Annotated in this window: 44 protein-coding genes, 5 tRNA genes, 1 rRNA gene and 3 pseudogenes; 5 read left to right on the top strand and 48 right to left on the bottom strand. The window is 39.5% G+C overall.

Annotation, left to right across the window (positions count from 1 at the left end; genetic code table 11):
- The first annotated feature begins 56 nt into the window (after positions 1-56).
- Positions 57-659 (top strand): annotated as a pseudogene (locus WMZ97_RS07975) (YdhK family protein).
- Positions 660-917: 258 nt separating this feature from the next.
- Here WMZ97_RS07975 and WMZ97_RS07970 read toward each other — a convergent pair.
- The 10 genes from WMZ97_RS07970 to WMZ97_RS07925 all read right to left on the bottom strand — a co-directional run bounded on the left by WMZ97_RS07970 (position 918) and on the right by WMZ97_RS07925 (position 13,107).
- The gene (locus tag WMZ97_RS07970) at positions 918-3,029 is read right to left on the bottom strand and encodes a heavy metal translocating P-type ATPase (RefSeq protein WP_343271554.1); all 2,112 of its coding nucleotides are present in this window, start codon (positions 3,027-3,029) and stop codon (positions 918-920) included.
- 361 nt (positions 3,030-3,390) lie between these two features.
- On the bottom strand, positions 3,391-4,059 hold the full coding sequence (locus tag WMZ97_RS07965; RefSeq protein ID WP_343271683.1) for a response regulator transcription factor: 669 nt from the start codon (positions 4,057-4,059) through the stop codon (positions 3,391-3,393).
- The gene (locus WMZ97_RS07960; RefSeq protein ID WP_343271553.1) at positions 4,052-5,440 is read right to left on the bottom strand and encodes a sensor histidine kinase; all 1,389 of its coding nucleotides are present in this window, start codon (positions 5,438-5,440) and stop codon (positions 4,052-4,054) included. Before WMZ97_RS07960 ends, WMZ97_RS07965 begins: the two co-directional genes overlap by 8 nt.
- Positions 5,441-5,501: 61 nt before the next feature.
- Positions 5,502-6,410, bottom strand: coding sequence for a F510_1955 family glycosylhydrolase (locus WMZ97_RS07955; protein ID WP_343271552.1), 909 nt, complete (start codon positions 6,408-6,410; stop codon positions 5,502-5,504).
- Positions 6,411-6,824: 414 nt separating this feature from the next.
- Positions 6,825-7,034: a copper chaperone CopZ gene (gene copZ / locus WMZ97_RS07950; protein WP_343271551.1), complete on the bottom strand. Its 210-nt coding sequence runs from the start codon at positions 7,032-7,034 to the stop codon at positions 6,825-6,827.
- Between the two features lie 49 nt (positions 7,035-7,083).
- Positions 7,084-9,468 (bottom strand): heavy metal translocating P-type ATPase, encoded by a 2,385-nt coding sequence (locus WMZ97_RS07945; protein ID WP_343271550.1) that lies wholly within the window; start codon positions 9,466-9,468, stop codon positions 7,084-7,086.
- Positions 9,469-9,481: 13 nt separating this feature from the next.
- Positions 9,482-9,784 carry a metal-sensing transcriptional repressor gene (locus WMZ97_RS07940; RefSeq protein ID WP_343271549.1) on the bottom strand — a complete coding sequence of 101 codons (303 nt, stop codon included), beginning with the start codon at positions 9,782-9,784 and terminating at the stop codon, positions 9,482-9,484.
- Positions 9,785-10,064: 280 nt separating this feature from the next.
- Positions 10,065-10,883, bottom strand: a complete 819-nt coding sequence (locus WMZ97_RS07935) for an alpha/beta hydrolase family protein (protein WP_343271548.1) — start codon at positions 10,881-10,883, stop codon at positions 10,065-10,067.
- Between the two features lie 114 nt (positions 10,884-10,997).
- Positions 10,998-11,555: a DUF4256 domain-containing protein gene (locus tag WMZ97_RS07930; protein WP_405027665.1), complete on the bottom strand. Its 558-nt coding sequence runs from the start codon at positions 11,553-11,555 to the stop codon at positions 10,998-11,000.
- Positions 11,556-11,682: 127 nt separating this feature from the next.
- Positions 11,683-13,107, bottom strand: coding sequence for an MDR family MFS transporter (locus tag WMZ97_RS07925; protein ID WP_343271547.1), 1,425 nt, complete (start codon positions 13,105-13,107; stop codon positions 11,683-11,685).
- A gap of 1,345 nt (positions 13,108-14,452) precedes the next feature.
- Between WMZ97_RS07925 and WMZ97_RS07920 the strand changes: the two genes are divergently transcribed.
- The gene (locus WMZ97_RS07920) at positions 14,453-15,493 is read left to right on the top strand and encodes a YkvI family membrane protein (RefSeq protein ID WP_343271546.1); all 1,041 of its coding nucleotides are present in this window, start codon (positions 14,453-14,455) and stop codon (positions 15,491-15,493) included.
- 312 nt (positions 15,494-15,805) lie between these two features.
- On the opposite strand, the gene WMZ97_RS07915 is transcribed toward WMZ97_RS07920, so the two are convergent.
- Both WMZ97_RS07915 and WMZ97_RS07910 read right to left on the bottom strand, forming a co-directional pair.
- On the bottom strand, positions 15,806-16,720 hold the full coding sequence (locus WMZ97_RS07915; RefSeq protein WP_343271545.1) for a class I SAM-dependent methyltransferase: 915 nt from the start codon (positions 16,718-16,720) through the stop codon (positions 15,806-15,808).
- 432 nt (positions 16,721-17,152) lie between these two features.
- Positions 17,153-18,172, bottom strand: a complete 1,020-nt coding sequence (locus WMZ97_RS07910) for an alpha/beta fold hydrolase (protein WP_343271544.1) — start codon at positions 18,170-18,172, stop codon at positions 17,153-17,155.
- Positions 18,173-18,293: 121 nt separating this feature from the next.
- Here WMZ97_RS07910 and WMZ97_RS07905 point away from each other — a divergent pair, with 121 nt between their 5' ends.
- Positions 18,294-19,181, top strand: coding sequence for a LysR family transcriptional regulator (locus tag WMZ97_RS07905; RefSeq protein WP_343271543.1), 888 nt, complete (start codon positions 18,294-18,296; stop codon positions 19,179-19,181).
- 1,150 nt (positions 19,182-20,331) lie between these two features.
- Here the strand turns inward: WMZ97_RS07905 and WMZ97_RS07900 are convergent.
- The 7 genes and pseudogenes from WMZ97_RS07900 to WMZ97_RS07870 all read right to left on the bottom strand — a co-directional run bounded on the left by WMZ97_RS07900 (position 20,332) and on the right by WMZ97_RS07870 (position 25,805).
- The gene (locus WMZ97_RS07900; RefSeq protein ID WP_343271542.1) at positions 20,332-20,625 is read right to left on the bottom strand and encodes a hypothetical protein; all 294 of its coding nucleotides are present in this window, start codon (positions 20,623-20,625) and stop codon (positions 20,332-20,334) included.
- A gap of 39 nt (positions 20,626-20,664) precedes the next feature.
- Positions 20,665-20,813, bottom strand: a pseudogene (locus WMZ97_RS07895) (VOC family protein); the annotation flags it as partial.
- A gap of 1,026 nt (positions 20,814-21,839) precedes the next feature.
- The gene (locus WMZ97_RS07890) at positions 21,840-22,652 is read right to left on the bottom strand and encodes a sensor histidine kinase (protein ID WP_343271540.1); all 813 of its coding nucleotides are present in this window, start codon (positions 22,650-22,652) and stop codon (positions 21,840-21,842) included.
- 105 nt (positions 22,653-22,757) lie between these two features.
- Positions 22,758-23,366 (bottom strand): ABC transporter permease, encoded by a 609-nt coding sequence (locus WMZ97_RS07885; RefSeq protein ID WP_343271539.1) that lies wholly within the window; start codon positions 23,364-23,366, stop codon positions 22,758-22,760.
- A 140-nt stretch (positions 23,367-23,506) separates the two neighbouring features.
- A complete protein-coding gene (locus WMZ97_RS07880; protein WP_343271538.1) occupies positions 23,507-24,430 on the bottom strand; it encodes an ATP-binding cassette domain-containing protein in 924 nt (307 codons plus the stop codon).
- A gap of 344 nt (positions 24,431-24,774) precedes the next feature.
- On the bottom strand, positions 24,775-24,957 hold the full coding sequence (locus WMZ97_RS07875; RefSeq protein ID WP_343271537.1) for a hypothetical protein: 183 nt from the start codon (positions 24,955-24,957) through the stop codon (positions 24,775-24,777).
- Between the two features lie 152 nt (positions 24,958-25,109).
- Entirely contained in the window at positions 25,110-25,805 is a 696-nt protein-coding gene (locus tag WMZ97_RS07870) for a response regulator transcription factor (protein ID WP_343271536.1), read from the bottom strand.
- Positions 25,806-26,484: 679 nt separating this feature from the next.
- Between WMZ97_RS07870 and WMZ97_RS07865 the strand changes: the two are divergent.
- Positions 26,485-26,856 (top strand): annotated as a pseudogene (locus WMZ97_RS07865) (glutathione-dependent formaldehyde dehydrogenase); the annotation flags it as partial.
- Positions 26,857-27,139: 283 nt separating this feature from the next.
- Here WMZ97_RS07865 and WMZ97_RS07860 read toward each other — a convergent pair.
- From WMZ97_RS07860 to sigW, 18 genes are all read right to left on the bottom strand, one after another.
- Positions 27,140-28,120 carry an SDR family oxidoreductase gene (locus WMZ97_RS07860; RefSeq protein WP_001993829.1) on the bottom strand — a complete coding sequence of 327 codons (981 nt, stop codon included), beginning with the start codon at positions 28,118-28,120 and terminating at the stop codon, positions 27,140-27,142.
- Between the two features lie 390 nt (positions 28,121-28,510).
- On the bottom strand, positions 28,511-28,831 hold the full coding sequence (locus WMZ97_RS07855; protein WP_016201446.1) for a DUF4158 domain-containing protein: 321 nt from the start codon (positions 28,829-28,831) through the stop codon (positions 28,511-28,513).
- A gap of 83 nt (positions 28,832-28,914) precedes the next feature.
- A complete protein-coding gene (locus WMZ97_RS07850; protein ID WP_343271535.1) occupies positions 28,915-30,048 on the bottom strand; it encodes a zinc-dependent alcohol dehydrogenase in 1,134 nt (377 codons plus the stop codon).
- Between the two features lie 261 nt (positions 30,049-30,309).
- Entirely contained in the window at positions 30,310-31,842 is a 1,533-nt protein-coding gene (locus WMZ97_RS07845; RefSeq protein WP_000043576.1) for a Tn7-like element transposition protein TnsE, read from the bottom strand.
- Positions 31,823-33,691 carry a TnsD family transposase gene (locus WMZ97_RS07840; RefSeq protein ID WP_328005686.1) on the bottom strand — a complete coding sequence of 623 codons (1,869 nt, stop codon included), beginning with the start codon at positions 33,689-33,691 and terminating at the stop codon, positions 31,823-31,825. The genes WMZ97_RS07845 and WMZ97_RS07840 overlap by 20 nt, the downstream gene beginning before the upstream one ends.
- 10 nt (positions 33,692-33,701) lie before the next feature.
- Positions 33,702-35,396: an ATP-binding protein gene (locus WMZ97_RS07835; protein WP_063636937.1), complete on the bottom strand. Its 1,695-nt coding sequence runs from the start codon at positions 35,394-35,396 to the stop codon at positions 33,702-33,704.
- The gene (locus WMZ97_RS07830) at positions 35,371-37,527 is read right to left on the bottom strand and encodes a Mu transposase C-terminal domain-containing protein (RefSeq protein ID WP_343271534.1); all 2,157 of its coding nucleotides are present in this window, start codon (positions 37,525-37,527) and stop codon (positions 35,371-35,373) included. The genes WMZ97_RS07835 and WMZ97_RS07830 overlap by 26 nt, the downstream gene beginning before the upstream one ends.
- Positions 37,524-38,363, bottom strand: coding sequence for a TnsA endonuclease N-terminal domain-containing protein (locus tag WMZ97_RS07825; RefSeq protein ID WP_343271533.1), 840 nt, complete (start codon positions 38,361-38,363; stop codon positions 37,524-37,526). The genes WMZ97_RS07830 and WMZ97_RS07825 overlap by 4 nt, the downstream gene beginning before the upstream one ends.
- 150 nt (positions 38,364-38,513) lie before the next feature.
- Positions 38,514-40,316, bottom strand: coding sequence for a glutamine--fructose-6-phosphate transaminase (isomerizing) (gene glmS, locus WMZ97_RS07820; RefSeq protein ID WP_343271532.1), 1,803 nt, complete (start codon positions 40,314-40,316; stop codon positions 38,514-38,516).
- 656 nt (positions 40,317-40,972) lie between these two features.
- Positions 40,973-42,760, bottom strand: a complete 1,788-nt coding sequence (locus tag WMZ97_RS07815; protein WP_343271681.1) for a S9 family peptidase — start codon at positions 42,758-42,760, stop codon at positions 40,973-40,975.
- A 209-nt stretch (positions 42,761-42,969) separates the two neighbouring features.
- Positions 42,970-44,346 carry a sensor histidine kinase gene (locus WMZ97_RS07810; RefSeq protein WP_343271531.1) on the bottom strand — a complete coding sequence of 459 codons (1,377 nt, stop codon included), beginning with the start codon at positions 44,344-44,346 and terminating at the stop codon, positions 42,970-42,972.
- Positions 44,347-44,378: 32 nt separating this feature from the next.
- Positions 44,379-44,588 (bottom strand): hypothetical protein, encoded by a 210-nt coding sequence (locus WMZ97_RS07805; RefSeq protein WP_343271530.1) that lies wholly within the window; start codon positions 44,586-44,588, stop codon positions 44,379-44,381.
- Positions 44,589-44,652: 64 nt separating this feature from the next.
- Positions 44,653-45,321 carry a response regulator transcription factor gene (locus WMZ97_RS07800; protein WP_343271529.1) on the bottom strand — a complete coding sequence of 223 codons (669 nt, stop codon included), beginning with the start codon at positions 45,319-45,321 and terminating at the stop codon, positions 44,653-44,655.
- A gap of 115 nt (positions 45,322-45,436) precedes the next feature.
- Positions 45,437-46,780 (bottom strand): phosphoglucosamine mutase, encoded by a 1,344-nt coding sequence (gene glmM, locus WMZ97_RS07795; protein ID WP_343271528.1) that lies wholly within the window; start codon positions 46,778-46,780, stop codon positions 45,437-45,439.
- Between the two features lie 164 nt (positions 46,781-46,944).
- Entirely contained in the window at positions 46,945-48,171 is a 1,227-nt protein-coding gene (locus WMZ97_RS07790; protein WP_343271527.1) for a CdaR family protein, read from the bottom strand.
- Positions 48,164-48,985, bottom strand: coding sequence for a diadenylate cyclase CdaA (gene cdaA, locus WMZ97_RS07785; protein ID WP_343271526.1), 822 nt, complete (start codon positions 48,983-48,985; stop codon positions 48,164-48,166). Before cdaA ends, WMZ97_RS07790 begins: the two co-directional genes overlap by 8 nt.
- Before the next feature lie 211 nt (positions 48,986-49,196).
- Positions 49,197-49,832, bottom strand: a complete 636-nt coding sequence (locus WMZ97_RS07780) for a zf-HC2 domain-containing protein (RefSeq protein WP_343271525.1) — start codon at positions 49,830-49,832, stop codon at positions 49,197-49,199.
- A 16-nt stretch (positions 49,833-49,848) separates the two neighbouring features.
- Positions 49,849-50,412: an RNA polymerase sigma factor SigW gene (gene sigW, locus WMZ97_RS07775; RefSeq protein WP_343271524.1), complete on the bottom strand. Its 564-nt coding sequence runs from the start codon at positions 50,410-50,412 to the stop codon at positions 49,849-49,851.
- Between the two features lie 141 nt (positions 50,413-50,553).
- Between sigW and WMZ97_RS07770 the strand changes: the two genes are divergently transcribed.
- Positions 50,554-50,712, top strand: coding sequence for an aspartyl-phosphate phosphatase Spo0E family protein (locus WMZ97_RS07770; protein ID WP_343271523.1), 159 nt, complete (start codon positions 50,554-50,556; stop codon positions 50,710-50,712).
- 92 nt (positions 50,713-50,804) lie between these two features.
- On the opposite strand, the gene rocF is transcribed toward WMZ97_RS07770, so the two are convergent.
- The 11 genes from rocF to rrf all read right to left on the bottom strand — a co-directional run bounded on the left by rocF (position 50,805) and on the right by rrf (position 57,388).
- Positions 50,805-51,704 (bottom strand): arginase, encoded by a 900-nt coding sequence (gene rocF / locus WMZ97_RS07765; protein WP_343271522.1) that lies wholly within the window; start codon positions 51,702-51,704, stop codon positions 50,805-50,807.
- A gap of 329 nt (positions 51,705-52,033) precedes the next feature.
- Complete coding sequence (locus tag WMZ97_RS07760; protein ID WP_343271521.1) at positions 52,034-53,134, bottom strand: phosphomevalonate kinase; 1,101 nt, start codon at positions 53,132-53,134, stop codon at positions 52,034-52,036.
- Positions 53,135-53,146: 12 nt separating this feature from the next.
- Complete coding sequence (mvaD, locus tag WMZ97_RS07755; RefSeq protein ID WP_343271520.1) at positions 53,147-54,124, bottom strand: diphosphomevalonate decarboxylase; 978 nt, start codon at positions 54,122-54,124, stop codon at positions 53,147-53,149.
- 136 nt (positions 54,125-54,260) lie between these two features.
- Complete coding sequence (gene mvk, locus WMZ97_RS07750) at positions 54,261-55,223, bottom strand: mevalonate kinase (RefSeq protein WP_343271519.1); 963 nt, start codon at positions 55,221-55,223, stop codon at positions 54,261-54,263.
- Positions 55,220-56,509: a hydroxymethylglutaryl-CoA reductase, degradative gene (locus WMZ97_RS07745; protein WP_343271518.1), complete on the bottom strand. Its 1,290-nt coding sequence runs from the start codon at positions 56,507-56,509 to the stop codon at positions 55,220-55,222. Before WMZ97_RS07745 ends, mvk begins: the two co-directional genes overlap by 4 nt.
- A 193-nt stretch (positions 56,510-56,702) precedes the next feature.
- Positions 56,703-56,775 (bottom strand) — tRNA-Lys (locus WMZ97_RS07740).
- A gap of 53 nt (positions 56,776-56,828) precedes the next feature.
- A tRNA-Gln gene (locus WMZ97_RS07735) sits at positions 56,829-56,903 on the bottom strand.
- A 13-nt stretch (positions 56,904-56,916) separates the two neighbouring features.
- Positions 56,917-57,001: transfer RNA gene (locus WMZ97_RS07730), tRNA-Tyr, on the bottom strand.
- Between the two features lie 38 nt (positions 57,002-57,039).
- Positions 57,040-57,115: transfer RNA gene (locus WMZ97_RS07725), tRNA-Thr, on the bottom strand.
- A gap of 69 nt (positions 57,116-57,184) precedes the next feature.
- Positions 57,185-57,260, bottom strand: a tRNA-Val gene (locus WMZ97_RS07720).
- 12 nt (positions 57,261-57,272) lie between these two features.
- A 5S ribosomal RNA gene (rrf, locus tag WMZ97_RS07715) occupies positions 57,273-57,388 on the bottom strand.
- Positions 57,389-57,671: the final 283 nt, after the last annotated feature.

Here is a 57,671-nt window from a genome sequence, read left to right as displayed (position 1 = left end):
GCATATTTTCGGGTAATATTAATGAAAGGAATACATAAGAGGAGGAAATAAATACCATGGTACAACCCAAAAAAATAGTCATAGGAATATGGTTGATTATCACAATGACTATTCTAGCAGCATGTGGAAGCAACAATACTGAATCAGCACCAAATGATAACAAAAAAACGGATTCGTCATCTCATTCCGAAGAACATATGGATGAAGATGAAATGGATATGGATCACTCCGGTTCCGGAGAGGTTCCTGAAGGGTTGGAAATAGCAAAAAATCCAGCTTTTGAAGTGTGAGGTAAAGCGATTATCGAATCCGATCACATGAAAGGAATGAAGGATGCCGAGGCAACCATTGTTGGTGCCTATGACACGATCGCTTACACCATTTCTTACACTCCAACAACTGGTGGGGAGCGAGTAATAAATCATAAATGGGTCATTCAGGAGGAAGTTAATGACGCCAAAGATGATAAGCCGTTGGAACCCGGAACAGAAGTCACAGTTGAGGCATCGCATATGAAAGGAATGGAAGGTGCAAAGGCAACAATCGATTCTTCTGAAAAAACAACCGTTTATATGGTTGATTATACCCCTACAACAGGCGGTGACAGGGTCAAAAATCATAAATGGGTAACAGAGGATGAGTTATCTCCGGTGGGATAGTTTAGCCCTTTCAGTAAAATGCAAAAGGTATGTGGGATTTACCCGCATACCTTTTATTCTGGTTAATTATCCACTGCATTGGTTACATGATGATACCATGTCATAATTGCCCAACATTGTCCCTCCTTTTCGGCTTATTTCGTACGGACTTAACAACAAGCTGGTGACAAGCAATTATCGTTGAAGTATGCATCATTTCCGCGTATTCACTCATGGAATGCAATATCAATTCTTGCAACGATAGTTTCTTAATGATAGTTATGCTTTCAACAACTTCGCATTAATCGCAACTATTACTGTACTTAGACTCATTAATACTGCCCCAACAGCAGGACTTAATACGATGCCAATCGGTGCCAATACACCTGCCGCAAGTGGAATAGCCAAAATATTATATCCGGCAGCCCACCATAGATTCTGGATCATTTTCCGATAGGTTTTTTTCGATAAATCGATTAACGAGACTACATCTTTCGGGTTACTTTTGACTAGCACGATATCGGCTGTTTCCATGGCTACATCAGTACCAGCGCCGATTGCGATACCTAAATCGGCAGTTGCTAATGCTGGTGCATCATTGACTCCGTCTCCGGTCATCGCAACTTTCCAGCCTTTTTCTTCTTTGATTTTCTTCACCTGATCCGCCTTTTTATCTGGTAGGACTTCTGCATATACCTCATCAATATCCAATTGTTTGGCAACCCAGTCAGCGACCTTTTTGTTGTCACCGGTTAGCATAATGGAATGGATGCCATTTTCCTTTAGCTTAGCAATAGCCTCTTTCGCTGTTTCTCGGACCATATCGGCGAGGGCAATCATGCCAACTAATTCATCATCTAGCAAAACAAATACGACCGTTTTCCCTTCCTCTGACATCTTGTCAAATTGTTGCTGGTCATACGACAGATTGTTGTCATTGACATAACCTGGACTAACTACATTGACTTTTTTACCATCGATCGTTCCCTGAATTCCTTTTCCAGTAATCGATTCAAAATCGGATATCTTTTTAAGCTTAGCCTCTCTTTCTTTTGCTGATTTTACGATACCAGTTGCAAGTGGATGTTCCGAATTTTGTTCTAGACTTGCTGCCCAGTTAAGGACTTCTTCTTCCTGATACCCTTCATTCGGAACAATATTTGTAACCCCAAATTCGCCTTTCGTTAGTGTTCCAGTTTTGTCAAACACAACTGCATTCAGGTTTCTTGCTCCTTCAAAATTAGTACGATTACGGATGAGTAATCCATGTTTAGCAGAAATCGATGTGGACACCGCTACGACGAGTGGCGCTGCCAAACCGAGTGCATGTGGACAAGTAATAACCATTACCGTAACCATTCGCTCCAGGGCTACATCAAACGGATATCCTAACATCAACCAGACAAATAACGTGACAAAACCTGAAGCTAGGGCAAGGTAAAACAACCATTTGGCTGCTCGATTCGTAATATCCTGTGTTCTGGATTTTGATTCCTGTGCTTCTTTAACCAGTGTTATAACCTGGGACAAGTAGGAATCTTCACCTGTTTTTTCAACTTGTATAGTCAGCGATCCTTCCTTATTTACCGAACCGCCGATCACTTCATCCCCTTGATTTTTTTCTACAGGTACAGATTCCCCAGTTAGCATTGATTCATCAATTGCCGATGTTCCGTCAACGATTATTCCATCAACCGGAATCTTTTCCCCTGGTTTTACTAGAACCTTATCATTGTTTCTTAAATCGGATACCGGTACATCTCTTACCTCATCATTTTCATCCAGCTTATGGGCCTCACTTGGCATAAGCTTAACGAGTTCTTCCAGTGCATTGGATGCACCCATTACCGAGCGCATTTCAATCCAGTGTCCCAACAACATAATGTCAATCAAAGTTGCCAGTTCCCAGAAAAAGTCCTTTCCTTCCAAGCCAAATACAGTAAGGGAGCTATATACATACGCAACTAAGATAGCTAACCCAATAAGCGTCATCATTCCGGGGTTTTTATCTTTTAACTCGCTAACCCCACCAGTAATAAACGGCCAACCACCATAGAAAAAGATAAATGTAGCAAGTACGAATAAAATATATTGATTATACGGCACTTGCCAATCCACGCCAAGGAAGCTTTGAATCATCGGCGATAAAATAAGGATAGGAATCGTAACGATTAAGGAAATATAAAACCGTTTTTTAAAATCCTTCACCATGTGTTCATGATGACCATGATGATCGTGGCCCCCATGACCATGTCCGTCATGTGCACTATGCTCATGATGATGTTGTTGTTCGTGGTTATGGGTAGCATGATTGTGTGCTTCATGGTTATGGTGTACTTGCTGACTATCATGGTCATGTTTACTTTGTTCATGTTCATTATGGTCTGTCATACATATCGATCTCCTTTTTCAATGTTTCAGAAGGTTATCCTTTCCGCTCTCCCCCTAACATACTATACCCCCCTATAGTATTTGTCAAACCTTGTTTTAATTACTAGGTCCTCATCATTAACTATACTGCCCCAAAACAATCATAACAGTCCCGTCTTTCACAAATAATGATAGATCAAGGGAACAATTTATGACCAAAGTTATTAGCTTACCTCCACATAAAAACGATTACACCAATATAGTACCTATTAGGGAGAATCTAAACCATTTTCACTCTATATAGAAAATGATGAAAGTCATCCGTTTGAAAAGCATAAAAATAAACAAACCGCCACGTTCGACAGTTTGCTTATTTTCAGGATTATTTAACCCATTTATACCCAACACCCCACACCGTTTTAAAATATTGATCAATCGGGAAACCAGCCTGCCTAACTTTTTCTCTTATGTTCCGTACATGCGAATCAACAGTCCTTCCTTCTGTATCGGAATGATACCCCCATATCAATTCAATCAGTTGTTCCCTGGCAAAGACTTGATTCGACTTTTTCATGAAGAGTCCGATCATGGCAAATTCCTTTGGGGTTAGCTTAATGACTTGATGTTTGTATAAAAGTTCGAAGCGGTCTTCATCCCATAATAAACCATGTATTTCAATATGTTTGGTAGGGCTCCTTCTACGCAACAAGGCTTCCATTCTAGCTACTAATTCATCTTCGTTAAAGGGCTTTGTTATATAATCATCGGCCCCAAGCTTCAGTCCTTTGACAATATCCTCCCGCTGTTCACGAGCGGTCACCATAATAATAGGCACATCAGAAACACGCCTAATTGCCTGGCACAGTTCCCACCCATTCATTTCCGGCATCATAATATCCAGTAAGACGATATCAAATGTTTCATTGTCTATATAGGTTAATGCAGCATTTGCCCCTAACGCTTTTGTACAGTTGAAATGGTGTGGTTGTAGATACAATGCTAATAAATCCAGCATACGTTTTTCATCATCAATTAATAGCACCTTATTCATCATCGTCACCTCTTTTTAATGTAATGATGAAGGTTGTCCCTTTTCCTCGATTACTTTGGGCTTCTATTCTTCCATCATGTGATTCGATAATTTCCTTGGCAATCGCCAGTCCTAAACCTGTTCCACCACTTTGCCTCGACCGTGATTTTTCCACACGAAATAAACGGTCAAATATATACGGCAGATCGGCTTTTGGTATCCCTTCCCCTTCATCAGAAATAAAAATACGTATTACCTCTGGAGACTGTTTCACTTCCAATAGAATCTGATTACCTATAGCAGAATGCTTTTTAGCGTTATCTAAAATATTGATGAAAACCTGCTGAAATCGCTCAGGATCAACGTAAGCAATAATGTTTTTCGGGCAGCGCACTGAACACACGATATTTTTCTCTTCAAGCACTCGATTCATCCGATCGATTACGGTCTGAATAAGGTCATACAGTACCACATCTTCACGATTAATTGAAAATTTATTTTGATCCATTTTAGCAAGATCGAATAAATTCTTAACTAACTCAGACATCTGGCTTGTTTCTTCACGAATTATAGCTGTATATTCTTTTAATTGTGACTCCGATATTGTTTGGCGGTTAATGACATCGGCATAGCCCTTTATATAAGTTAAAGGTGTCCTAAGTTCATGCGAAATGCTAGCCAGAAACTCATTCCTAGCTTTTTTCAATTGGTCAATGTCGTTTGACAATGTTCTGATTGATTTCGCCAGCTCTCCTAATTCATCTTTACGATCCATTCGCAACTCGACCTTATTTCTGCCCTTACTAAGTTGTTCCGTTGCTTCCTTCATTTTAATGATCGGGAGGGTAACAAACCTGGACAAAATAAAGATAGTAATAATCGTTAGTATGACTGTGATAAAACCGATAACGATAAATTGGTCACTAAGCTGATCGACAATCTTTTCTACGGTATTCGTATTCGCAAACATGAAGACATTGCCTTTATGCCTTCCATCGATTGTAATTGGACTATCTGTAACAATATATTCTTTCTGTTTCCATCGGTCTTCAATAATCTTACCCCTAGCAGGTATCGTGTCCTTCTTAGTATGCTTGATCACGTTCATCATTTCCTGTTCAACCGGATCAGATGAAACGATTGTATTGCCTTTTTCATCCGTTACAATAACAACAAAATCGGAAACAGATTCCATGATACCTACATGCTCTAATGTTGACTGATTAAAATTATCCTCCAATACATCCCGATGTGTATTCCCACGGGCTAATGTACTTTCCATCACTTCATTAATCCGTTCATTTGCCAGGTTTGTATACAGAGCTAGAAATAAGAATAACTCCAGCACGAGAATAAACATAAAAAACAGTAATCCGATTTTAAATGAAAGTTTACTAAACATAGTCTACCTCTTTACGCCCAATAATTTGATTGAACAGGTCAAACACTTTCGATCAACTCATTTAGTGTACTTTGCCATTGACTATAATTTGATCCCAAGAATTCATATTGTCGTTGGACAAAAATGCTTGGTTCTTTGTTGTGTAGATCGCAAACTGTTGATTGTTTTTCGGATTTTGAGCAATAAATACAGGCCCATCTTCAATCAAATCAGGTAATTTCAATTCCTCTTGCTCACCATTCTTCGTTGTATATTTCACTAGAGATGGAGCAGTGTTATAACTCGCGTAAAATAAATTATCTTCGTTAAAAAATACAGCTGTACCCTGAGCTTTATCTGTAATCAATTTAAAAGCCGCTCCCCCATCGGTTGACAGATAAACTCCGGTAGTTGTGGCTGCTGCAACCAGATTTGAATTAGAAGGATGAATGGCTAAGGCGAATAAATCTCCGTCTAGGCCCTGTGCCTCAACACTTTCCCACGACTCACCACCATCCGTACTATTATAAAAACCTTGTTCCAACTCCGAGTTTTTCTCCGGATTCATTAGGAAAATGTCGTGACTCTTGTATCCTACTGCCATTCCATGAAAATCAGTCTCTCCTTCAAACTTAACACTCTCCAATGTTCTTCCCCCGTCAAAACTGCGCTGAATACCGATTGGATTGGGTAAATCGGAGTCCTCTCCCGGGTGTCCGGAGGTGTAAAAACCCTTATCAACTGCATTGAATCCCATATAATCGTTCAATTTTCTCGTTGTTTCCGACCATTTCCCATCACGATATATTTTCAAGCCAGTATGCGTAGCGACATATAATCCATTGTCGTTTCCAACATAACCTATCCCGTGAACATGGTCGATACTCCCATCAAACGAAACAACAAATTCCTTATTGTCATTACTACTGCAACCGGTTATGAATAATCCTACAATAATAGTTACGATAAGCATTGCTTTTTTCTTAATCATCAGAACTTAACCTCCATTAACTTCATCGTGTCTACCTTCTATTGCAAAAAGAGAAATTGCTAGACATAGCATATCAGAAGAATATCAATTTTTTGTGCAGGATTTGCTTAAAGTGCGTGTTCAAAAAGGAGGATGAAAAGGACCGAGGTCGGTTAAGGTCGCAACGTCCTGTCGCAACACCGACACTAGCACGACCTGCGCGTCGAAGTTCGAGGCGGCGAAGCTTTGAGTACCAGGCTTGCACAGGATGTGATGACTTCCGTGTTGTCCACAAGACGTGAACGGTTTTAGCGGAAGCTCCCCTATCGAAGTGTCATTTTTACCGGACTATTTGAACAACCTCTTAAAGGTCGCATATGTACTTAATTATTCAACTAAAAGGCTGATTCCCGTTCAAAGGAACCAGCCTCTATTTTATGCTACAACATCGTAGCCTTGATCTTCCACGGCTTCACGCATGTCTGCAATGGTAACATTTGCATCATCATACGTAACGTCCACTTTTCCGGTGCTTAAATCTACTTCTACGTTCGTTACGCCTTCAATACCTTTTAGGGCACCTTCAACAGATGATTTACAATGACCACATGTCATACCTTTTACATCTAGCGTCATGTTTTTCATTCTATTTCACCCCCTTTCAAGGGAAAGGTTGTTTTAAACTTTCTTTTCGTTATACTTTGACCCGCTTCAAGCGAAGGGAGTTAGAAACAACACTGACCGAGCTCAAGGCCATCGCACCACCAGCAATCCATGGAGCCAATAGTCCAATCGCCGCAATCGGGATCCCCGCACTATTGTAGGCAAATGCCCAAAATAGATTTTGCCGGATATTTTTAATCGTTGCATGGCTTAGTTTAATTGCTTTAGGTATGAGTAATAATTCACCACCAAGAATGGTAACATCAGCAGCCTCAATCGCAACCTCTGTTCCGGTTCCAATTGCAATCCCAATATCTGCTGTTGCCAATGCAGGTGCGTCGTTTACCCCATCGCCGACCATGGCTACCTTCTTACCTTGGTTTTGAACCGCTTTTACTTTGCCTGCTTTTTCCTCTGGCAAAACTTGGGCAATTACATGGTCAATACCGACTTGTTTGGCAATTGCTTGTGCGGTACGTTCGTTATCTCCTGTTAACATAATTACTTCCAATCCTTGTTCCTTCATCTGACTGATCGCTTGAGCGGCTGTTTCTTTTACCGTATCCGCTACAGCAACAACTCCACGGTATTCGCCATTAACCGCGATGAGCATCGCTGTCTTGCCATTGGTCTCGTAGCCCATTAATTCCTGTTCTGCATGATGAACATCGATATTATTTTCGGTCATTAATTTTCGTGTACCAACAAGTATAAATTTGCCAAAAATTTTAGCTTTAATACCGTGACCAGGTATCGCTTCGAAATCATCAATGTCCACAAGTTCTATATCACGCTCTGTTGCATAAGCCACAATTGCTTCAGCCAATGGGTGTTCTGAACCTTTTTCGGCACTTGCCAGTAATTGTAACGTTTCATTATCCCCGGTAAAATCGGTTACTTCCGGTTTTCCTTTGGTAATCGTTCCGGTTTTATCAAGAATAATCGCATTTAATTGATGGGTACGCTCTAAATGTTCGCCACCTTTAAACAAAATACCATTTTCCGCTGCTTTCCCCGTACCAACCATGATCGACGTTGGTGTCGCCAAACCTAATGCACATGGGCAAGCAATTACGAGAACGGCAATTGCCGCCACAAGAGATGGTTCGAAGTTTTCTGGTTGCACAAGGGTAATCCAGATAATAAATGTTAGCGCGGCAATCCCGACAACAATTGGTACAAAATAGCCGGAAATGATATCCGCCAGCCTCTGGATTGGAGCCTTCGAACCTTGAGCATCCTCCACCGCTTGTACAATCGATGCAAGTGCGGTATCTTTCCCAACTTTGGTTGCTTCCATTTCGATCGTTCCGTTTTTATTCATTGTTGCCCCAATCACATTTGCTTCTACACCTTTTTCAATCGGAATCGATTCCCCCGTTAGCATCGATTCGTCAACAGCGGTTCGTCCTTTGACTATAATACCATCCACCGGTATTTTTTCCCCAGGTTTTACAATTAGATGAGCACCAACCGCTACATCTTCAATTGGAATCATTGTTTCTTCACCGTTTTGAATAACCCGAGCTTGTTTTGCTTGCAAACTTAACAATTTAGAAATCGCCATGGTGGTTTTACCCTTGGCACTTGCCTCCAGATACTTACCGAATAAAATCAGCGTAATTAAAATCGCACTCGTTTCAAAATAAAGATGTGGCATGTATCCCGGATTTCCAATAGTCTTCACTGCTTCATATAAACTGTAGAAATACGCAGCGCTAGTACCAAGCGCCACTAGCACATCCATGTTGGCGCCGCCATTACGCAAATTTTTATAGGCCCCATCATAGAATTGCCAGCCGATAATAAACTGCACTGGTGTTGCAAGTGCAAATTGAAACCATGGATTCATGAATATTGCTGGTATCTGCACACCAAACAAATGAACAAGCATTGTTACCAATAATGGTGCCGCCAGCACAGCAGATATGATTAATTTCCATTTCATCCGCTTGATCTGCTTTTCCTTGCGTGATTGTTTTTCCTGCTTGTCCGTTTTTATCTTGGCATCATAGCCTGTTTTCTGAATGCGGCCGATAATATCTTCTACATTCATCAAACCCGGATTATATTCAACGGTTGCATTCTCGGTAGTAAGATTCACCGTTGCTTGTTTGATGCCTTCCTGCTTATTTAATACTTTTTCAATCCGTGTAGAACAGGCGGCACAGGTCATACCCATTACATCAAACTCTGCCTTTTCGGTTTCCACGCCATAGCCGAGTTTTTCAATTTTGGATGAGATATCATGTACAGAAATTGCTTCTGGATCATAATCAACATTTGCTTTTTCAGTTGTTAAATTAACCTGTGCGTTCACGCCATCCATTTTATTTAACACTTTTTCAATTCGATTGGAGCAGGCGGCACACGTCATTCCTGTTACACCGACCGTAACATGTTTTAATTCACTCATGCTGGAATCCCCCTTACTTGGAAAATTGCTTCATGATACCTAATAACTCATCAATGGCAGCATCGCCTTCGCCTGACTTAACGGCATGACTGACACAATGTTTCGCGTGCCGTTCTGCTACGGTAAACCCTACTTTTTTAAGTGCGGCATTAATAGCACTGATTTGCACCAAAATATCCGGACAATACCGGTCATCTTCCACCATTTTTTGAATACCGCGTACTTGCCCTTCTATTCGTTTCAGACGATTGATAACCGCCTGCTTCTCATCATTTGTCCGAGGTGTAATTGGGTGATCATGTAAAAATTCGCCCATATTTACCATCTCCTTTTCTGCTTCTGAATATACTATACCCCCCTAATGTATTTTTGTCAACACAAAAAGCACTTTAAGTTATTTTGCCCTCTTAGGACAACAATATGAGACCCGCAGTTTCAGCTTATCCAGAAATTCATTGGGGGGATGGAAGTGTTCGATGGTGCATGTTCAATATTTTTATCTTTTTCATATTTAGTTAAAAAATCCATTTTGAATTTACTCAATCAAAATGGATTTTTATTCGGCATATTTGAATTTGTTTTTTCATAAAAAGCTTTTATTGAAGCAGACCCAGTAAATTAGTAACTTCATTGATAACATATGACCACTCATCAACATGAGGGTTAACTATTTTAAAGTGTTCGGCAGATGGGATTTCCACCATTTTTACCGGATCCCCAACAGCATCTGCTGTACGTTTATAGCTATAACTAATCCCGATTGGTACATTAATGTCAAGTGACCCGTGAATAAGCACTTGTGGGATTTGAAGGGGTAAAAACTGAATTGGAGAAGCTTGTTCATAACGCTTCGGAACCTCTCTGGGTGTCCCGCCTAACAAATTAGAAACAGGATGATTAAATTCCATACCAGATTCGGATAAGCGTAAATGATGAACATCATCCATGAGCGCAAGATCGTTCACTCCCGCTAAGCTTATCACTCCTTTCAGTGTAATCGGTTGACCGGTGGTTCTTAACACGCTACTTGCTGGTAGCTTCTTACGTGCTGCTAGCCATAAAGCTAGATGACCTCCTGCAGAATGTCCAATAGCAACAGCCTGGCTTAAGTCAAGCTGTTGTTCTTCCGCTATTTGTTGTAAATGATCAGCCGCGTTAGCAACATCAATGAATGTACCCGGCCAACCGCCACCTTCATCACCAACGCGGCGAAATTCTATATTCCAGGTCGCAACTCCTTTGGCTGTTAAATGTTCTGCTACAGGTTCCATTAAATCTAAACCAAAACTATTTTTCCAAAAGCCACCGTGTATAACAATTGCAATCGGATAAGGGCCATCACCTTCTGGGAGACGGAGATCCCCAAATTGGAATGGATCTTTTCCGTAAATGCACCGTTTCATTCGTATATTCACAATAGCACCTCCATCGGATAAAAATAGGATTAGAGATATTAAAACAGTATCTCGAAGTATGAGAAACAAAATGTTAAACGCTACAATTTTACATTTTGTTGTCTAAAGTAAATTTCAAACCCTCAGCGAGCCGCGGAACCCTCTAGAGCCATAGTAAGAGGACGCGCCATTGTGATACACGAAGACATGCCCGAAGCGATAATCACAAAAAAGTGCTCCGCCAAGTTCTCTGATATCATCGGGTGTCTGTATCCAGCTCGATGTCTTCATATCGAATTTTCCAAGTTGCTGCAACGCCCGATATTGTTTTTCTGTCAAAAGCTCTATCCCCATGTCGGTCGCCATATCAATAGCGTTATTTTCCGGCTTATGTTTTTTCCTTGACTCCAGCCCTTTGCGGTCGAAGCAAACACTTCTGCGTCCTTTAGGGCTTTCTGCGGAACAATCATAAAAAATATATTCGTCCGTACTTTTATCATATCCAATAACATCCGGTTCACCGCCAGTTCTTTCCATTTCATGGAGCGACCATAATTTTCCCGGGTCTTCCAGCTTTTCTTGAACTTTAACCCATTCCAGAGACTGATGGTGGTTCATGTTTTTTTCAAAGCGGGCTTTCAATGTACGGAGTAATTCCTCACGTTGTTTTAGTGACAGTTGATTTTTATTCATCTTCGTTTCTCTCCTTTTTGGCATTATCGTTATCTGTACAGACGTCATCCTCCCATTCCAATCCTCACTTACTATTTCTATTCATAGCGAAGAATACCCTCTTGAAAAATGAGTAAATGTTAACTTCCTATTTGTTTTTACGCCCACTAATTTGCCCGGGTTGCTCCGGAGGGTAGGTTTTCTTTATAAAAAAGGCCAAAATTACTCCAATAATCGAAAGCACGGTGATCACTATAAAGGCGACATTCACACCATGGATCATCGGGTATGAAATCGTAGGATCCTGCTTTGCTTCCTCTCCTGTTGTGGTCATGACCGTCACAAGAATCGCCGTGCCAACCGAAGCTGAGACTTGGCGCATAGTATTATTCATCGCTGTCCCATGCGCGATTAACTGCTTGGGTAATTGATTTAAACCAGCTGTTGTTACCGGCATCATCACCATCGACAATCCAAACATCCGAATCGAATAATAGATGGTGAGATAAGCAAACGAAGTAGAAGTCGTTAAGTTTGCAAATGGCAATGTCGTGAGCGTCATGATAATTAACCCCGTAATCGACATCCACTTGGCGCCAATCTTATCGAAAATACGTCCTGTGATCGGTGACATTAATCCCATAATAAGCGCCCCAGGTAAAATGGCCAATCCTGACTCCATCGCCGTAAAGCTCCGCATATTTTGCATATAAAGCGGGATCAAGGTTTCGATTCCAATGAGACCCGCAAATGCAAGCATCCCAATGCCAGTCGTCAATGTAAAAATAAAATATTTAAATACCCTAAATTCCAACATTGGATGGGCAAGTCGCAACTGTCGCACAATGAACAGAATCAAAGCAACCACACCTATTGTTAAAGTGAGTATGGTTGTGACATTCCCCCAGCCTAAATTCCCTGCACAGGTGAACCCATAAAGCAATCCTCCAAAACCAAACGAGGATAGAATAATAGATAAGATATCGACTTTCGGACGGGTCAGCTCGGTAACATTTTGCATGGCTTTTATTGCAATGCCAATCAGCAAAAGGGCAATAGGCAAAATAACAAAGAACATGACACGCCAGGAATAAGCACTGATCAGCCAACCAGACAGGGCGGGCCCGATAGCCGGAGCAAATTGGATAACCAGACCCACCAGCCCCATCGCCGCGCCCCGCTTATGAATTGGATAAATTAATAAAAAGACCGTTTGCATCAACGGCATCATAATCCCAGCACCGCCTGACTGAATAATGCGGCCAAGTAAAAGAACGTTAAAGTCCGGTGCAATTCCGGCAATCAAGGTTCCAAAGGCAAAAATGCTCATTGCGGAAATAAAGAGCTGCCGTGTTGAAAAGCGTTCAATTAAGAAGGCTGTAACAGGAATCATCACGCCATTGACGAGCATAAAAACGGTTGTTAACCACTGGGCCGTATTAGCACTAATATGCATTTCCTTCATAATTGGCGGGATCGCCGTAATCATGGTCGTCTGGTTTAAGATCGAAATAAACGCCCCAGCCAATAACAAAACAACAATTATTTTTCTATTATACGTTTGTGATGTCATTCATACCTACCTCACTCTAGCTATAATCAAAAAAGTTATTTTTATTAAGACAATGATTTATCATAACCTGTTTCACATCCATTTGAAAAGTAAGAAGCATCATTTGCTAATTTATTAGCAGCAAAATGCTTCATGCCCTAATCACTATATGAAACCCTGAACAACGCCTATTAAGCAAGTCCAGGGTTCTTTCTTGGTCGATATGGAACTTCTACATTAAAAATCTTTAAACTGCCAAAGTGAAATGAATTCTTATACAACAAAATTAAGTGATATGATCATTCTTACTTTCTTTATTCCTATTAACATCATTCGAATGAAGTTGAAATAAATTAATATTTCGCGTGAACATTGCTTATCTTTTTGTTATCTTTCTAGCCCTTCAGCAACCAAATATTGAAATATACCGATACCATACCTTCTAATATCAAGTTTGGAAATAGTTGTGTGATTTCCCTTTTCGTTAATCCATCTTTTAACTTTTTCATCTATATCAATCGTTAACTACAATCTCTCCTTTTTGTCGACTTAAATAGTAATCGTTTTACCATATTCAGTTCCAAAAAACGATCACATATCATAAGAGCTGGGGCTTTTAATGGTTTCTGCGTCATATTTCTTAAATTACGTATCCACCCCATCGGCCATTATAGGCATGGTTGGCGTGGATTCCAATTACAGTTTTCATCGTGATATACTTTGGATTTTCATTTGGGAATATGAAATAATCCTTCATTTTAATAATATCATTCTTAATTAACAAAATGACAATTAACGGGAATACTTGAAGCGGTAACATTTCGTGGCTTTTATAAAGTGAAACTTCATTAAATGAAGGTTTTCGATGAACTCAGACGTTCCTAGTCTGCCTTTCCTCCCCCTCTTAATAGAGGAACAAAGGCTAAGAGTTCGCAACATCTGAGTTGCAACACCTTTGTGACCTGCATCGGGCAGGCTGAGAATAGAATCGGACCTTTGTCATGCAGTTGAACTCCCACTTATCTTTTTTAGTTCCACTCAAATTCTCGGTGGCTACTGAAAAAGTGAAATAGATTCGTTTTGAAACCTTTCCATTTCGTACATTTCGGACTTTCTGTCGTGCGTTCCAGGCCTGTTGCCGCACGTCTCAGCCCGTTTTCTTCCCAACGATTATGAAAGGTACTCTTTCAGTGACCTCAAAACCTTGAAGTGGGAGTCTTACTGCCCGTTAAGAGTGGGATAAAAATATAATAGCATATCAAATGCGGATGATGTACTTATTTATAGTATGAATAGTAAAAATTAGGGAAAAGCTTGTCCTTTTATCTCTTCCGTTATCATAAGATAATGATGAGGTGAATGGAACATGAATCAACGGATTTCTATATTTATTTTAGCTGCAACATATGTCGGAACAGTTGTCGGTGCTGGTTTTTCATCGGGAAAAGAAATCGTTACATTTTTTAGCTTAAACGGCGCTTTAGGAACGTTGGGGATTGCTATAAGTGGATTTTTATTTATCATGGCAGGGACGAAAATCATGATCATTTCAGCCCGTGTTCAAGCTTATTCTTTTCGAGAATTTAACGAATACTTATTTGGTATTAAGGTTGGAAAAGTTGTTAACATCCTCATTTTTATAATCATTGTTTGCGTTACTTCTGTTTTGTTGTCAGGTGCAGGAGCTGTTTTTCATGAACAGCTTGGCCTCCCTTATCAAATTGGGATTATTGTCACACTCCTTCTCTGTTATATCGTGATATTAAAAGGCCTGAAGGGGATTTTGGCAATTAATTCTTACATCGTTCCTATAATGATTATCTTCAGTCTGTTTGTGGCGTTTGCGATTTTCAATCAATACCCCCATGAACTTTTGGAGCAAATCATTCCAAAGCAGGAGCCAGAATCCTTCTCATGGGCTGTCTCCCCTTTTACATATCCCGCGTTTAATATTATAACCGCCCAAGTCGTACTTGTACCACTTGGGAATGAAATTCATGATGAGCGTATTCTTCGATGGGGAGGGTTTTGGGGTGGACTAATTCTAACTTTTTTATTATTATTAAATCACTTTTCATTATCCGTCTTTCCGGAAACATTTCCACACGAGATTCCAATGGCTGGGATAGTCAAGCATTTCGGAACCTTTATTCATGTCTTGTTTCTATTTGTAATCTATGGGGAGATCTTTAATTCTGTGGTCGGAAACGTTTTTGGAATAGCACGTCAATTAAAGACAATAGTTAGCCTTCGTTATCATCATATCGTATTGATTATCCTGCTTGTGATCTTTGTGGTAAGCCAAGCAGGGTATGGGAAATTAGTTACAGTATTGTACCCGCTTTTAGGATACATGAGTTTATTTGTTTTAGTATTTTTGTTATTTAAAAAATCACCTATGAAGTGAATGTAGCCACCCCTCACAGAAACGTCCAATTTTTTAATGGATGTTTACATGAGAGGCATACCCTGTTTTATCCTTTACAATTCCATCTTTTGGTCACTTAAAAAGAAACGGAAGACACACAATTAAATCCACTGCCCCCACCTTTCCTAATTACAGATACACAACTAATTATTAATCATATTTTTATCTGGGGGCACGGATGTTAAAAACACATCAAATCATATCCAATTCTATTTGATAGCCTAACGCTTTAAGATATTCATTCGATTGTTTGATGTCTCTAGCATGAAAATGAAATAAAGAATCCACAATTTACCTTTTTACAGCTAAACAATAATTTACATTGGGAAATGCTGTCATTTGATGTTCTGGATTTGCTTCGTTGTACTTCTTAAAAAACTGATTGGTAATCTTATCTGGTGTCAAATGTTCATAAATCAAAAAAGAGTTGTCGCTTAAAAGCCTTTCCATTTCCAAATAAGAATAGGCGGAGAGCATTTTTTCATTTGCTTCCCCGGCTATAGCTGTTTGTTTTTGAGCTCGTTCACCAGCCTTCTTTGTATAGGTTTTTTCATCGGGGTAGTCAAAAACGACACTGCTGCCCTTTGGCAATTGCCTTGATAACGTTCGGATCATTTCTGTGAAATTTTCCTGCGACAAATAATAACTGATCCCCAATAAGCTACAAAAACTTATTTTGTTTTGGTCAAATGCTTTACAGCTAAACAAACGGGTCTTCCAATTGGTTTGCGTAAAATCCACAGCAACATAGTGTAAGTTTGTAGGCCTTTGTTCCGCTATAGCATGAACACGTTTTTGCTTATCCGCGAGCATATCCCAATGGTCTATTTCAAAAATCTCGATACCCGCTGCCCAGCTAGGTTGTCGATAGGCAAAGGTATCGTACCCCGCAGCAAAAATTAAATATTGCCCCGCACCAATTTTCACGGCATTTTCTAGCATCTTTTCAGCAAACGCAGCTCTTCCTAATGGAGACGGAGATAATTGATGATCTACTACCCATCGTAACGCTTCATCCTTTGTACCAACAAAAGATGGATTGAAAAAATCAATGCCCTTGGACATATAACCAGCGATCTGTTCATATTCTCCTTTTTTAAAAACGTCCTTCGCTAAATAATCATTAAATACTTTCACCTCTCTGTGCGTAGAATGATAGGCCCTGGCAAAAGCACTTACAAGTGCCGTCATACTTTTTTGTTCCATTTTTTCATCACCTCTATTACTTAATACACCCTATTCAGAAGGATAACAAGTCTTGAATTTTCGAACAATTTATGGTAATGTAAAAGTAGAATAATATAATCGATGCATACGAATTTGACGTTGAAGGTCTCTCCCCCTTTTTTTCTATTTATTTTTTACCTGAATCAATTTCATAATTGCCTACTCTGCTGTGAAAACCGTACAATATACATGTTTCTCATTTTAATAGTTGTAAATATGGGGTTTTCCGCCAGTTGATTGGAACAAAAGGCGATGACTCCAGCGAAAATAGAATGAGTCTTGAGACCCCACAAGAAGTCGTTTTCTTCCAAGGAGGCTCAAGCCATGCCCGCTAAAAAGCATCCGCCAGCAGTGGAAATCAACGTAGCTTTTTCACTTATCATTGTAGGGATTCAAAGTTTAAATGATGATCTATCCGTTAGTACTAAGCGCCAACAAGTGTTTTAGGTTATCATCAATAAATTTATTATCAGCACCATTGATTCCACGACCAGCAAAATGACCCCAGATTGACTCGATAGGATTAAATACAGCATTAGGTATAAACTGAGACTCATATTTGTTATCATCCACCGTACAAAATAGATCCGTACTCCCTGTCATGATGCAGGCAAGCGCTTTAATGGTTTTGAGCGCCTTATCGAAATCTCCGTTATAGGAGGGATCAGCACTAATATCTGCGTTTTGGCCAGTCCATAACATGGCCAGGACATTGTGCGGATCCATCCTCATAAAGCTTTTTTCCCAGAATCCAACCACAAAATCTTCCAATGAGCCATATCCTAGCTCGCGATAAAGTTCCTCCCTGTAAAACGCCTGCGATAAGCCCCATCCTGCATAGACACGGCCAACGGCGCGCATATCTGCAGAAGTCAACTGGTTAAGTTTACTTGAATCAAAGCCAACTGCAGCCATAAGCGCCGCTTTCATTCCGTCCAGGACCACATGCGTATGCGGCCAAGTCTTTGCAGCTCCATTGAAAGGCGCAATTCGTTCCACCATGTCTGGATAACTTGCTCCCCATTGGAATGATTGAATGCCTCCCATTGACCATCCTACTACGAGTGCGATCTTTTGAATGCCGAATTTTTCGGTCAACAGCCTATGCTGTAATTTAACATTGTCATAGATCGTTACCTGCGGAAAATTAGTCCGGTCGAATGGAGATGGCATGTTACTGGGAGACGAAGATAAGCCGTTGCCCAACAGATTTGGAACGATAATAAAGTATTTTTCAGGATCTAGTGCCATTCCATTCCCAATTAACCACTCGTTGTTTTTATGTGTATCTCCAAATGCAGTAGGATAAACAACCACATTGCTTTTGTCTTGATTTAATGTCCCGTAGGTCTTAAATGCGAGAAATGCGTTAGGTAACTTCACCCCAGATTGTAATGTAACATCCCCGAGTTCAAAGATTTTATAATCCATAATAACTACCCCTTCCATTGATTCATTTCTTTGTCTTTAGTATAAAGGGGTGTTATCATTAATAAAAGTAAACGTTTTTGAATCTATCATTCAAAAAAATTGAACAAAAGGATGAACTATTATGGAAATACGCCAGCTTATTACCTTCAGAACAATTGCCCTGACACTAAATTTCGCTCGGGCTGCTGAAGCACTCAATTACGTTCCATCAAATGTCACGATGCAAATGAAATCCTTAGAAGAAGAACTGGGTACACAACTCATTGACCGATTAGGGAAACAAATTGTTCTCACTGACGCCGGAAAACGATTCCTTTTACATGCTGAAAAAGTGTTAAACAGTGTAGATGAAGCACATTTAGCCATGAAAGAAAATGAAGAATTAACAGGTACCCTTACTATTAGTGCCAATGAAGTCCTTTGTTCTTACCGCCTGCCTGCCGTTTTCCGTTCTTTTCGTGCACATTACCCCGGCGTACGGCTGATTTTTCGCCCTTTTACGAATCAACAGCTTAAGCCAAGTCTTTATGAAGGAAGAACGGACATTGTTTTTATGTTGGATGAACCAATTCATTCAACGAACCTTGTTATAGAACCTTTAATCGAAGAATCCTTTCTTCTCCTTGTTGCACCAGACCATCCACTTGCCCAAAAGTTAAACCTTCGTTCAGAAGATTTCCAAGGTGAGTCGTTTTTGCTTACAGAGAAAGGGTGTACCTATCGCACACTCTTTGATCGATCACTGGAGCAACAGGGGGTTAAAGAAAGTATTAATAATTTGGAATTTACGAGCGCGGAAGCAATTAAACAGTGTGCAATTGCTGGTATTGGCATTGCCTTTCTCCCTGAAATAGCAGTAAAGGCCGAGCTGGAACGGGGCGAACTGGTCTCACTACCTTGGGAAATGCCAAATCTTCAAATTGTTACCCAGATGCTATTTCATAAAGATAAATGGCTTTCGCCTGCTATCAAATCTTTCTTAAAAATAACAAGAAACAATTTCCCTTAAAGTGAAGTTGTTGGGGAATAGATCACGATTTTACCCGTTAAATCAAAATCAACTTCGGTTCAAGAACGAATAATCTATGGAGATTGGGAGTTAAGCAAATAACTGTAGAAACCAAATCTTTTATTTTTTTAGTGTAAAATAAGGGGCCCTTTGGCGGTTTTCATTGTTCCTAGAAACGAGAGACTAAAAGAAAAACAAATATTATATTAAGCAAAAGAGCTTGATAGCATAAGACTTTCCTTTATTTCAAAATAAGGAATCATCAAGTGGGTGGTCTTTATTTTTCAAAGTAATCATTTTGAATATTTTATTAGTTTCGGTCTATGAAGATCAGGTACTATCGGGGCGGTTTAGTGAAAACAAAAATGTATCCACAGTTGACATTAACAATAAATATGCCAATCGTTGATCGTTTTCGTGATTAAAATTCCTCAACGTTTCGGATGTCATGGTGAGCATCTGACTGACCCTTTCCAGATGATTTATTTTCCTGCGCGTTTCTTTGTTCTTAGCATCAAGGAACTCAGCAACCTCCTCGCAGTATGCGGGATCAACACTCTCCAATCGGTGGAAGTTGAATTTTCCCAAGAAATTTTATAAAAAGTTTGATCGTTTTCTGTTTATGTTATTATAATGATAGGTAAGCCTTTGAAGTTATCGCTAGCTTTTCCCCCACTTCACACCGCACGTGTGACTTTAACCGCATACAGCGCTCCAACTAACTCAATTCAGTCAATATTTTTATCCTGGATTCCCGTAATGTATAACGAGAAAACCGCCTAAAAATCGCCAAAACACGCATTATTTAAGCAATCAAGCGAGATTTAATAGAACTTACTGTCGTTTCCATCATCGTAATTCCTTCTTTCCCTTTGGTTTGGCAGCCTTTAGTCATAGAAGGGGTTAGATCCGGTATCCTAACCATTTAGCCAGTTTTGCCAAACCTCCCAAAAACACCCTTTGGATAAACTTAGGGGGACCTGCCATGTAGCCATCAATACATTCCCAAGCAACACCTAGCCACAACAGATTCCGCGGAACCCCTTTTGCCGACATTTTGCCTTCACATTCTAGTTTGTGAACGAGCACAAACATTTTCCAATGCCGTCCTGGTGGACGAATCTCATGGGTCGCCACCAAATGCTGTTCGCTAATATTCCAAAATTGATGTACCTGATTCGGGTACACCGTAATCGTTTCCCCTTGCTCTACATCCGTCCAAAAGAAAGCGCATTCGCCCTTCTTTTACTGAAAATGATTCCGACAACTTCGGATGCCAATGCGGTCCATTAAGGACTCCCTGTTTTGTCATTTGATGCTTGATGATCAGAAAATCCCCTTTTCCGTCCGTCCCGCGTTTTACAAAAGTGACGGTTCTACCATCTGGATGAACGAGTTGCTCCCCAATCTTGATTTCATTTACGTCTTGGTTATTTGAGATCATAAATACTTTCACCTTCATTCTTAAATGATTGTAGACCTTTTATAGATGGATTAAAATATTGACAAGCTCCCGAACGGATCCCTAACGTAAAAACACCGCACACCCCATGGTTCTTTGACTGGCCCATGCCCAATTGTAATTCCTGCTTCTTTTATGCGAGTTAGTGCATGAACAAGATCATCAACTTCACCGATAATAATATCCACCTTTTCGTGAAAATTTATTAACATAAGATGATTACCTTTCGCTCTACTCAACAACTCTACGAGAAATACTGACATGAAAACAGTTGATAGAATAAATAACCCGGCGAACATGAATCCTTTAGAAAAAATTCCAACATGCCAAATACCCCATAACAAACCGACGAGCAAGGAGGCATTAAGCACTCTTAAACGGGTCTTCAGAAATGAGAACCATTTTTGATTTTTTTATTTTGTTGACCATTCTGTTTCTCCTCCACCTCTATTCCACAATGGTACGTGCGCCAATCCTTATTCAAGATAGAAGCCCTATTATGGCAGAACGTTAAGGTCATTCATATTTAGTGTTTTTACCCATTCGAATTGTTTTGATTGTAGATAACGATAGCGGGAGCGACTCGGGCTGAACCGATTCCCCGGTCTGGTTTCCCAAGAAGAAATCTGACTTTTCCATGAAGTACAGTGCCAGACTCCGTAAGGCTTTCGGTAAGACCTTCGCCAGGAAACAGGGTAAAAGTCAATCGTTCATTAGCCTCGCAATCAGGAAGGTTCTGACCACTTTGAAGAACCCTAGCCCCCCATATCTGACGCGTCATCAAATCCCGTGTATCAATGCCATTCACCCTGAATTCGGAAGGCGATGCATCGACAATATCTTTTTAACTGCCAAGTGCGAGACCGTAGGATCCAGTAACAGTCGCTACCTTAGTCCACGCCCTCCCTGAATCTATACCAAGATAACCGGGCGAAAGCCGCATATCATAGACATCTGTAACCATTGAAAGATAGCCTTCAGTAATTTCCGGAAACTCGGCATCCGCTACGGCCTTGGCTACGGATGGGCATATAGATCACCCTGACGACACTAATAAGTTGATCTGTTTAGTTTTAAACGATACCATTACACATCCATTTTGAAAATAGATTGATCAAAATGGATTCATTATTTAAATATCCAATTCCATATAAAACGTTACTCAACCAAGTGGCCAATTTATCATCAGATAGGCACTAAATTTTCCATTCACAAATCATGGATAACTCATTCTCTTTTAATTCAGCAGTAAGATTGCCATGCATTTTTATCATTAGGCTTTTAGCAATCGATAATCCTAACCCTGTACTTTTTTCTGTTCTTGTTTTGTCGACTTTATAAAATCGATCAAACAAATAATTAATATCATGTTCACTTAACTGATCAACAGTATTAGAGATGATCAGTCGAATAGAAGATTGCATTTTTTTAAGACGGATTGATACATTTCCACTTGAATATTTTATTGCATTGATCACTAAGTTTTCTATCACTCTTTTAACTGAAGAGGAGTCAGCTATGATACATATCTCTTCTTCTGGAATACGGAGATCCGGCTTAAGATCTTGCTGATTGAATTGATCATAAAAACCTACCAACACTTCTAATACCAAATTGTTCAATTTTATTTTTTCAATCTTTAATGGATAGTCTGCCGATTCAATGATAGATAATTCAAAGAAGTCTTCTAATAAAATCTTTAATCTCAGTGCTCCACTTTTTATTATGGCAGTATACTCTATTTTTTTCTCTGAAGATAATTCGCCGGAGTCTAAAAATTGAATATACCCTAAGATAGAGGTCATAGGTGTACGAATATCATGTGAAATATTAGCAATAGCCTGCTTTAATTCGTTTTCTTTACGCATCTTCTCTGCATTTGCCAGTTTCGTTTTACCAATTTGAGTGTTTATTTCCTTTGCCAGTTCTTCTAAATCCTTATCAAACAAGAAAATATCTACATTTTTTTCTGTCTTATTGTTGTTTAATTCGTTCAATTGCTTTTCCACTCTTTTTATTTCCTTTTTTAATAAATAAAAGCGAGTGAGAAAAACTACAGTTGTCAGTATAGAAATGATAACAATATAGACGATAATTCTCACCCGCTTTCTTTCTTATTTTATTTCTTTCCTTTGAAAAACGAAACTGCCTATAAGTCCAATAATGATAATGGTTATGATTGGTACAAGCAATAACTGAAGGAATTCTCCATTACCTAGGTTAAGTTTGCTGATGTCTAAAAATAGCTTAAATGCAGAATAATTAAAGATGGTTTCAAATAAGGAAAACTTTTGACTTAAAGCATATAGGATACTGTCAAAGAGAATGAAAAATAAGATTAGAAAACCAATCGTTTTACCACTATCTGTGAATATAATAGCAGCTAATGCCATAATCGAAGCAAATGCTGTTGCATAAAGGATTGTTAACCCGATGGTTCGAACGAGATAGGTCAGATCTGGCATGTCGTTGAAACCAGAAAAAATGGCCGTGACTCCTGTCATGACAATAGGGAATATGAGTGAAATAACAACAGCACCAAATGAAAAGACAAACAATTTAGCAGAAAAGATACGAAATCTACTATTGCCGGAGGCCCCCATACTTTTCATTGTACCAGTTGAATATTCGCTAGAAATAAAGAAACCTGCTAGTATACAAGGTACTAGCTTGACAATATAATTATTGGCCTCAAGAGCTGTATACGTATATAACTCTTTCACTGAAACGGGACCCGTACCAAATACACCTTCATTAAAAAAAAATGAACAGGGGATAGAAAGCAGCTGCTGCTATTAATCCAAAGACCAACGTCCAGAATGATCGATCTTTCCTCAACTTAAATAACTCAAATTTCACTAGATTATCCATGCTCAACACCTCCGATAAGATTGGTGAAATACGTTTCTAGTTCTTCACCCATCGGCATAAATTGTTCGATTATTAAACCTTCACTTGATAGTATTTTGGAAACGTCACCTGGGGTATCAAGATAGCTAAATAGCTTTATTATCCCGTCTGACAAGACTTCATAATGAGTAGTCCCAAGTTGAGTTTCAATAATCGTTGCCGCTTTATCCGGATTATCTACTTTAATATGGATATACTGTTGGCATTTTTCATTAAGCTCATTCGCTGTTAATTGCTCCAACAATACCCCTTTATGAATAATTCCATAGTGGGTAGCTAGTAAATGGAGCTCACTTAAAATATGGCTCGATATTAAGATCGTAATTCCAAATTCATTATTGAGTTTCTTCAATAATTCTCTAATTTCGACAACGCCCATTGGGTCAAGTCCATTGATGGGTTCATCGAGAATCAAGAATTCAGGATCACCTAACAACGCAATCCCAATACCGAGTCTTTGTTTCATTCCTAAGGAAAAATTCTTGGCCTTCTTTTTCCCTGTATCCTGAAGACCAATAAGTTCGAGTGTTTTTCCGATGCATTCCTTCCCTGGGATACCCCTTAAAAGCCTATGTGCCTCTAAATTTTCAGTTGCAGTCATTTGTGGATACAATGCAGGACCCTCAATAATCGTTCCAATTCGCTTTCTACCCTCAATAAGCCTCCGTACATTACTGTGACCAAATAGCTCAAGCGTTCCCGAAGTCGGAGAAGCAAGGCCTGTTACCACCCTAATTAACGTTGATTTACCCGCACCATTCTGCCCAATAAATCCATAAATAGACCCCTTTTTTATAGAAATATTTACTTTTTTTATAGCAAATTGATCTTTATATTGCTTTGATAAATTAGTTGTTCTTAAAATATTTTCAGCCATTTATTTTACCTCACTTTCTCTCACATTACACTCTCATCTTTATATCAACTTATGCTTTAGAAAAGACGCCGTCGATAGCAAATTTCGCTGTCCGTAAATGCGAGAGCCAAAGGGCGACCGACCCAATTCACCGAAGATAAATCCAGCCGGACTGTACCCTCTCACTAAATAATGCACTCCATTTCCATACATGTCGCTGGCTGGAAGTCCTGGTTATTATTTTGTTTTATGAAGTAAGCAACTCTAATTGCTATTTACGAGATTGTTATACGTTTTTACTGTTAATATATAAAATCCAAGATAAATAACGAAATACGCAATCATCGAAGAAAGTATGGGTATTGTTAGATCAAATCCAGTAAAGTAGCCAACAATCGCAAAAATGCTTTAATAATAAACAGACTGTGTACAATTCCTACAAGCAAAGGGAAAGCGAAAACGAATAATGTTTGTTTTGCAATCAGATTGCGGATCTCTTTTCTCCCGACATTTTTCTTCACTAATTTAAACAGCGTCATTTGAATCACCTGCGAACACTGCTAATACCTGTAAAACCTTCTTAAAAAATTCCTTGCGCGGAGATTGCCCTTTCTCTATACCCCTCCTACATTTTTCTTACTATGCTTTTAGTTTAGAAAGAAAAACATAAGAAAGGGTTAAGAAAAGTCTTAAAAAAGTCTTAAGATTTTAGTTTATACCCTACTCCCCAGACCGTCTCAATATATTCTTCATATGGATTTGCATTTGATAGTTTACTTCTGAGGTTGCTCATATGAACACTTATCGTATTATCATCCCTATAATACTTTTCGTTCCATACACTCTCAAACAGGTTGGCTTTCGTGAAGACTTTCTTAGGAGAAGACATAAGAAGTGTCAAAATGGCATACTCTCGTGCTGTAAGAATAAGTTCTGTTCCATTTACACGTACGATTTGTGAATTCATATCGAGCCAAATATCTTTATATATTAACTCTTTGCCTTGAAAAGAAGCCTGACTGATGCGACGAAATCTCCGTATATGGGAATCAATTCTTGCAGATACTTCCTCAATTTGAAAAGGCTTCGTGATGTAATCATCTGCACCTGTTTTTAATGCATCGATTTTTGCTTGTAGCTCACCCTTTGCTGAGATAATTATGACAGGAACAAGAGTTTTCTCACTTATTTTGGCTAGTATCTCTTCCCCAGTCATTCCTGGGAGCATTAAATCCAGTAGCACCATATCCCACTTTTGCTTTTCTAAATAAATCATGGCTTCTGTTCCAGAATAAGCAGAGTGGGGGATATAACCACTATTTCGTATGATGTCACATAACAATTTATTTATATCATTATCATCTTCAACTACTAAGATTTTTATTTGTTGATCCATTTTATCTACACCTTCTTATTTGAATTCAACATTGATGGTATAAACCAAGCGGGTTTTGATAACTCAAAATCTTTATAGTCCTTCAAAACAAGATCTAGACGTTCTTTCATATTACCTAGTTGTTCACGCGTACCGATCTTATATACCACTATTTTTATATCCTAATCTCTTACTCTTAACAGTGTAAATTTCGTTTCGGTTATCTTTATATCAATTTTCTAAGAATAGTTTTCGCTTTATGGTTAATTTAACTATATATTTAAGTTACGTTTTCTTTTTTGACCTTGCTTTAGTCCACCTTAATTTTTCAGAATAAAAAAACAACCCTTTAAGAACATATTATCTTAAGGGGATTGTTTTTATCAATCTTTATTATAAATAACCGAACTTTATTTTAAAGCAACAATACTGTAACTTTAAAATAAAGTTTGATCAAAAACGTTCGACAAATCCATATTTTACGGTAAAAGAAAAGAATCCATTTTGAAAAAAGATTGATCAAAATGGGTTCTTTTCTTTTTGAATGAACATTCCTTTTTATAAAAAAGTTTAATTAAAACTCACTTAGAATCCTTTAATCGAAAAGGAATAAAACGGTGCAACTTTTTTGTAAACGGTATAACTTTCTTTAAAACGGTACATCTTTTTTATAAACGGTACGACTTTATTTCAAATCCACAATTGTGTAGGTATTGACGGGAATAAATCATCTTTGGAGATTCTTGAACAAAAATTAAAGTTGCCAAGGTGGAACCCTTGGACCTATTCAAATTTCTACAAAAGCTGTGCAAAAATATGGAACGGTCCAATTAATAGATGTTTATGGGGGCAACTATAATGTGTTTCCATTGGGTTGAGTTAGGAATATCAATCTGAGAATGGGACTGGCATCAGTCATACATTTTATGCCTGAATTTTTTGAAAAAATAACGAATAACGAGTTTGACCCACATACAAAGTGGCCCTTGGATAAGCAAGTCATGGTTATCAAATGTTTAATAATCGTGAGGACGACTGTATAAAAGTCGTTTTAAAACCGTTATCCTATTAGTTTAAATGGATGAATTGAAAGTTAGCATAATTGCGAACCCTAAGCGAAATGTTGAATGGACTTCCACACTGTGTATAGAAGTCTTTTTGTCTGTTATTATTTAGATTATTGGATAATTCAGCTCGTAACTTGGGTAGCAATAATATGGTGGTCTCAGTCCTATTTTTGGCATGGGCCAGGAATCCTCCATATAGACCATCCTTACTTTTTCATTTGAATGGTTTACTAGCAATAGCTTTACTTCTGGATTAAATTCATATCTCAAAATGGTAACCCCCTTCCATTAGGAATGTGTGGATTCTCCCCCATCAACATGAAGAACTTGACCAGTAACAAAACGAGAATCATCAGAAGCAAGATAGACAAAGGTTGGTGCGAGTTCAAATGGATGGGCAACTCGTTCCATTGGATTAAATGCTCCATATACAGCGACTTGGTCTGACGAGAAACTTGCTGAAATAAGTGGGGTCCAAATTCGGCCGGGGGCGACGGCATTGACTCGGATCCCTTGTTTCACGACATTTTTAGCCAAGGCACGTGTCCAACCAACTATTGCGCCTTTTGTGGCCGTATAATCAATCATTTGCTGCTCACCTACATACGTCACCACTGAAGAAGTGCCAATGATTGAGCTGCCTGGTTTTAAATGAGGAAGCGCTGCCCTTGTTGTGTAAAAATGAGAGTATATATTAACTTTGAAGGTGTCATCGAATTGCTCATCTGTAATGTCAAGCAGACTTAGTTGTTGGAATTGGATACCAACGTGGTTACAAAGAATATCGAGACGTCCAAACGTATTTACTGTTTGTTCTACAATGGAGATACACTGTTGTTTGTCTCGCAAGTCCCCAGGCATTAGAAAACAACGTTGTCCGAGTTGTTCAATCCTCGTTTTTGTTCTATTTGCATCCTCATGTTCATCTAAGTATGAAATAGCAACATCTGCGCCTTCTTTAGCAAACGCAATTGCTACTGCTGCACCAATACCACTGTCCCCCCCTGTAATAAGTGCTACTTTTCCTGTTAACTTTTCACTCCCTTTATAGTTCGGGTTTTCGATAATTGGGAGGGGGACCATAAATTTTTCCACTCCGGGATGGCGCAGCTGGCGCTGTTCAGGTAAACTTATCGGAATTTCTTCGTAACGTGTGATTTTCCCATAGTTAGGGTACATGGGATAAGGTTGAGTTTTCATGTTCGCTTTAAACATTTGTTGCATTTGCTTTATTTGGTCTAATTGACGACTTTGATCCTTTTGATCCATGGAAACCTCCTATAGAAATAATTTTCTTCTATAGAATGTTTATGTTGTTCACTACAAATAAATTAAAAAAGTTTGAAAAAAGTGGTTTACTTTCAACACAGAAGCTTATTCTTCCTCAAAAGAGACACCTTTTTTCTTTATTGAACTGACCTTTAGGACAAGGAGCTTTACTCAATATTCTACCCCTTTAACGGATCAACTTATTTTTACTTAACAGTTCTTTAATCCCGGCTACCTCAAGAATAGTACCTAAAAAAATAGGTCAACCAGAAAAAACCTGCTAACCACATAATACGATTTGACCCTATTGCTGAATAACAAAAAATACGTTTTGTTGTTCCACAAATTCTTAATATCATGAAGTAATTCTGTAGAGATGTTCAGTTTCCATTAACCAATCTCGGCGAGCAACGAGAGTTCTAAATGTGATAAAGTCGCTCTTTTTGCATCCTCTTTCAATTGATTCCATGGACTGTTTGTAGAACCTTCTGATACCTCGAAAAGTTGATTCACGCTCTCTTTTTGATTTTCATTAAGTAAGTTATGATAAATCATACGATAAGACCTTTTTCGAACATCATTGGCTGCATCTTTTAAAGTATTGTAGATGGGAAGTTCATATTTTTGATGTATTAGCTCTTCAATTGCTACATTGACTAGGTCAGCAGGTTCGTCTTTACTGTATGCGAGTTTATTCATTGTATCTATCAATTACTTTTTGACCTTCTTGGCTAAATGGTCGAATAAAAAGACTTCTATACAAAGTATGAAGTCTTTTTGGAAAGAGAAGAGGATTACGGTTTTAAAACGACTTTTATACATTCATCCTCACGATTATTAAAAATTCGATAACCATGACTTGCTTCTTCAAGGGACATCTTGTGTGTGATAATATCTCTTGGGTCAAATTCGTTATTTGTTATTTTTTTAAACAATTCTGGCATAAAATGAATGACTGGAGCCTGTCCCATTTTAAGATTAATATTTCTAATCCAAAATGCACCTAATGGAAATAGATTATAGTTACCCCCGTAAACACCAGTCATTTGCACTGTCCCATACTTTCGGACAGCTTTAGTAGAAATTTGAATAGGTACAAGGGTTCCGCCCTGCAGTTTGAATTTTTGTTCCAGAAACTCTAGGGGTGATTTCTTTCCGTCCATACCTACACAATCGATGACGACATCTGCCCCACCATGTGTGATCTCTTTTAAATGTTCGCCCATATCAGGGTATTTTGTGAACTCAAATACCTCAACATTGTTCATCTTTTTCGCATGATTGATCCGGTAATCCAAGTAATCAACTGCTATTACACGCTTTGCACCTTCCATCCAGGCAAATTTTTGTACCATCAACCCAACAGGTCCGCATCCAAGAACAATAACTGTATCGCCTGATTTTACACCTGCATTTTTTACACTCCAATAAGCTGTTGGCAGAACATCCGATAAAAAGAGCAGTGACTCATCCTCCAATTCGCATGACTCCGGGATAACAAAGGGAGTGAAGTTTCCAAAAGGGACTTTTAAATATTCAGCCTGACCACCCGGATGGTTACCGAACTTCTCAGTATAACCAAAGTATCCGCCAGAATCATAATGAGGGTTTGAGTTATCACATTGGCTTTCCATTTCATGTTGGCAATAAAAGCAATGTCCACATGAAACATTAAAGGGAACGACAACACGGTCTCCCTTTTTTACTTTTGTGACTTCAGGTCCAACTTCTTCCACAATACCCATTGGTTCGTGGCCAATAATATATCCTGGGGGTAATGGCATGTTACCTTGATATAAATGCAAATCAGATCCGCAAATAGCAGTAGAAGTAATCTTAACTATAATATCGTCTTTTTTTTCTAATTTTGCATCCTCTACTTGATTAACCTGTACATGATTTGGTCCTTGATAAGTTACAGCCTTCATAAATGCACCCTCCTATTTCTAATACTGTTAACACTCTTAACTATTGTTAACAAAGAAAGTAAATAATATACTTAGTCACTCTTAGCGTAATTGTTTTATGTAAGTTAAAGAAGTCGCACCGTTTTGATTACGAAGTATTGGTGATAGCTCTCGAATTAGTTATTGTAAGTGTATATAGCGTGAATTAATTCGGGGAAATAATTTGGATTATTCTTTGAGGGAAGAGGTATTTCATTTATTCCTTTACTCAAATCTTCACTGCTATTCTAACTTATTTAATAGAATTTCAGCCTTATGCTTAACCCCTTTAGAACTGTGTTTAGCTTTCATCACTGTAACCCTACTCTCCTCAATACTTTTCAGCGACTTACTTGTCCACGTACCACTATCATTCACAAGGTTTACTAACAATCTATCATAAATCGATTTCCAATCATTTATTGCAAGTGATGATAAAATTAGCATTGATAAAGAGCGATCTTCTCGCTCAACTTCAATAATATTGAATTTCTTCCCACTTATCATATATACTTCTGCAATCACATAACGTCGTTTCGTGATATTATCACTCAATTTCGTAAATCTGCGGTCTCCAATTCCCTCTGGTAACACATCTATAAATGCTCGTATCGCACTTACTTCTGGATATTGCTCCATTATTCTAAGGACATTAATGAAATCTTGCAATTCACCTTGTACTTGAATTTCAGATAACATTTGATGTTCTATTCCTCTTGCTAGTTTTTGACCTCCAGTGTCTGCTGTAGATCGAATTGAATCATTGCTGCCATAGTATTTCTTAGTATTTTCATCTTCTTTCGTTCGCTGCTTTGAGGAACTACTTTTAATTCGTTTGATTTTGGGTACCGATGTATATTCATGTTTCAACTGATTCATTTGTACAAGATCAAAGTCTTCTGTAGAACCATCTACTTGTTCATCTAATGTAAAGCCCTCTTCATCACCCTGTCTATTTAGAAAACGATAAGTGTATTTCTTTGCCTCATTGGATTTCTCTTGATTTTGTATTTCTGGATGCGAAATCGAAATATGTTGGTACGGAATATCTTTATTTTTCACATTAACAATTTGTAATACTGTACACGTGTTATTCTTCTCCTTTACACGAGCTGTTATTGTAATCGGTTGTGTAAAGTTCCATTCGAACTTCAAAGTCTTTTCCTGCAACCAAGTAAATGCTATATTTTCATAGGCTTGTCGTAGGTCTCGATTCGTTAGCAACCACACCAATTGATAAATGAACGTTGTCTTTGTGTATTTCAATTCATATTGTGATGAAAAGCTAAGATGGATTTTATTAGGTTCATATGTTTCTGTGAAGAACTGAGGAAATGAATTCGATTCAAACAAGCGATATAAAAGGAAGCCGTTCGGAGCTAAAATGCTACGCAATACTTCAATGACTGGTAAAATCACATTCTTTCCATCAAAAGAGAACACGAAACTACGGGAAGTTGCAGGATCACTGCTTCCTTGAATAGACCAAGGGCGTTCGTGAAATTTAACTTTATTAGGATAAATAGTCATATCGATTTCTTGTACACTTTCAGAAACTTGACTAGCCGTTATGATGCCATCAGTATAATAATGTTGGATTGCTAAGCATGGTAATGTACCCCAATCCATTAATATACCTTCTGTACGACCTTGTGAGCGAAAATAAGCTTTGATTATCATTTTATGATCATATCGAAATGGCTCACCAATCCATATTAGTTGTGCTTTTTCACCTTTAGCAAAAGGCCAAGCTAGTTTAACCTGTTGTTTGCTCATAACTTTTCACTTCCTGTTTTGTTCGTAAATACTCTTCCAAATACGGTTTTATTTCGTGAAAATGATGTGACTTAACAGCGCCAATACGCTGTACTTTCCATAATAAAACTGGTTCTTGCTCCAGCAACATACGATCAATAATTTTACAGCATCGTCGAATCTGAAACTGTTGTATAGATTCCGTAATTTTATTTAGATATTTTTCAGTTTGTGGCAGCTTATCAAGATGTTTCTCCAAATTTGATAAGATTCCTAGACGTTTCCCAATTATCGAAATCGTGATACGTACGGGCTTTTCCAGTTCAATTAATTCTTTGTAAAGCTGTTTAATTTTAGAAAGATATTCTCGATCACGTACGTCCCAATTGACAATTGATTTTGGCTTTTCCTTCGCCTGAATTATAGGTAACTGTTCAAACAGCCATTCTTTATCATTTCGATATAAGTAAATATATTCTTTCGGTAAACATTGACGAATTTGTGTTCTCGAGTAACTTGGATATTGCTGCATTCCTTTTAATAATTGCTTTCGATACATATGTAACATTGGTGGAAAAACTTTATCAGGTAATTTCTCTATTTTCTCAACTGAGGCAAGATGTCCTTTAACTGTTTTCGAATCCACGCCAAGCATTCTAGCTAATGCTCTTATACTGTAGGTTCCATCAACTGCTAATTCATGTAATTTAGCCTTCCAGACATCTCCATACGCTTTTGTACGTCCAATACGATATTTATCTTCAGATAATCTATCAGGACCCTTTCTAGCGTAAATAAAGCCACAAGAGCATTCAAACGTGCCAATGGGTGCATTTGATTTAAAATCCCTTGTAACATTTACTTCATGAATCACAAATTCCTTATAATGATTAGCTGCTTTATTTAAACAGGGCCATGGGCCACTACCGAAAGGACCTGTATCAGCTTCAATTTGTAAAAAGGACTCCAAATCTTGTTCTAAGAAATAAAGAATAAGCAAATGACGGAAAGGATGTACATGACGTTTTAGATTGCGTGTAATGACCTTCAGCCAATTGTATTCATCATTTACATTGATTGCTGATTCGTACTCATCTAAAAAGCCTTTTGGGAACTTTGATTGAAATGCTTTGTATAGCTCCTTTTGCCGAATTCGATTAGACGTTGTTATTAAATTACGCTCCCGTAAAAGAACACGATATTTAAGATTAATAGATTCTCTTGAAAATTGATGTATTGGAACTTGCAGCAGTTGATAAGCCATCTTTGCTAAAGCAATTTGAATGGCTATAAACTCTTTTAGTTCAACTTCTTGAATCATTGATAAGTTCAATAGCTTTTTATCAAATCGAATAAACTCAATTCGACTTTGCTTTGAAAAATCGATAGGATACTTCATTAATTTCAGTTCATGATGTGCACAGAAATCAATCCCTTGTAGCTGGTGCTCACGATGAAAATAGGGTTCTCCATGTTGCTCAATATCATTAGTTGCACACTCTGGGCAATAAAAGAGTCCATTCTTTCTGCAAATGCTTCCTGCAACTATGCCAAGTCTTGTATAAAGTCCTTTTCCATCTACTTGAACATCTTGTAGAAGTTCTTTCTGGCGTTGCTTGGAAAGAAACGAAGCATAGTAAGGGTAGATCGTATGCTTAGCTAATAAGCTTTCAACAGAATAGTTGGAGCCTAATTGCTCAGCTAATATAGAAAAATGACTACCAATCTCTACACTCGGTATTACAGAACGACTTTGAAACACTTCTTCCAATGTATCTTTGTAATCAATATTTCCACTGTAAAAGTGATATCGCGCAATCGCCGAATATATCAATTCATCTGGATATGGATCCGTAAAGAATGGCAGCATGCGTTCCCTCCTAGTAGAATTCCTCCAAAGGATTTTTAATGTATCCATTTGCTTTTAATAATTCATAGGGGTGTTGCTTTTTGTCTAACGCTTGCTTTCTTAGCTTTAGCAATGGTAGAATCTCTGCATTTTTTGCTTTTGCCTTTGCTTTTTGATCTTTCTTTTGTTGATTTAATGCAATCGCCTGCTGAATCACATCTGATTTAAGTTGATGAAATTCAGTATCAAGTGGATTTTCCTCAACTATTTTTTGTGCGAGCTTTTTAATATCGTTTTCTTTCAAACTATCAAAAATACCAAGGGCTGCCACTTCAACACTTAAGTTCCCAATCATGTCTTGACGTTTATACTCGATTGTATTTTGGCGCTCTTTAAATGCTTCTTGAATACGTCCTGTCATTTCAGTATTTCGCTTGTGATTCAGCATGACTTCATCCAAGTTAATCATAATATCTTCATATTTCATCATATCGGCAAAATTGTTCGTCCGAATAGCTGTCATCATTGGTTGAATCGTTTGCATATCTTCCCTAGCAGTCTTTTTTAATACTTGTGGTGTAATGATTTCAGCCGGGTTGTCCTCATCAAATAATACTCGTTCTTGCGCTAGAATAAATAGGTTCACGGCAACAGCAGTAATCCCTTGGCATTCATAATAAAATGCCTTCTTTGTCTCCTCTGTAAGCTCAGAATGGGTTTTTAAACACTGTAATTCCCAAAGTGTCTCTAGGAAAAACTCCCACTCTTCACTATTTTCGTCCATACGATCCCAAATAATAGCTCCATCACTCGCTGCCCGTCTTGCTTGTCTGAAGTTTCCTTTGAATAGTTTTTGTGCTTTAGAAGTTCCGATTAAAACCGTAGGAATACCAACTGTATTAGACAGTGTTACAAAAAAATTCAACATTTCTTCCTGTTCATTTTTGGAATGTAGTAAGTGCTGGATTTCATCAATTACTAGAACACCGATGCCGTACATACTTGCTAACGATGTCATGTGCAATAACATTGTCGATGTCACACGGTTCAAATAACCGTACTTTTCTAAATATCGAGTGCCTAGTAAATCATCAATTGCTTTGAAAAAGCTTTTGCAAAGTGTAGATAAACTTCCATCATACGGGCAGTCAATTTTAAGCCAAACAATTTGAGTTCGATTAAACGGTTGTCCTTTGTATTCTTCATGCTTGATCACTTGTGGATACATAAGCAAAAGACGTTCAATTGCTGTTGTTTTACCAATTCCTGAAATACCGATAATGGATAAGCTATCGGCAGTTGAACGAATATAATTTAGTCGTTCATCTATATATTTGTGAGCTGTTTCCTCTTCTTCACGCAATTCATGCAACACCCGAACACGCTCTAGAAATGTTCTATCTAATGGATTTCGCGCCAAGTAACCTCTTCGAATCAATGTAGACAATCGACGTTCTACCTCGAAATGAATCGGTAACGGCTGGATAAAATTCCTTACACGTTTTAAGACGTGATAACGAATATTCGTTTCACTTAACTTATCTTGCTCACTAATTCGTGGAGTCACCATAAATCGCTCTAGCACATCATCCTCATTAAATATAGGTGGAAGAGCTTCGATGAAAGGATTATTGGTATATTCATTTAAAAGTTGCTCCTTATAGACAGCTTTCTCAAAATCCCCTTTTAAGACAACCATGTCATTTGTCTTTCCCAAATTCCTCATCTCGCTTCTTCTTTAGTTTTTCCATAAGACGTGAGCCTGGTTTCTTAGGTGGTGTTTCATCAATCTTCTCTTTTGTAACAAAGTCGATTACGTCAGCTGATTCACTAGCCTTATTAGGTAATAAATCAAACTTTTCAGCTTCACGATTTAACTGTTTTTCAACATCCTTATTTTCACGAATAGCTGCTATTTTAGCTTTCTTACTAGTTGGCTGATTGAAAGATTCTTTTTTGTTCTTCACGGCTTTTTTTATAATCTCTTCCAATGCTGCATCAGTATTTACCGTAAGCTGAATTTGATTTGTTCGTTCCATTCCTTCTAGTTCATTCCGAAGATGTTGCTGAAAGACAATTTCCTCCAAGAAGTCACCTTTATATTGCTGACTAGGCTCTAATAAAATACACGTCTCAAAATCTATTCCGTTATCGTGGGGAATATAGATTTTTTCAATATGTCGTGGATCATAAACGATTTCTAGACTTCTATTTTTCAACTTTAAATACCATTGCTCTTCAATAGCTTGACGAGAACCATAAAGAAGATTTTTAAACTTAATTCCAGCTCTTGAAATTGTCGCTTTCCCACGTGGAAGCACGTTCAGACGAAGAATATTTCGATCAACTGTTCTTAACCTTCCTTTACGATTTTGAATACCCCAATTCCATAAGTTAATCGGAGTTGGCACTAGTCCATCAGCCACCATTTCTTTTTCAACAGGATATTTATCAATGACCTTTTGGTTATGATGAAGCGCCATTGTAATAATTAGAGATGTAAATTCCCTTAAATTCAGCGTAGCATTTAAGCGATAATCCTGATCTCCACGTTCTCTATATTCCTTTTGAATTGCTCCGGGAGCTTTTTGCTTTACCTTCCCATTAAACGTACGGAATTTCCTTTCAACAATCCCTTTCAAATCTCCACGATAAGCTGTAGTATTCTCAATTTTAATATTAAGATTGTTAATTAAATTCTCTACAGAATAGCCTTCAAACTCACCCCGGTCGGCGATAATAATTTCAGGCAAATGATGTGTTGGCCATTGCTCAGGTGTAATATTAATTCCATATTGCTTACAGAACCCTACTTTGTCAGCAACCATATTATCTAAAGCCATCATTGCACCGATCCATGATGGACCTTCTAGTCCAACATAAAGACCTGTAATAATACGTGAATACACATCAAGTACTGCATAAATAACTGGTCGCCCAATTACTTTATTTACGTCAAGTGAACTAACTAAATAAATATCTGCAATGGTTGCGTCAAATTGAAATCTTGTACCCGGACCATTTGTTTCTGATTTGGAATCACTTAAAATCGGACGATGTTTCAATTCATATTCCTTTGTACTTTTACGGAACTGAATATCCTTTTTCGGGTCTTCAAGTTTTTTAAACCAATAGTAAAATTGATGATATGAGGGAATTCGAGTGGCATCCCAAATACGGTACTTCATCTCACCATTTTCCTTATAGCGATCAGAATAGAAGTCACGCAGAATGAAATTATAAACATCTTTCAACGAATAGTTATTTGAAGCTCGGTAATACTTGTTAATGGCGTGTTCAAATTGAACTTTTACTTCATCCGTAATATTAATACCTGTTTGATATTCATTACTGATACTCACCTTTCGTGGGCGACCTACCTTAGCTTTATTTAAAGTTTTTGTTTTACCTTTTCCTCCCGAATTCGAGTAATCAGGGAGCATTGCATTTTTCGTCATACCTCGCTGCCAATAACGGCTAAGTAGCTTTTTCATTTTCGTAGAACTTGTTCCACTTTCATCTGCAATTTCTTTTATTTTCTTTTCACGACCACCTTTTTGAAGCAATGCTTCCATGTGTTCTAAACAATAATGTTGAATAATCGACCAACCCTCATCTCTTTTCTGAATTCGAATGTCGGATAATTCACTATCTATTATTACTTTTGCAAATGGATCGCTAATCAGAAGTAATTCACCTTGCTGGATTTCCTCTATTAGATTCGAATATAATTCCTTTTTCGGCATGGAACTAATTGCATCAATATCAACAATAAACACATGAAACTCTTCCATCTCAATGATACGAATCCGTTTAGAATCTACTGTATATTGAAGTACTTGATTAATATAAATCATCCATATTTCACCTTCTTCAAGTTGCTTTCATCAATATACTTAATTTCAATCGACTGCTCTAAATCCAATGGCTTTTGCAAATCAATGACAATAATTTTTCTAGCAAGTAAGTGATAAAAAAGCGTAACACCACTACCAATTGGCAGGTGTGTATCTATATCGAATTCATTTGTAATTGTTCTTATGCTTGCCGAACTATCTAGCAATCTACTTAGTAATGACATAACCAAGTCTTCAATGTTTTTCGCATTCAATTCTTGAAACACATCATAGCTACAAATATCATAATAATCGTGAATATAGCTAATGTTTCTCGCAATTATTTTATTGATTTCTTCTTCTGTTACAATACCCCAATCAATTCCTTTACGCTTCCAATATTCTCTTTCAATTTCGAACTTCTCAAGTACATTCTCTTTTAATAACTCATCTTTCACTTTAATTGTACGTGCGACTTCATGAATCCCTTGCCCTTTATTAATTGTCAATAAAAAATCCGTTGTCATTACAATAGGCTCTCCGTTTTTCGGATTTCTAGGATGCTTTATTCCAAGTTCATCTGCTATCAAAAGCGTTTCTTCTTGAGGTAATAAAGGAAACTGCTCTCTTATATCTGTAATAACATCAGAAAATTCAGTCAAGTAAAAGTAGTTTCGCTCTAAGTCTGATAAAAATTCGTGCTGTCTACTAGTTTTAATGCCTTTTAACCTCGTTGACCGACCTAATGATGAAACATCTTGAATCTTTAGCCATGGCCGGTAGTCTGTACCTGTTCCTGTACCACGACCTTCTTTGATCCATTTTTCCACTGTAGATGTTCTTTTTCTTTTGGACATAAAAACACCCCTTTAGACAATCATATCCAAAGGGGTAAAACGGTGCAACTTTTTTATAAACGGTTAATCTTTTTTTAAAACGGTCAAACTTTTTTATAAACAGTTAAACTTTATTTTAAAACTACAATACAACCTTCCATTCTCCATACCTTACTCCACCGTCACACTCTTCGCCAAGTTCCTCGGCTTATCGACATCACAACCACGATGCAATGCAGCATAATACGCCAATAACTGTAACGGTACAACCGACACTAACGGCGTCAATAATTCATGCACGTGTGGCAATACAAATGCATCGCTATCCTGCTCCAAGCCTAGCATGCTAACGATTAGTGCATTTGCACCACGAGCTGCAACTTCCTGAACGTTGCTACGAATCGAATAATTGACATTTGCTTGTGTTGCTAAAGCAATAACAGGTGTGCCTTCTTCAATCAGAGCAATGGTGCCGTGTTTCAATTCCCCACCAGCAAATCCCTCTGCCTGGATGTAGGAAATTTCTTTCAACTTCAACGCACCCTCAAGGCAAACATGATAGTCCGAGCTGCGTCCGATAAAAAATGCATTACGGGTGGTAGCAAAATAATCGCGTGCTAATTCCTCTATCGTATCTTTCTGATCTGTTAATACTTCCATTGCATTTGCAACAATTGCAAGCTCTTGCATGGGATCAAAATCTAATGGGAGTCCTTTTGCTTGAGCCGTATCAACCGCTAGGATAGCAAGAACAGCTATCTGTGCTGTATACGCCTTGGTGGATGCGACTGCAATTTCTGGGCCTGCATATAAATTTAATGTGTAATCCGCTTCACGAGAAAGGGTAGATCCTGGCACATTCGTAATCGTCAGTGCGGGATGTCCCATTTCTTTAATCCTTACTAATACAGCACGGCTATCCGCTGTTTCACCACTTTGCGAAATAAAAATAAATAATGGTTTTGCGGATAACAGTGGCATGTTATAGGAAAATTCACTGGCAATATGAACCTCTACCGGAATGCCAGCAAGTTTTTCAATAAATTCTTTACCAACCAATCCGGCATGATAGCTTGTGCCCGCTGCAATAATATAAATGCGGTCACATGCCTTCATTGCCTGGCGAATATTTGAATCAAGCTTGAGTTTATTATTTTCTGTTTGGTATTCCTTCATAATGTTACGCATGACAAATGGCTGTTCATCGATTTCTTTTAACATAAAATGCGGATACGTACCTTTTTCCATGTCACTTGCGTCAATTTCTGCCGTATATGGCTTGCGCGTTACAGCTTCACCATTCAGTTTTTGTACTTCCACAAAGTTGCGGCTTATCAGTACAATCTCCTGGTCATGAATTTCCAAATATTGATTCGTCAGCTTTAAGGTTGCCATTGCATCACTTGCGACGACATTGAAACCATCACCCAGTCCGATAAGTAGCGGACTTTTGTTTTTGGCAACATATAACGTATTTTGATCCTCTCTATCAATCAATGCAATAGCATAGGATCCCTTCAACAAAGAAATTGCCTGGCGAAATGCCTCAGCTGTCTCTGGATATTTTTCAACCAGCTCTTCAACTAGTTGTACAATAATCTCAGTATCCGTTTCGCTAACAAGGGTGGTATCTTGAAGGTAAATATCACGGAGCTCCTGATAATTTTCAATGACACCATTATGAACAAGCGTAAATCGGCCAGATGCACTTTGATGTGGATGGGCATTCTCCTCATTTGGGCTACCATGTGTTGCCCAGCGTGTATGACCGATCCCCATTGTTGCCTGAACGGAATTATCGACACGATCTCGAAGCGCAGCAATCCGACCTTTTCCTTTAAATACGTTCATATCATCGTCATGAAGCATCGCAATACCAGCTGAATCGTATCCACGGTATTCCAATTTTTCTAATCCGTTTAATAAAACATCTTTCGCATCTTTCTGGCCAATATATCCGACAATTCCACACATATTGTTGTCCTCCTAATGAGGGGCAACAGACGACCCTTTCTTCATAAGAAGACTTCTCTTTACAACAGGTTTTAAACGTTTAAAGGACGGATGATCATTGAATTTGGCATACTGACCAAACTTCTTCTGACATCGGACCTCTACCATTTAACCTCTGCTTTGGGGCGTATTGCTGCCCCTTTCTCGTGATTATATTTTTGTCATCTCGCTTTTTCCTTTGTACAACAAGTCACCTCATTGTTTTCAGACAAAAGCATAACGATTGAGATGTACAATCGGGAGGAACCCGCCGAAAACATTCGATTAGCCTCCACCTCGTCAACTATTTTCCCACAAACGGCTGCAAATAGTTCTGGCGCTTTTTAACAGTAACTCTATGCTCCTTTCTTTTTTGACTGTATTCTACCACTAGTAGCACATTCCAAATGCGTACCATTTATTTTAACCGACAACGAATAAGTTGGTCAACACTTTTTTGTGGTAGCTATGTATAGTATATGTACTGTTTTCGTCTTCTGTTCAAATGCTATTAATAGGACAAAATATTATGTGAATTTGTGAACTTCAGCCAAAATAGAAATAAATGATCTGGCGCTTGTATTTTTCTTAACATAACGAAACAGATTCCCTGATCTATAAGGAAATCTGTCCGCAAATTACTGATGCTTTTCTAAAAAGTCCAACATCCGTTTATATACTTCGATCTCATTTTCCTTTTTCGAGAAACCATGTCCTTCATCGTCCATAACAAAGTATTCGACGTCACGGCCTTGTTCTTTTAATCTGGCAACAATTTGATCGGACTCTTCTTTCACGACGCGTGGATCCTTTGCCCCTTGAATAACGAGCATCGGCTTCACCATGCCATCTAGATAGGTTACTGGTGAATCCTTGCTGAATCGTTCCTTATCACGTTCAGGATCACCTATCCATCGCTCCATAATTGGCTTCCAATGTGGCGGGACAGAGTTAACAAATGTGAACAAATCAGATGGGCCAAATAAATCGACAACTGCCTTGAAATATTCACTGTGACGTCCATGTAACAATAAAGCCATGTACCCGCCAAAGCTGCCGCCAACCAGGAATAGCTTGTCACGATCAGCAATATTGTTGGCAAACAACCATTCGATTCCAGCAACACAATCCAGTCGTGGACCTTCTCCCCAGTCTTGCTCAACTAATTTCACAAATGAAGACCCATAACCAGTGCTCCCGCGGAAGTTCGGGGCAAAGATGCTGTAACCACGGTTGAGAAAGCATTGAAACATAGAACGAAACGTTTTCCGTTCTGCCGCTTGCGGACCACCATGCGGCCAAAAAATGGTATAACCATTATCATATTTCCGATCTGCCTTAAATAATAATGACTCTATCTCCATGCCATCAAATGATCTATAGGTAACCACTTCCGGCTGTACCATTTCTTCACTGCCAACACCTAGTACTGTATTTTTGGTTAACTTATTCCAGTTAATTCCATCCGTGGAGTAAAAAATATTGGCAGGGACGGCAGCATTAATACCCAGTACATACAATGCTCCAGAATCAGCCACATGCAATTTCCCAACAACATCGACAGGCAATGGCATGTTTTCCAGCTCACTATTCGTTAAATTATATCGGTACAGCTTATCCACTACACCATCCTCGGTAACAAGGTAAAGCATATGTTGCTGCTTATTATATTTTAGTGATTGGATACTTTCCTGCTCTATGGTAACAATCGTAGAGAATTCCTTGGACCGCAAATCAAATTTAGCCAAATATTGGTACTCACTTTCATAATCCGTCACAAAATAGATCGTAGCATTATCTACAAAGACAGGATCAAAGGTAACATGCACCTGGTTCGGGTCTGGTGTAAGGCTAAATTCATCATTCCCAACTTTCACTAAGCTAGTCACATATGTATTGGCATAGGCTCGTAAATAAACGAATGTCTGTTCATCTTCAGATACAGCTACCAATTCAGTTGGCGATTGTTCCCCTTTGTTAATTAACGTATCTGACTCATCCGCCAAATCATAAACATGTGCGTTTAAAAACGATGGATTCTCCTCTGAGGTCATATAGTAGATTCGTTCTCCATCATCACTTAAATGGGAAAAATAATACTTATCCTTAGCATTCCCCCCAATTAAAGGTTCAGGCAGACCACCATCATATGGAATGGCATAAATATGGTGGTTTTCATCCCCATCATGATCAAAGCCCGCTAATACATAGCGATTTTCCGGATCAAATGTAATAAAACTGCACGAATCATCTTGATGGGCGAACAGATATGGATAGTTATCCGGTAAATCCATCGCCCATAGATTCATTGTACCATTCAAATTCGAACTGAAAATGAGCCGTGTTTCATCCTTACTGACCGCGAAATTGGAAATCGCATAGGTTCGGAAAAACTGCTCTACCGTAGGCTTTTGAAACTTAATCATCATATTCCCCCTTGAGTTATGAAAAGCATTAGATGTTTTGAATAATGCTTATTATGCAACAGTGCCATTATATCTCAATTCTCTCATTATTCACAGAGAAAGTTCGCATTTGAAAGATCAGATTTAAATACGACCAACGCCAATCCCTATATTTCGCCAAATTATTTCCCGGGAAATGCTTTTGATGATTTCAACTGCCTCACTTAAATTCACTTAGGTAACGTAACCCGAAACATCGTCCCTTTTCCAAGCTCACTTTCCACCATGATCGTTCCATTATGCAGTTCGACAATTTTCTTTACAATCGCTAAACCAAGACCAGTACTTTGGTTCGTTCGATTTCGTGCTTTATCGACTTTGTAAAAACGGTCAAACAGATAGGAAATATCGTTCGAATCGATACCTACACCTGTATCTGTAACAACTACCTCCGCCGCTGTTTTCTTTGCGTTCACCTGGATGGATATCGTTCCCCCTGAATTTGTATAACGAATAGCGTTGGTAAGCAAATTCAGCCAAACCTGATGCAGAAGCCTCTGGTCACCAGCAATCGACACATCACCTAACTCCAAATCAAGCGCCAGCTCCTTTTCCTGCCACTGCCATCGTGTTGTGGAGACAACCTCCTTAAGCTGGTCTGATAAATTATAGGATATACTTTCTTCCACTTTTGCCTCTTTATCTAACATGGACAAGGTTAATAGCTGCTTGCTTAATACCGATAACCGCTTTGTTTCCTTTTCGATTATTTCTAAATAGTAGTTCTGTTCCGCTTGCGTTAAATCCTCCAAACGCAATGTCTTGGAAAACCCTTGTATCGAAGTTAATGGTGACTGAATTTCATGGGAAACATTGGATACAAATTCCTGTCGCTTCTCTTCAACATGTTCTAATGTGTTGCTCATTTGAGAAAAGTGTCTGGCTAGATCCCCTATTTCATCATGCCGCTTAATCGGAAGCTTTAGATGATAATTACCTCCAGCCACTTTCTTCGTTGCCTCCGTCAGTGCTCGAACTGGTTTAATAATATAACGGGTACTTAGCAACACCAGTAAAAAGCTGATAAGTAATACGAGTACGAGCAGGACTGCTAAAAATATCCGCATTTCCCCAAATTGCCGCTCGGTATTTGCGCGAACAAACAGTGCCTTGTGCTTCCCATCTACTACTAACGGAACGCCCACTGTGTTTTTTAATTCATTACTGAAAAAGCCGGTAACAAATAGTTTCCACGGATACTGTGCAATTCCATGATATGTTGATCCATTTAAAACAGCACGAATGTCGGTGGCTCTCAAATCTGTATTGTCAAATCGAATACCATAATGATGCCGTTGCCCATCTTCATCGATCACATAAAACGCATACCCCAATTCCGACATGTTTTCCAAATAGTGGTCCAAGTCACTATCTTTGTTTTCCTCAAATACAGCAACAATATCATGGGCGATATCCGTTACTTTCTGATCATTTTCCGGTTTAAGTATGAAATGATAATAAACATTCGTTGCCACAAATGCGATGATGGAACTGACAATCATAATAACCATAGTAACAACAATTATTCTGACATATAATGTTCGCATGACATCCTCCTCCATACCTGTTGCCGAACTAATCATCCTAAACGCCATGATAAAAGAAAAGGATGAACGGAAGATGAACAAACGGTAACATTCGTTGCCTCAAGATATAACGACATTAAGCTAGTAGCCCCCGCTTTTTCAGGATGTTGTTCACGTTCCCAGGTCGATATTTTTGCTTTTTCGGTTGATGTTCGTGTTCCCAGGTCGATGTTTTCGCCTTTTCGGTTGATATTCGCGCTCACAGGTCGATGTTTCTCATTTTTCGGTTGATGCTCACATGATTCAGCCGATGCACACACGATCAGGTTAAATTTCCAGCTTGTACCCCAACCCTCGTACTGTTTGAATCGTGAAATCCTGTGGAAATTTGGCAAAGCGTTCACGCAGCCGCTTGATATGGACATCCACCGTTCGATCATTTCCTGCAAAATCATTCCCCCATACGAACGCAATTAACTGTTCACGGGTAAAGATCCGATTCGGATGGCTGGCCAGCTGGGCAAGCAATTCAAATTCTTTCAACGGTAAAATCAATGTCTTTCCTTGTGCAGTTACCTCATAGCTTTTTCGATTGATTACCGTACTGCCAATCGTGATGATCTCTTCACTGGTCATTTGAAATCGTCTAAGCAGCGCCTTGATCCGGAAGAGGATTTCCTTTGGTTCAAATGGCTTTACCACATAGTCATCTGTCCCCGCCCGATAGGCCTTCTCCTTATCTGCGACCTCTCCTTTTGCCGTCAGCATGATTACGGGAATATCGTATACGTCACGGATTTGTGCACATAATTGATAGCCATCAATATTCGGCATCATCACATCAACGATCGCTAAGTGAATTGTTTCTGTTTCTAATTGATCCAATGCCTTCTCACCGTCTGCTGATTCGATGGTTTGGTACCCTTCTCGTTGTAAATAAAAGCGTAATAACTCCCGAATATGCGGATCGTCATCCACAATTAAAATGGTAATCATGCGTGCCCTCCGTTCGTTGATTCATAATAGGTTTATCGTATCATAATTTATATTCGAAACGTTAAAAAGAAAAAAACGAAAAAAACTGCCCGAGTACGAGCAGTTTTTTCATAAATTATTCCATTCCGAACAAATCATCAATCACTTTCGCTACACGATCTGCGTAACGTTCACAATCTTCCTTGGTGGCGGCCTCTACCATGACACGAACAAGAGGTTCTGTTCCGGATGGACGTACTAAAACCCTACCTTCCCCGTTCATTTCCTGTTCTACTTCATCGATTGCTTCCTGTATTTTCGGGTTGGTTAATGCATTATTCTTATCTGTCACTTTTACATTTTTCAATACTTGTGGGTAGACTTCCATCTTATTTGCGAGCTCGGAAAGCTTTTTACCTGTTTCCTTCATAACATTCACTAATTGTAATGCCGATAACATTCCGTCTCCAGTTGTATTGTAATCAAGGAAGATCACATGACCGGATTGTTCACCGCCTAAATTGTAGCCGCCTTTACGCATTTCAGCCATGACGTAACGGTCACCTACAGCCGTTTTATCACTGCGCATGCCATGTTCTTCTAATGCTTTATAGAAGCCTAAGTTACTCATCACCGTTGACACAACTGTATTATGACGTAAGTAGCCCTTCTCATTCATATACTTTCCACAAATAAACATAATCTTGTCGCCATCAACGATATTTCCTAATTCATCTACAGCAATTAAGCGGTCTCCATCACCATCAAAGGCAAGCCCGATGTCTGCGTCTTTTTCAATAACAAATTCCTGCAGCTTCTCTGGATGTGTCGAACCAACGCCATCATTAATATTTAACCCATTCGGTGAGGAACCAATAGAGAAAATGTCTGCTTCTAAATCGGCAAATAAATGGGTTGCCAAGCTTGACGTTGAACCATGTGCACAATCAAGTGCAATTCGTAATCCTTCAAAATCATTATCTATGGACTCCTTAAGGAAGGAGAGATACTTCTGGCCGCCTTCAAAGTAATCATTGACAACCCCTAAATCAGCACCTACCGGGCGCGGCAAATTATCTTCTCCATCCATGAGGCTTTCAATTTCATCCTCTTGTTCGTCCGATAATTTAAAGCCGTCCGGACCGAAGAATTTAATGCCATTATCTTCAACTGGATTATGGGAAGCAGAAATCATAACGCCGGCTTGGGCGCTGGTTGCTTTTGTCAAATAAGCAACACCGGGAGTAGAGATAACACCTAATCGCATGACTTCCGCACCGATTGATAATAACCCCGCAACAAGTGCCCCTTCCAACATGTGTCCGGAAACCCTCGTGTCGCGACCAATAACCACGCGGGGTTTCTCTGTCTCCTTCGTTAATACATAACCGCCAAATCGGCCAATCTTAAATGCTAATTCTGGCGTCAGACCGAGGTTTGCGATCCCCCTGACACCGTCTGTTCCAAAGTATTTTCCCATGCTGTACCTCTCCTTTTCTCCATTTAAACCAACGCTTGCAAAGTGAGAGCAAAATGCTTTTTATCCAATTCATCCCTGTTATTTTATAACGTCTATACTCTTGTTTATTTATACGTTAATCGATTGGGAAATGCTATTTAAAATTCGGCATATCTATACAACCATTAGGTAGCAGTGATATCAACCGTCACTTCATCAAAATCCCCCGTAAGATCACTGCCGTCCGGACCATCAATCGTTACCGGCACTTTATGCTCACCATCATCCAAATCGGTCAGATCAACAGATAGTTGTATATCATCGGAAGTGAGTTTGCCAATATCCTTTGCTTTGCCGGCAGCCGTCACATTCATTTTTGGCTTATCCGGCTTTACAAACGTTACCTCTTGGTCATCTCCCAAATTCTCAACGTTAATAGGAACATTCTTGATGGTTTTCGTTTGATCAAGTTCAACTTTTACTTTTATCGTATCCTTATTAGAAGATTTCACTCCATCAGGTAACGCCAGATTAACATCCATTGTGCCTGATTCGGTTATTTTTGACAAGTCAACCTTCTCTGTGGTGACCTGATCAACGTCCGCCAATTGACTGCTTGTCCCATAAATACTTACCTCTTCTACATCAGATGATATGGAGGCTAGATCATATCCTTCTGGTAACTTCCCGGTCGTCTCAACACTAACCGGAACCTTTTTGCTTGGATTATTAATAGCAGCGGATATCTCTACATTTTCAGGGTCAATCCCTACGTTCAATTCATTCCCTTGACTATCATAGACATTAACGGGAAGTTCCCGGCTTTTTATCGATTCCGTTAACCCACCTACATCGACAAACACCTTAACAATAGCAATTTGATCAACAACACTCTTGGAGCTGCGTATCGTCACTGTTTGCGGATTAACGTCAACATCCCCGATTTCATACCCATCTGGAAGCTTGTCCTCATTGATAAAATCAACATTTACATTAAATTCCTTGGACGAACGTTCTTCTATAACAACATCAATCGTCTTCGGTTCAATATAAACCTTTACATCATCCGATATATTGGCGTATTGGATCTCAACCTGATGCTCACCTTCCCCCAATCCCCGTAAATCGACAAACACTTCAAAATTACGCTGCTTCGCAACCGGGGCAACAATACTTTGCGGTCCTTCCAGAGAGACTCTTACATGCTCTGGAACACCGCTTACGACATGGTCTTTATCAATACGGATATCAACAGGAACATTATCAACGGCTTGCGTAGCTTGTGATGTACCAAAAAAACGATTTTCTGCATTTTTATCATTTATTTCTACATTAACAAATGTGAACAATAGGATCGCAAATGCCAACGAAACAGCTCGAACAAACCATTTACTTTTAAACCAATTATCCATTTCGCTTCCCCCTCTTGATCCATGACTTTGATTCAGGGGTCTTCAAGGTTATCAACAAATTTTCCCGTAAAAAGTCGCGTAAATAGTCCTGATCCAAATCCCTATGTAACTCACCGCTTCGTGTACAGGAGATACCACCGGTTTCCTCCGATACAACAATGGTTATGGCATCCGTTACTTCACTGATTCCCATTGCTGCCCGGTGTCTTGTTCCCAATTCCTTGGATATAAACGGGCTTTCCGATAAAGGTAAATAACAAGCTGCCGCAACGATTTCTTCCCCTTTGATAATCACAGCGCCATCATGCAACGGCGTATTGGGGGTGAAGATATTGGTCAGTAATTGGTGGGTCAGGTTTCCGTTGATCTGAATTCCTGTTTCGGTATAATCGCCCATTGCTGTTTCACGGGTAATTGAAACAAGTGCACCAATCCGCCGCTTAGCCATATAATTAGCCGATTGAACAATAGCTTCAATCGTTTGTTCAATCCGCTCTTCCTCCGATTTTACACCTCTGGAAAAGAAATTACCGCGGCCAAGCTGTTCCAATGCCCTGCGAAGCTCTGGCTGAAACAAGATAACAATGACAAGGAAACCCCATGTTATTGCATAATTTGTCAGCCATTGAACCGTTTGCAGGTCAAATACAATACTTAATAACCAAACTACCAGGATGACAGCAATTCCTTTCAATAACTGGATGGCCTTTGTTCCACGGATTAACATGATTAATTTATATAATACATACCAGACGAGAGCAATGTCGACACCGATTCGAAGCAAATTTAAAAGGTCAAATCCCCCATCAAGCATGTTTACACTTCCCTTTATCCATTAGATTTCATCCATTCTGCACATAGTAACAGTATATATTATAGCATAAGTTCTTATGAGTATTGAAGAAGAAAAGCATTACATGCGCTTACAAAAACAAAAAACGCAAGCAGCTTATGCAGTGTGACTGCTGCAGCAATTATACTTGCGTGAATCAACATATTGAAGCGTACTATCCCAGTGAAAGACATTATTCAAATGAAAATGCAGCCACAAAAATATGCTTTAATTTATACCAGATCCAATCAAATACCTGATTGACTTGTTTAAACTCTCCATGTACCCCGCCTACCGTTGCAACGAGATCATCCTCACCAATATTCTCATTGATAAGTTTTCCATTGATTAACGTGACATCGCCATCAATCGTGCCGTCAATTCGTAAATCACCATTTTTCACAAGTAAATCACCGGAAACCGTGACACCTTCTGGAACAATAACTGTGTCGCCATCGATGATTAAATTATCCTGCTTGGAAACGACAAGCTGATTATCATGATTCCAAGCCGATACCAATCCGCCAAACAGTACTACAATAAACAACGCAGCGGCCGTGATAATCGGATGTGCCTTTAACCACCGTTTGTAACCAACATGCTTTTTTTCCTGGGGTAACTTTTCCATTACTCTTTTTGTAAAGTCATGTGGTGCTTCGATTGGCTCGCTGCTTTGAATCCAGGTGATGGTTCGTTTTAATTCATGGAAATGCCGCTGACAACTGTGACAGTTTTCTAAATGATGCAGTAACCATACTTCTTCCGTCTTTCGTAAATCCCCATCAAAGTATTTATGCATTAACTTAATCGCTTGATGATCGCTTTCCAACTTAGTCCACACTCCTTCACACGTGACGAAGCTTTTTACGCAATGCTTCTCTTCCCCGATGAATCCGAGTTTTAACGGTTCCTATTGGCATGTTCAGAATTTCGCTAATTTCTTTTAAGGGAAATTCCTCTAAATACCTCAGGATAATAATTGCCCGATATTTCGGTGGCAACGCATAAATTTCTTTATGGATATAGCGCTGGATCTCCAAGCCTTCCACTTCTTCCTCTGGCAGTCGGTAATCAGCCTGTACATGAGAATACATCGTTAATCCTTGCGTACCCTTTATTTCGGCATCAAGGTAATAATCCGGCTTACGTTTTCGCAAGCGGTCAATTGATAAATTTGTAGCAATTCGATAAAGCCATGTGGAGAATTTCCACTTCTCATCATACGAATCAATATTTATATACGCGCGGATAAAAACTTCTTGCGCGACATCCTCCGCCTCATGTACATTCCCAAGCATTCGGTAACAATGCTGGTAGATCTTATGTTGAAAAAAGGAAACAATCGCCTCAAAAGCAGCTTGGTCTCCCTTACGCACCTGTTTTACTTTATCGATGATCATCCATTCCATGATTAGTACCTCCGCTGTCCCGCGGTAATTGTGTTACGAATTAACCTGAAAAAGGTTTCATTTATTTAAAAAGCGTTTGTTTTATATTCCTAATATATGGGTAATTTCATATTATAGTATACTAGATGGGAGGACGGTTTTGTGGAAAATTTAATAGAAAAGATAGAACAACAGCGTAGTGAAATGATTTCATTAAGCTGTTCCTATGGTTTAGCATCGGACGTTGTTGTACAATCTAGTAAACAATTAGACAAGTTATTAAATGAATATCATAACCAATATGAGGCGGCAAGTGCTTGAGTATGTTTTGATGACGGGGATATATACGGGATAAGAAAGACATCAAATTTCGCATATGAAATTTGATGTCTTTTTATGATTATCGGTTTATTTTATTTCAACTTTTCACCGAACAAAGAACCCATTAACCCTACAGCTAACATAGCTGTCTTGTTCTTATCGTCTAATATTGGGTTCACTTCAACAAATTCTGCCGATGTCAGGATATCTGCTTCCGCAAGCATTTCCATCGCTAAATGACTTTCACGATACGTCAAGCCGCCAAGCACCGGCGTTCCAACTCCTGGTGCTTCGGACGGATCCAACCCATCAAGATCAAGACTAAGATGAACACCATCCGTATGCTGTAAATAATCGATCGCTTCTTGCATCACCTTTGTCATCCCAAGCCGGTCAATTTCATGCATCGTAAATACCTTGATTCCTCTATCTTTGATTAGCTGCCGTTCTCCTGGATCCAGTGACCGGGCACCGATAATAACAATATTCTCTGGCTTCACTTTAGGCTGATAATCTAGCATATTCGTTAATGTAGGGTGGCCAATACCCAAACTAACCGCAAGTGGCATTCCGTGAATATTCCCAGATGGAGACGTTTCTCCAGAATTCAAATCCCCGTGTGCGTCATACCAAATAACCCCAAGATTACGGTAATGTTTGGCAATACCAGCCAAACTGCCCATGGCAATACTGTGGTCTCCACCAAAAATTAATGGAAAGCGGTCTTTGGTAATCTCCTGGTCTACCATCTCCGCTAATACTCGATTCGCTTCAGCTACTTGAGGTAAATTTCTTAAATTGCCCTCTTGTTTGGCATGTGCAGGATCCGGACGATTAATCGGTATATCTCCGAGGTCAGCCACATCATAATGTAAGCGTTGTAACTTTTCGATAGCACCAGCATACCTCATGGCACTTGGCCCCATGTCAACGCCTCGTCTGCTTTGGCCAAGATCCATTGGAACTCCGATAATGGACATATCTTTTAACATCGTATACTCCCCCTTGTAGCTTTATTTTAGCGAAAAGAGGCATGGTGACTCAACTCAACATTTGCGTGTATATATATACAATTGATTGAACAGACTTGGCGTGCGATCATCAGCCGACTATAGGAAAACATCAACCCGGGAGCAGAAACATCAGCCAAACTCAGCAAAATATCAATCTGGCAGCTAGGTCATCAGCCGGATTAAAGGAAACATCGACCAAGGAGTGCAATCATCAACTAAATTTAATCGCTGCGTAAAACAAGCAGAACATTAAGGCGGGATTAAAAACAGATACCTCTTGCACGGAGATATCTGTTTTTAATCATCGCTTATTCTATTATCTTTGCCCCATATGGGTAAGGGACGATTGTTAATGGTTTGATTCCTGCATCCTGCCATGCCTTCATTAATTGGTTCGCCTTTTCTTGATTTGGCATAAATGCAATTCCACAATCACCACCGCCAGCACCTGAAGGCTTTCCAACGCCGCCATATTTTTCTGCCAAGTCACATAACGTTTTTAACAAAGGAGTCTCTACTGCAACTCCTGCATGTTCACCTACCGTTGCAAGGGCATGTCTGTTGTCCACAATCCCCCGGCATAATAAATCCACATCACCAGCAACCATCCCTTTCATAAAGGAAGAAACCGCCTGTTCACTCGTTTGTAGAAACTGTCCATAGCATTTAGGATGATCCTCGTTCAACTGGCGAATCCTAGGAATTAATTTAGACGTTGATGCAGGGCTGCCTGTCCAGCCGATACATATATGCACGTTATCCGGAAGCTCAATAGGTTGAACCGAGCAATATAACCAATCCTGCTGCACAAGCCCGGTTATCGAACGTGCCAATGTGTATTGTTCGAGCAGCCAGTCCGCTTGAAATGAACGATATAAAAGAAAACCGCCATAGGATGAAGCAGCAACATCGGCACCCGATCCGCTACCTTGCGTTTTGACATGAGCAATGGCCGCTAATTTAAAGATCAGTTCTTTCGTAGGCTTTGTCGGTAAATGCTGGTGCAGAATCGCTGCAACAACCGATGTCACAACTGCAGCACTGGAACCAAGTCCGTATTTTTTACCCGAGGAATCATCTAATTCACTTTTAATAGATAGGTGAAAGTTATTCAGTGGAATACCATTTTCTGACAAATAGGAGAGAACAACCGTCATCGCATCTTTTACAAATCGTATTCGTTCATCCGATGAATGGACATGGCATTTACTTGGATTATATTCCCATTCCAGATCTGTTAACCCAAAGTCCATCAATGATAGTCGATTTTCGCCTTGAGCCGAAATAGTTGCATACACATAGCGGTTAACTGCCATCACAACTAACTGATGATAGGGCTCAAGAACAGCAAACTCGCCCGCTACCATTAACTTACCCGGTGCTTGAATGGTTATAGATCTGTTCGACAAAATTTTCAACTCCTATAGATAGGTAACTCCTTGTCCCGGTCGACTTGTTATAACCTCTTGTACACCAGGAATATTACGAAGTGTGGTTATGACTTGCGCTTCATCATTCGGTAGATAAAGCACCTTTACGTTTGGACCAGCATCAATGGTAAAATATGCTGGGATTCCCTGTTCCCGCATTGCTTGAACTTCCTGCATAACCCGTACCGTTGTATCATGCCAATACATAACTGGCGGATTGGCCCCTAACATGGTTGCATGCATCTTAAGACAATTAGCTTCTGCAATACTACCGACCTGTTCAATGTCATGGGCAGCGATTCCGGCCTTAATCTGTTCTAAATCCTTAGGGATGCTATCCATCCAACCGGTGTAAAATGGCGATGATGTTACCGTCCGCTTCATCCCTTCCCGGCTGGATACATTTTTTTCTGTTTCTGACAATACAACAGCAGCAACCCGTACATCCCAAATATTTGCATCCTGTACCTGGACAGCAAAGGAATCAGAACCGTCTTCTTTATTCCCTTTTTTCCACTCCACAAACCCGCCATAGATCGACCGGCAAGCTGAACCTGATCCTCTTCTAGTGATTTTGGATAACTCCTGATCACTAATGGATACGTTAAGAGCCTTTACAGCTGCAGCAGCCAGGGCAGCAAATCCGGAAGCAGAGGAGGCGAATCCAGCCGCAGTCGGAACATGATTAATCGATCGGACGTCCGCATGCCAATTCGTTACCCCCGTTTCATCTCGAATAACGTCGAGAAATGCAGAAACACGGCGTGACTGCTCACCCGTAACAGCCTGCTCGTTCAGAAAAAAATTATCCTGGGAAAGCTCTTCAGAAAACGTTACTGTCGTTGTCGTATAAAACCCATCCAGTGTCAATGACAAACTGTTATTCATTGGCAAAATCAGCTTATCATCCCGCTTTCCCCAGTATTTAATTAGCGCAATATTTGTATGTGCTCTAGCTGTCGCCTTCATCGCTATCCTCATTTCACATTTTATCTGGCATTTATCACGCATTAACGGGCAGTGAAATCACTTCCCATGACGAAAGCGATCCACTGCCTGTAAATGTTTTGTTATCTAATTGCTATTTCGTATTTGTACTGTTTGATTACATTTGTTTCCGTAACACAAATGGCCAAACGGCATGAGCTCCGAATTTCTTCAGCTTTTCCGTTAGTTGAATAGAGTGTGCCTCATTACGTGCTAGCGCAATAATACAGCCTCCATTGCCACCACCGGTCAGCTTAGCTCCCAGTGCGCCTTCACGTCGTGCGATATATATAAGCCTGTTTAATCCTGCATCACTAACACCTAGTGCTTCCAGTTCTTTTTGTGCTTCATTCAATGTTTTTCCCAAAATATGCTTGCCAGCCTTTTCAAGCGCACGTCTAGCTTGATGGGTAATTTCCCCGATTCGGTCGAGACTTGCTTGGATTCGCTTCGGTGCCGACTTAAATAAATGTGCGACCGACTCCACCGCAGATTTAGTATCACCCATTCGTCCTGAATCGGCAACCACAAAGTGAAAATCTGCTTTTGGCTGAATAAAATCAAATGGTCTGTCTTTTTCATACCAAACCGGAGATCCGGACGTAATTGTCAATGTATCGATCCCACTTGGAGCGCCGTGTGCATATGTTTCCGAAATGTTGGCAAGACGGAGTAACTCATCCTCGGTATAGGGTTCATCCGCGTATGCAAATAACGATCGAACCACTGCAATAGCCACTGAAGCACTTGAACCCAGTCCCTTGCCTGGCGGGATCGAGGATTTAATCCGAATCAACAAATCTTTGCATGGCAATCCCAATTTTCTTAAGGATGCCTTCACACAGTTAACAATACCCTCTAAGGTCTCTGGTGCGGAATCAATTGGACCATGATAAATAGCGCTGTCTAACTTAACCGCGCCCGGTACATGCTCCACAATGGATTCTACCCCAACCAATGGAAATGGAATGGCAATAGCTGGTTGTCCGTGTACAACCGCGTGCTCCCCAATTAAAATTAATTTACTATGAGCTAATCCGATAGCTGTTTGTTCTGAAGTTGTTGCCTTTTCTGCACTCATTTTATATATTCTTCCACCAATTCTTTAGCTTTTCCAACACGGATTTCCTTCGCTTCGATTAATTGTTCCGCAATAATATCAATCATCTCCCCAGTAGCTCCTGCTGCCATTGCAACAGACCGAGAATGTAATGCCATATGACCCTTTTGAATACCCTCAGTCACTAAGGCTTTTAATGCACCAAGATTTTGCGCAAGACCGACCGCAACAATGACTTGCGCCAGCTCCTGTGCAGACGTTACATTTAATAGGGTGTGAGCAACTTGTGCCGTTGGATGAACACGTATTGCTCCACCAACAATCCCCACCGACATGGGCAGTTCCAATTCACCGACTAAATTTCCTAGGCTATCAACAGACCAGGTTGTCATCGAACTGTATCTTCCATGGCGGGCTGCATAAGCATGGGCAGCAGCCTCCACCGCACGCCAATCATTACCACTGGCAATGACCACTGGATCAATTCCGTTCATAATTCCTTTATTATGGGTAACAGCCCGATAGGGGTCAGAGGCGGCAAATTCGTATGCATGTACAACTCCGTCACGCACCTCTTCCCCAGTAAACATATCTGACCCTAACAACGCTGGAGGGATGACACATGTCGCTTTTGCCAAACACTGATCTGTGTAATTAGAAAGAATACGCAAATACACTTTTCCACCTGTTAATTGTTCCATTGTTGGTGCCAACGATTCTACCATCGTATTGATAATATTGGCTCCCATTGCATCACAAGTATTAATATATATATGCACGACCAGCATTTTGCTATAATTTGACTCGGCATTATCATTTAACAGTCTAACTTCTAGATCCTCAGCCCCGCCGCCTCGGGCAACCAAGCTTGGATATGCAGCGTTGGCGTCATTGATCAGTGCATCCTTCTCCGCCAAAACCGCATCTTTAGCAGCCTTGAAGTCCTCACAACCAACAATCTGGATTTGGCCGATCATGACTCGTTTAGTTGCTTCCGTCGTAAATCCACCGGCATCCCGGACGATTTTAGCTATATAACTGGCAGAGGCCACAACAGAAGGTTCTTCAATAGCCATTGGTACCACATAATCTTTACCATTAATCAAAAAATTCAAGCCCAACCCCAGCGGTAAGGCGAACGTGCCAATCACATTTTCGATCATATTATCCGCTGTATCCAAGGGCAACGATTCCGTGTGATGCAATTGCGATAATTCTTCATAGTGAAGCGCTTGAGTCGAAGCTAATCTTTCCCGTCGTTCTTCCACCGTCATATTATAAAAGCCAGGGATTCTAGAAGTTCTCATTCCACTCATCCTTTTTAAGATAAGATCATATCTCTATCATTTGTCATTTCGCATAAAAAATTACTTATTCCATTATGTAAAAAAACAGCATAAAATGCAAATAAACAAGGTTGTTAATAACAGAACGACCTTGTTTTTCTCATTATACTATGTATGCTGGCGTTAGGCTAGAATTTCTTTATCAAATGAAGAGTGAGCCATGGAGGATTCGAACCTCCGACCCTCTGATTAAAAGTCAGATGCTCTACCGACTGAGCTAATGGCTCGTGCAACTTGTCTAAGTTCTGTGAGTTTATGTAATTAATGACAAGAATTAAATTGGCTGGGCTACCAGGATTCGAACCTGGGAATGACGGGATCAAAACCCGCTGCCTTACCGCTTGGCTATAGCCCAACGAGACAAATAATGGTGGAGGGGGGCAGATTCGAACTGCCGAACCCTGAGGGAGCGGATTTACAGTCCGCCGCGTTTAGCCACTTCGCTACCCCTCCGTATTGTTAACACATCATCAAATTTTATACATAAAAAATGGTGCCGGCCAGAGGACTTGAACCCCCAACCTACTGATTACAAGTCAGTTGCTCTACCAATTGAGCTAGGCCGGCTTGATTTGCAGCTAAAGGTTCCTATCTAAGTATGCACACCATCGAGAATGCTTATTCTCATTCTTTAAATGGTGGAGGATGCAGGGCTCGAACCTGCGACCCCCTGCTTGTAAGGCAGGTGCTCTCCCAGCTGAGCTAATCCTCCGATACCTATGTAGCCTGGCGGCGTCCTACTCTTGCAGGGGCAAAGCCCCAACTACCATCGGCGCTGGAGAGCTTAACTACTGTGTTCGACATGGGAACAGGTGTGACCTCTCCGCTATGGCTACCAGACCTATGGAATGGTTATTCTATGTTGTTCACACATGTGAATAACCTTGCATGATTACTTTTAGAGTTTGTCCAACTCGCTTCAACAAGATTTCTTCTGTTTAAAACCAAGGACAAGATATATTATATGCATTTATCATAAAAAATGCAAGACATATCTTAATTTATACCCTAAAAACTAAATAAGAGTCATCCAAACAACGTATCAAAGATATAGATAAGTCCTCGATCGATTAGTATCCGTCAGCTCCACGTGTCACCACGCTTCCACCTCGGACCTATCAAC

The sequence above is a fragment of the Lentibacillus songyuanensis genome (assembly GCF_039548255.1).
GTDB classification, from domain to species: domain Bacteria; phylum Bacillota; class Bacilli; order Bacillales; family Amphibacillaceae; genus Lentibacillus_C; species Lentibacillus_C songyuanensis.
Note: the sequence above shows the minus strand (reverse complement) of the source record. Positions and strands in the feature narration are given on the sequence as shown.

Excerpts from the sequence above, each read along its gene's own strand:
- WMZ97_RS07970 (WP_343271554.1), bottom strand. The coding sequence starts at position 3,029 with ATGACAGACCATAATGAACATGAACAAAGTAAACATGACCATGATAGT.
- WMZ97_RS07965 (WP_343271683.1), bottom strand. The coding sequence starts at position 4,059 with ATGAATAAGGTGCTATTAATTGATGATGAAAAACGTATGCTGGATTTA.
- WMZ97_RS07960 (WP_343271553.1), bottom strand. The coding sequence starts at position 5,440 with ATGTTTAGTAAACTTTCATTTAAAATCGGATTACTGTTTTTTATGTTT.
- WMZ97_RS07955 (WP_343271552.1), bottom strand. The coding sequence starts at position 6,410 with ATGATTAAGAAAAAAGCAATGCTTATCGTAACTATTATTGTAGGATTA.
- copZ (WP_343271551.1), bottom strand. The coding sequence starts at position 7,034 with ATGAAAAACATGACGCTAGATGTAAAAGGTATGACATGTGGTCATTGT.
- WMZ97_RS07945 (WP_343271550.1), bottom strand. The coding sequence starts at position 9,468 with ATGAGTGAATTAAAACATGTTACGGTCGGTGTAACAGGAATGACGTGT.
- WMZ97_RS07940 (WP_343271549.1), bottom strand. The coding sequence starts at position 9,784 with ATGGGCGAATTTTTACATGATCACCCAATTACACCTCGGACAAATGAT.
- WMZ97_RS07930 (WP_405027665.1), bottom strand. The coding sequence starts at position 11,555 with ATGAATAAAAATCAACTGTCACTAAAACAACGTGAGGAATTACTCCGT.
- WMZ97_RS07925 (WP_343271547.1), bottom strand. The coding sequence starts at position 13,107 with ATGACATCACAAACGTATAATAGAAAAATAATTGTTGTTTTGTTATTG.
- WMZ97_RS07920 (WP_343271546.1), top strand. The coding sequence starts at position 14,453 with ATGAATCAACGGATTTCTATATTTATTTTAGCTGCAACATATGTCGGA.
- WMZ97_RS07915 (WP_343271545.1), bottom strand. The coding sequence starts at position 16,720 with ATGGAACAAAAAAGTATGACGGCACTTGTAAGTGCTTTTGCCAGGGCC.
- WMZ97_RS07910 (WP_343271544.1), bottom strand. The coding sequence starts at position 18,172 with ATGGATTATAAAATCTTTGAACTCGGGGATGTTACATTACAATCTGGG.
- WMZ97_RS07905 (WP_343271543.1), top strand. The coding sequence starts at position 18,294 with ATGGAAATACGCCAGCTTATTACCTTCAGAACAATTGCCCTGACACTA.
- WMZ97_RS07900 (WP_343271542.1), bottom strand. The coding sequence starts at position 20,625 with ATGATCTCAAATAACCAAGACGTAAATGAAATCAAGATTGGGGAGCAA.
- WMZ97_RS07880 (WP_343271538.1), bottom strand. The coding sequence starts at position 24,430 with ATGGCTGAAAATATTTTAAGAACAACTAATTTATCAAAGCAATATAAA.
- WMZ97_RS07870 (WP_343271536.1), bottom strand. The coding sequence starts at position 25,805 with ATGGATCAACAAATAAAAATCTTAGTAGTTGAAGATGATAATGATATA.
- WMZ97_RS07860 (WP_001993829.1), bottom strand. The coding sequence starts at position 28,120 with ATGGATCAAAAGGATCAAAGTCGTCAATTAGACCAAATAAAGCAAATG.
- WMZ97_RS07850 (WP_343271535.1), bottom strand. The coding sequence starts at position 30,048 with ATGAAGGCTGTAACTTATCAAGGACCAAATCATGTACAGGTTAATCAA.
- WMZ97_RS07845 (WP_000043576.1), bottom strand. The coding sequence starts at position 31,842 with ATGAGCAAACAACAGGTTAAACTAGCTTGGCCTTTTGCTAAAGGTGAA.
- WMZ97_RS07840 (WP_328005686.1), bottom strand. The coding sequence starts at position 33,691 with ATGCTGCCATTCTTTACGGATCCATATCCAGATGAATTGATATATTCG.
- WMZ97_RS07835 (WP_063636937.1), bottom strand. The coding sequence starts at position 35,396 with ATGAGGAATTTGGGAAAGACAAATGACATGGTTGTCTTAAAAGGGGAT.
- WMZ97_RS07830 (WP_343271534.1), bottom strand. The coding sequence starts at position 37,527 with ATGATTTATATTAATCAAGTACTTCAATATACAGTAGATTCTAAACGG.
- WMZ97_RS07825 (WP_343271533.1), bottom strand. The coding sequence starts at position 38,363 with ATGTCCAAAAGAAAAAGAACATCTACAGTGGAAAAATGGATCAAAGAA.
- glmS (WP_343271532.1), bottom strand. The coding sequence starts at position 40,316 with ATGTGTGGAATTGTCGGATATATTGGCCAGAAAGATGCGAAAGATGTT.
- WMZ97_RS07815 (WP_343271681.1), bottom strand. The coding sequence starts at position 42,760 with ATGATTAAGTTTCAAAAGCCTACGGTAGAGCAGTTTTTCCGAACCTAT.
- WMZ97_RS07810 (WP_343271531.1), bottom strand. The coding sequence starts at position 44,346 with ATGCGAACATTATATGTCAGAATAATTGTTGTTACTATGGTTATTATG.
- WMZ97_RS07800 (WP_343271529.1), bottom strand. The coding sequence starts at position 45,321 with ATGATTACCATTTTAATTGTGGATGACGATCCGCATATTCGGGAGTTA.
- glmM (WP_343271528.1), bottom strand. The coding sequence starts at position 46,780 with ATGGGAAAATACTTTGGAACAGACGGTGTCAGGGGGATCGCAAACCTC.
- WMZ97_RS07790 (WP_343271527.1), bottom strand. The coding sequence starts at position 48,171 with ATGGATAATTGGTTTAAAAGTAAATGGTTTGTTCGAGCTGTTTCGTTG.
- cdaA (WP_343271526.1), bottom strand. The coding sequence starts at position 48,985 with ATGCTTGATGGGGGATTTGACCTTTTAAATTTGCTTCGAATCGGTGTC.
- sigW (WP_343271524.1), bottom strand. The coding sequence starts at position 50,412 with ATGGAATGGATGATCATCGATAAAGTAAAACAGGTGCGTAAGGGAGAC.
- rocF (WP_343271522.1), bottom strand. The coding sequence starts at position 51,704 with ATGTTAAAAGATATGTCCATTATCGGAGTTCCAATGGATCTTGGCCAA.
- mvaD (WP_343271520.1), bottom strand. The coding sequence starts at position 54,124 with ATGAAGGCGACAGCTAGAGCACATACAAATATTGCGCTAATTAAATAC.
- mvk (WP_343271519.1), bottom strand. The coding sequence starts at position 55,223 with ATGAGTGCAGAAAAGGCAACAACTTCAGAACAAACAGCTATCGGATTA.
- WMZ97_RS07745 (WP_343271518.1), bottom strand. The coding sequence starts at position 56,509 with ATGAGAACTTCTAGAATCCCTGGCTTTTATAATATGACGGTGGAAGAA.